The sequence below is a fragment of the Euzebyales bacterium genome, assembly GCA_036374135.1.
Classification (GTDB): domain Bacteria; phylum Actinomycetota; class Nitriliruptoria; order Euzebyales; family JAHELV01; genus JAHELV01.
In genome coordinates, this window is record DASUUK010000033.1 from 1 (window position 1) to 54,697 (window position 54,697).

The following is a 54,697-nucleotide window of genomic DNA, read 5'->3' on the forward strand; positions in this document are numbered from 1 at the left end:
GTCCGCAAGGCGCGGGAACTGCGACCCGACCTCGCCATCCTCGACGTCAAGATGCCAGTGATGGACGGCATCGACGCCGCGCAGCAGATCACAGCCGAGCGGCTGTCGGCCGTGCTCATGCTCACGGCGTTCAGTCAGCGCGAGCTCGTCGAGCGGGCACGTGAGGCGGGGGCGCTCGCCTACCTGGTCAAGCCGTTCCAGAAGCAGGATCTGCTGCCGGCGATCGAGATCGCCAGCGGCCGCTTCAGGGATCTGCAGGGCCTCACCGAGGAGGTCGGCACGCTCGCGGACCGGCTCGAGTCGCGCAAGGCGGTCGACCGCGCCAAGGGACTGCTCCAGGAGCACGAGGCCATGACCGAGGCCGCCGCGTTCCGCTGGATCCAGAAGACGGCGATGCAACGTCGGGTCACGATGCGCGTGGTCGCGGGTCAGGTGATCGAGCGGTACTCGAAGGCGTGAGACCGATCCCGGTGCGAGGTCCGTCATGACACTGATCCCAATGACCGCGATGTCCGCTACGATGCGCGTCGCACCCCCGGTCCTGACCGGCTGCGACCGCCTCCTGGCGACGCCGACAGCCACCGGGCCGGTTGGTGCCCGGCTCCGCCGGCAAGAACATGTACAGGCCCCCGGGGTCATGCGGGGGTTGTGATGAGAGGAGCGCCCATGCGGGCCCGCTGGATCCGGCCCTGCCGTGTGGCGCTTGCGGCGCTGCTGTTCGTGCAGCTCCTCGCCGTACCTGCCCTCGCGGAGACCGCCCAGGAGTCAGAGCAGCCATCCGAGGCGGCCAGCGACGCCGAGGAGCCGGCGGAATCGGTGCGGGGGACCCTGCTCCAGCGCCCCGAGGACGGTGATCCCGTGCCGGTCGACGGAGCCGAGATCATCATCCGCTCCAACGGCGAAGAGGTCGGCACGATCGTCACGGACGCCGACGGCGCGTTCGAGTCCGGAGTCCCGGGTCCCGGCGACTACGAGGCGGAGCTCGTCGTCGAGTCACTTCCGGAGGGTGTGGCGCTCACGAGTGACGCGGAGGACGCGAACGTGTTGGAGTTCGACATCGCGCCCGGGCAGTCGCGCACGTTGCTGTTCCGGCTGGGCGAGCCCAGCGGTGGTGGGTCGGGTGTCAACCTCCCGCTCCAGTTGACGGTCGAGGGCTTGAAGCTCGGTCTGATCATCGGGATCACATCGATCGGCCTGTCGCTGATCTTCGGCACGACCGGCCTCGTCAACTTCGCGCACGGTGAAATGGTCAGCTTCGGCGCGATCATCGCCTATTTGTTCAATGTCACACTCGGCCTCCACCTGGTGCCGGCGGCGATCATCGCGATCTTCTTCGGCTTTCTCACCGGCGCAGCGCTCGACCGCGGCCTGTGGCGGCCGTTGCGCGAGCGTGGCACGTCGCTCATCGCGATGCTCGTGGTTTCGATCGGCCTGTCGCTGCTGTGGCGCTACGGCATGCTGTTCCAGTTCGGTGGCGGTACACGGCCCTATGCGCAGTACTCCGTACAGCGCGCGGTCTCGATCGGCCCGGTCCAGATCGCGCCGAAGGACCTGTGGTCGATGGCGATCTCGATCATCGTGCTGATCGGGGTCGGGCTCCTGCTGTTGCGGACCCGGATCGGCAAGGCCATGCGGGCGGTCTCCGACAACCGCGACCTCGCGGCGTCGTCGGGCATCAACGTCGAAATGGTCGTCCTCGTCGTGTGGGCGCTGGGCGGCGGTCTCGCGACGCTCGGCGGCGTGTTGTTCGGGCTCGCCGAGCAGGTCAGCTGGCAGATGGGCTTCCAACTGCTGCTGCTGATGTTCGCCGGCGTCATCCTCGGCGGGCTGGGCACGGCGTTCGGTGCGCTGGTGGGCAGCCTGATCGTCGGGCTGTTCGTGCAGCTGTCGACGTTGGTCGTCCCGCCGGAGCTCAAGAACGTCGGGGCGTTCCTTACGCTGATCCTGGTCCTGCTGGTGCGCCCGCAGGGTATCCTCGGTCGCGCTGAACGGATCGGGTAGTCGCTGTGCAGGTGCGGACGCGATCGGAAAGGTCGGCATGGACTTCGCTGTGATCTTTCGGGACTTCGTGCGGGCGGCGATCGGCGACTCCGCCGTGTACTTCGCCGTCGCGGCGGTCGGCCTGAACCTGCACTTCGGGTACACGGGACTACTGAACTTCGGCCACATCGGCTTCCTGATGGTCGGCGCATACGGCCTGGCCATCGCCGTGACGTTCTTCTCGTTGTCGATGTGGGCGGGCATCATCGTCGGCATGATCTGGGCGGTCCTGCTGGCACTGCTGCTCGGTGCGCCCACGCTGCGCCTGCGCGCTGACTACCTGGCGATCGTGACGATCGTGGCGGCCGAGATCCTGCGGTTCGTCTTCCGCTCGGTGTGGGCGCGCGAGGTCACCGGCGGGTCCTTCGGTCTCACGCAGTTCGCCCGTGACTTCTATGCGATCAACCCGTTCCCGGAAGGACGCTACGGCATCTGGGTCGTCAACTTCAGCGAGCGGGCCACGTGGGTGCTGGTCGCGGGCTGGGCGCTGGCCGGCCTGTGCACGTTGCTGGTCTGGGCGTTGGCGCGCAGCCCATGGGGCCGGGTCCTGCGTGCGATCCGCGAGGACGAGGACGCGGCGCGCAGCCTTGGCAAGAACGTCTTCGCCTACAAGATGCAGAGCCTGGTCCTCGGCGGCGTGCTGGGCGCGTTCGGCGGGATCGTGCTCGCCATCAACACCCAGTCGGTGCAGCCCGACACCTACTCACCACCGGTCACGTTCTTCATCTTCACCGCATTGATCCTGGGTGGTGCCGCCACGGTCGTCGGACCGATCATCGGCTCGATGATGTTCTGGGCGTTGCTGGCGGCGACCAACACGGCGCTGCGCCAGGCGGTCGCGGCGGGGTACATCCCCGACGAGCTGATGTCGGGCACGCAGATCGGTCAGGTGCGCTTCATGCTGGTGGGCCTGGGGCTCATGCTGTTGATGATCTACAGACCCCAGGGCATCTTCGGCGACCGAAGGGAGTTGGCGCTTGAACGGTGATGCCGTCACCGCGACCCCCATGGCGGGCGTCGCGCCGGAGCCGGGGTCGGCCAAGCCGGATCCCATCCTGTCCGCCTCCAACGTGTCACGAACGTTCGGCGGGCTCAAGGCCGTCGACGTCGAGCACCTCGAGGTCCAGCGCGGGGTGATCACCGCCCTGATCGGTCCGAACGGCGCCGGCAAGACCACGTTCTTCAACCTGGTCAGCGGGTTCGACACGCCCGACACCGGTCACTGGAGCTTCAACGGCAGGTCGCTGTCAGGCATGCCGGCGTACGCGATCGCCCGTACCGGCATGGTCCGGACGTTCCAGCTGACCAAGGCGCTGGCGCGCCTGACCGTGATGGAGAACATGAAGCTCGGTGCCACCGGGCAGCGGGGCGAGAGCATCTGGCGTGCGCTGCTGCCGCCGGTGTGGCGCGAACAGGACCGCCAGATCGAGGAGCGCGCTGACGTGCTGCTGGAGCGCTTCAGCATGGCGCACATGCGCAACGACTTCGCCGGCGAGCTGTCCGGCGGGCAGCGCAAGCTGCTCGAGATGGCACGCGCGCTGATGAGCAACCCCGAGATGGTGCTGCTGGACGAGCCCACGGCCGGCGTCAACCCTGCGCTCAAGCAGTCGCTGCTGGGCCACGTCCGAGAGGTGCTCGATGACGGCACGACGGTGATGTTCGTCGAGCACGACATGGACATGGTCCGCGACATCAGTGACTGGGTCGTCGTGATGGGCGAGGGCACGATCATCGCCGAGGGGCCGCACCAGAGCATCGGCAGGAACCAGACCGTCATCGACGCGTACCTCGGCAGTCACCACGAGCAGCCGTTGTCCCTCGAGGAGGAGGAGGCGCAGTTGGCCGAGGCCGACCAAGCGCTCGACGCGGAGGCGACCACGAAGCGACAGGAACCGGCATGAGCGACGCCACGGACGGCCGGTCCGCACCGCGATCCGAGGACGATCCCGGACAGCTCGATGCCGCACCCGTCGGCGAGGAGGTGGACGCGATCCCGGTGGGGGAGCGGCCGTCGGAGCCGTCGGAGGGTGTGCTGGTTGCCGAAAACGTCGTCGCCGGCTACATCCCCGGTGTGCCGATCCTGCGTGGTTGCACGCTCGTGCTCGGCGAAGGCGAACTGGTGGGGATCGTCGGGCCCAACGGGGCCGGCAAGTCGACGTTGATCAAGGCGATCTTCGGCCTGGTCACCGTGGCCGACGGCACCGTCGAGTTCCGGGGCGACGACATCACGTCGCTGCAGGCCCACGAGCTCGTGTCTCGCGGCATCGGTTACGTGCCGCAAACCGAGAACGTGTTCCCGAGCCTCACGGTCGAGGAGAACATGGAGATGGGGCTGTTCCGCGCCCCCAAGAAGTTCAAAGAGCGCTTCGACGCCGTGCTCGACCTCTTCCCGAAGCTCGGGGAGCGGCGCGGCCAGCGTGCCGGTTCGCTGTCTGGTGGCGAGCGGCAGATGGTCGCGATGGGACGCGCGCTGATGATGGACCCGCAGGTGCTGCTGCTCGACGAGCCGTCGGCCGGCCTCTCCCCGGTGCTCCAGGACCAGGTGTTCATCCGGACGAAGCGGATCAACCAGACCGGCGTGTCCATCATCATGGTCGAACAGAACGCCCGGCGGTGCCTGCAGATCTGTGACCGCGGCTACGTGCTCGACCAGGGCCGCAACGCGTACACCAACACCGGCGAGGAGCTGCTCCACGACCCGAAGGTCATCGAGCTCTACCTCGGCACGCTGGGCGCAGCCTGATACAAGCTCCCGTCTGCCGTCGCCTGCCCGCGCCCGGCCTGACGACGGCGACCGACCGGGGGACGCCACGGGCGATCGTCGGAGGGTGCGATGGTCCGCCGGCATGGTGCAGACTTGGTCCATGAGCCGCCGATCCCGCGCCTTTTTCCTCGTGGCCCTGCTGCTCGCGGCGTGCTCTCCGGCCGCCGATTCGACCGCAGGTTCCTTGGAGCGCCGCTCCGACGGGCAGCCGGCGAGCTCCGTCGAGGGCCTGTCCGCGACCGTCGTGCAATACACGCGCGACCGTCCCCAACGTCGCGTGCAGGTGAAGGTCACCAACGGGTCCGACCAGCCGATCGACCTGGAGATCTTAGATCCGGGGCTCGCCGGGTACGACGACGCGGTGCCGCCCGACCAGCGGTCACACCTGGAACCTGGGCGGCGCGTCGACTTCCCCGTCAATCTCGAGGAACCGTCGTGTGACGCGACGCCGGCCCCGACGTCACAGCTGACGCTCCGTGTGTCGACGACTGCCGGTACGATCCGGCAGCACGTGCCGATCGACGACGCATCGCTGCTTTCCGACCTGCACACGCTCGACTGCGCGATCCGGCGGGTCGAGGCGAACGTCGACATCGCACTCGGCGACGACTGGCGCCAGGTCCGTAGCGGTGCCCACGCGGCCGTCATCGGCGAGGTCAGCTTGAGGCTGCGTCCTGGTGGATCCTCGGCGACCGTCTCGGCACTTGACGCGGGGCTGCTGCTCAGCGTCCGGTCGGGAGACCCGAGTGATGGCGACGGCGCGGCGGACGTCACCGTCGACGAGGAGTACCCGCAACAGACGTGGCAGGTCGAGCTGATCGGTACGCGGTGCGACGGGCACGCCATCGCCGAGAGCCGCCGCCTGATCGCGCTGACCTTCCTGACGTCGGTGCCGGGTGCCGACGACGTGCCCATCCGACGGTCACCTGACGTCGACGCGTACGAGACGATGGTCGCGGCACTGCTGGAACGGTGCGCTGCCCGCGAAGGTGGCACCGACATCTGAGTGCCGTCCCCGGCGGCGGTGACCCCGTTCCGGCTGTGACCAGGTCTTGGCGCGAGGGTGGAGGCCGCGTAAGTCGTCCCGACGCATTCGAGAGGAGCGATCGCGACCGCTGCCACGGACGAACGTGGGCCCGGCCGTACGGCCGGGCCCACGCGGCAGGTGGTGCGGTGCGGACCACGACGGATCCGCACCGATGGATCAGCTAGCCGCCGACAGACGCTTCCTTGGTCTCGGCGAGCTCGGTGAACTCGTCACCGGTGTACTCGCGGATCTGGAAGGTCGCCGTCTGCGGGTCGCCCGCTTCGTCCATCTCGATCGGACCGGACGCACCGTCGTAGTCGATGTCCTCGCCGTCGTCGATCAGCTGCCTGCACTCCTCGAACGACGTGCAGGCGGTGCCCTCGGTGGTGACACCCGGCAGCTCCGTCGCGATGTCCTCGCCGACGTCCGATCCGGCCGCCTCCGCGGCGAGCGCGGACGTGATCACGGCGTCATAGGTCTCGCCGGCGTAGCTGAACGACTCCAGGTCCGGGTCGACCTCGAGCAGCCGATCGCGGAACTCACCCTCGGCGGGCGAGCCCGGCAGGGTGCAGCGGGTGCCCTCGATCTCCGCGGAGACCTCCGCCAGCTCGGCCGAGTCGACATTGCCGTCGACGCAGTACAGGCCCTTGCTGTCCGGACCCAGGCCCTGCTCGACGAGGGTCGAGAAGATGCGGCCCGACTCGGCGAACCCGATGACGACGATGCAGTCGGGGTCGCTCTGGACCAGTTCCTGCACCTCGGCGTCGAAGTTCTGCGCGTTCGGGTCGTACACGATCTCGTTGGTGACCTCGCCCCCGGACTCGCTGATGGAGGTCGCGGCGTTGTTGAGCAGGCCCTCTCCGTAGGGGTCCTGCAGCGCCATGAGACCCACGGTCGCGCAGCCGTCGTCGATGGTCAGCTCACCGAGCACGCGACCCTGCAGCACGTCGCTGGGCGCCGTGCGGAAGTACAGGCCACGGTCCTCGTAGTCCGTGAAGTCCGGTGACGTGTTCGCCGGCGAGAAGTGGACGACCCCGGCACCGGTGACCTTGTCGATGAACGTGAACGACACGGCGCTCGAGGCCGCACCGACGATCACGTCAGCACCGTTGGCGAGGTGCTGGTCGACCGTCTGGTTGGCGATGTCGGTCGTGGTGTCACCCGAGTCACCCGGCAGCACCTCGATGTCACCGTCGAGCACACCGCCCGCCTCGTTGATCTCCTGCGCGGCCAGCTCGGCGCCCGCGAACTCGGGCGGCCCGAGCGACGCGAGGCTGCCGGTCTCGGGCAGCACCAGCCCGATGGTCAGGATGCCGTCACCCTGGCCCGTCGCCGCTGCCTCGGTGCCCGCTTCGCTCGACTCGGTCTCGTCGGCAGCCGGTTCGCTGGTCTCGGCTGGTTCGGACTCCTCGGCGGCGCCTTCTTCCTCCGCCGCGCCGCCACACGCTGCGAGCAGCAGGGCGAGCGTCGTCAGCAGGGCGAGGAGCCGTGCTGTCTTCTTGCTCATGCGTTCTCCTCAGTGGGATTGAACCGTCGACGTCCACGTTGCGGTGCACGCCTTGTGTGCGCGGGGGACCGGAGGGACCCGCATCGATCACGCACTCTACTACCTTCACCGTAGAGGAATGTAGCGCTCGTGTCATGCCCGCTACCGCGGATGTTGTGTCTGGCTACGACAATGGTCGGACCGCAGGCCCTGGTGCTGGTGCGCGGCGCCGCGGACCACGCCGCCGGACGTCCCGACGCCCGGACGTCGATCACGGGCCGCGCCGGCGTCCTAGCATGCGGTGCCTGCGGATCGATCCGTCCCCGAGGATGACCACGATGACCACGTCCCGCCCGACGCTGGCGCTGCTCGACGGCCACAGCCTCGCCTACCGCGCCTTCTACGCGCTGCCGGAGGACCTGCGTACGACCACCGGGCAGGTGACCAACGCGGTCTACGGGTTCACCAGCATGCTCATCAAGCTGCTCGCCGACCACGCGCCGGACCGCATCGGCGTGACGTTCGATCGCGGCCGACCCGCGCAGCGCCTGGAGCTGCTGCCCACCTACAAGGCCAACCGGTCGGAGAGCCCCGACGCCTTCCGGTCACAGATCCCGCTCATCTTCGAGGTGCTCGACGCGCTGACGATCCCGCGCGTCATGGTCGAAGGGATCGAGGCCGACGACCTGATCGCCACGTACGCCACCGCCGCGGTGGCCGAGGGCATGGACGTGCTGATCGTCAGCGGCGACCGCGACGTGTTCCAACTGATCGACGAGCACGTCGCGGTCATCTACACCCGACGCGGCATCAGCGACACCGTGCTGATGGATGTGGATGCCGTCAAGGAGAAGTATGGCGTCGATCCGGCGCACTACCCGCAGCTCGCCGCCCTGCGCGGCGACCCGAGCGACAACATCCCCGGTGTGCCAGGGGTGGGTGACAAGACGGCGGCCAAGCTGCTGAACGACTTCGGCGACCTCGACGGCGTCTTCGCCAACCTCGACCGCGTGCGCGGCAAGAAGCTGCCGGCGACGCTCGCCGAGCACGAGCAGTCGGTGCGCAACGGGCACCTCGTCGCGCTGCTGGACCGTGCCGTCGACGTGCCGGAGCCGCTCGACGCACTGCGCATGGGCACCGTCGACCTCGAGACGGTGCGCAAGCTGTTCGCCACGTTGGAGTTCCGCAGCCTGTGGGAGCGCCTCTACCCGGTGCTCGACACGGAGGCAGAGGCGGAGGCCACGGCGTTCGCGCTCGAGCCCGAGCAGGGCGCGGCCGGCGCGCTGGCCACGTGGCTGGGAACGGTCGACGACGACGCACTCGTCGCGGTGCTGCCACGTGTCAGCGGCCGCCTGCCGGACGTCGTGCTCGACGCCGTCGCGCTGGCCGCCGAGGGCCACAACCCGATCCACCTCGCCGTCAGCGACGCCGACGAACGGGATCTCGAGGCGCTGCGGGGGTTGCTGGCCGCCCCGGACCGGCCACTGTGCTGCCACGACGCCAAGCAACTGCTGCATGCGGCGGGCGGTCGCGGGTGGGCGGTCGACGGGGTCCGTCTGGACACCGCGCTCGCGGCCTATCTGATCCGGCCGGCGCAGCGCACCTACGACCTCGAGCGGCTCGCGCTCGACCACCTGCGCAAGCAGATCGACGCACCCGACGAGGACCCCGGCGACGGCCAGCTCGCGATGGCGGTCGACGACGAGTGGCGGACGCACGCCGTGCGCGCGCAGGCGCTGCTCGAGCTGGTCGAGCCGCTGGAGGCCGAGCTCGCGGAGCGCGACCAGCGACGGCTCCTCGAAGAGATCGAGCTGCCGTTGGTGCCGGTGCTGGCCGGTCTGGAGCACACCGGCATCGCGGTCGACCTCGATGTCCTGACCGAGATCGGTGACACCCTCGCCGACCGCGTCGCGACCCTGCGCGACGAGATCTACCGCTGCGCGGGCGACGAGTTCAACCTCGACTCGCCCAAGCAGTTGCAGCACGTGCTCTTCGAACAGCTCGGTCTACCCAGGACCAAGCGCATCAAGAGCGGGTGGTCGACCGATGCCAACGCGTTGACGTCGCTGATCGACGCGCACCCGATCATCGGGCCGCTGCTGCGATACCGCGAGGTGTCCAAGCTCAAGGGCACCTACGTCGATGCGCTGCCTCCGCTGGTGCACCCCCGTACCGGACGCATCCACGCCGAGTTCAACCAGACGGTCGCGGTCACGGGGCGCCTGTCGTCGCAGAACCCGAACCTGCAGAACATCCCGATCCGCTCGGCCACGGGCCGCGAGATCCGGCGCGCCTTCGTCCCCGGGGCCGGCTACAGCAAGCTCGTCGTCGCCGACTACTCACAGATCGAGCTGCGCGTGATGGCGCACCTGTCCGGCGACGAACGTCTCATCGCCGCGTTCGAATCCGGCGAGGACATCCACGCGACGACGGCCGCGATGGTGTGGGACATGCCGATCGATGCCGTCGACAACACACTGCGCAGCCGCATCAAGGGCATGACCTACGGACTGGCGTACGGGCTGAGCGCGTTCGGTCTGGGCCAGCAGTTGGGCATCCCGCCCGACGAGGCGCGCGAGCTGATGGATGCGTACTTCGAGCGGTTCCCGAAGGTGCGCAGCTACCTGCACGGCGTCGTCGACCAGGCCCGTCTCGACGGCTTCACCGCGACGCTGTTCGACCGGCGCCGCTACCTGCCCGATCTGATGAGCGACCAGCGGCAGCGGCGTCAGATGGCCGAGCGCATGGCGCTGAATGCGCCCATCCAGGGGACCGCGGCCGACATCATCAAGCTGGCGATGATCGCTGTCGCCGACGAGCTCGCACGCAGCGATCTGCAGGCGCAACTGCTGCTGCAGGTGCACGACGAGCTGGTCTGCGAGGCGGTCGACGACGACGTCGACGCGCTGGCGGACCTGCTGCGCGACCGGATGAGCACGGTGGCTCATCTGGCGGTGTCGTTGGACGTCGACACCGCGACCGGGGTGTCGTGGTACGACGCCGAGAAGCACTGACGAACCCGGTGGCGCCTGCCACCGGTCGTCCTCGCATGCTGGACGGCATGCGGCGCGCGGCCGCGTCGGTGCCGGCCACGGCGAAACAGTCGCGTTGACAGTACCGTAGGACTGCGTGAGACTGGGGCGACCGGTGTCTGCCGGGCGCCCCATGCTGCTATCCGTGCACCGAATTCCCTCGTCATCTGTGCCCCCTGATGGAGACCGACGACCAGCTATGACCGACCGTCCCGACGACACCACTGCGACCGCAGCCGCGCCGCAGACCACCCTGACCGCCGCGCCGGCGACCGAGCGCGAGCGAGGCGAGGAGATCGTACTCGCCGAATTCGGCTCACAGGAGGAGTTCGAGCGGGCGCTCGAAGCGACCATCAAGGAGTTCGACGACGGCGACATCGTCGAGGGCGTGGTCGTCAAGGTGGACCCCGAGGAGGTCCTCCTCGACATCGGGTACAAGTCCGAGGGCGTCATCCCGTCGCGGGAGCTGTCGATCAAGCACGACGTCGATCCGTTCGAGGTCGTCCAGGTCGGGGATGTGATCGAGGCGCTCGTCCTCCAGAAGGAGGACAAGGAGGGGCGCCTGGTCCTGTCCAAGAAGCGCGCCCAGTACGAGCGCGCGTGGGGCAAGATCGAGGAGATCCACGAGGCCGATTCGACCGTCACCGGCACGGTGATCGAGGTCGTCAAGGGTGGGCTGATCGTCGACATCGGGCTACGCGGCTTCCTGCCGGCGTCGCTCGTCGAGATGCGGCGCGTACGTGATCTGCACCCGTTCGTCGGCCGCGAGCTCGAAGCCAAGGTGATCGAACTCGACAAGAACCGCAACAACGTCGTGCTGTCGCGCCGCAAGTTCCTCGAGGAGACACAGAGCGAGTTCCGCCGCGAGTTCCTCGAGACCCTGCAGAAGGGCGAGGTGCGCAAGGGCACCGTCAGCTCGATCGTGCAGTTCGGTGCGTTCGTCGACCTCGGCGGCGTCGACGGTCTGGTCCACGTCTCGGAGCTGTCGTGGAAGCACATCGACCATCCCAGCGAAGTCGTCGACGTCGGCGATGAGGTGGAGGTCGAGGTGCTCGACGTCGACCTCGAGCGCGAGCGGGTCAGCCTGTCGCTCAAGGCGACGCAGGAGGACCCGTGGCGGCAGTTCGCCCGCCAGCACTACGTGGGCGAGTTCATCGAGGGCAAGGTCACGAAGCTCGTGCCGTTCGGGTCGTTCGTCAAGGTCGCCGACGGCATCGAGGGCCTCGTGCACATCTCGGAGCTGGCGGAGGCCCACGTCGAGCTGCCCGAGCAGGTCGTCAAGGTCAACGACACGATCACGGTCCGCATCATCGACATCGACGACATCCGTCGGCGCATCTCGCTGTCGCTCAAGCAGGCCGTCAAGGCCGGCTACGGCGAAGAGCCGGAGCTCAGCGCACCGGCCCCGTCGGCACCGAGCGCTCCGTCGTCGTCGGCGCCTTCCGCGCCCGCGCCCTCCTCCACGATGGGTGCGGCGCTCGAGGACGCGCTGCGCCAGCGCGGTGGCGGCGGTGAGGACTCGGACAGCGGCGGGCTGTCGCTGACCGACGTGATCGCCGACCTGCAGTCGCAGACGGGCGGATCGGACGAGAACGAGGACGAGAACGAGAACGAGGACGAGAACGAGGACACAGGCTGAGCCCGGAGAGCGTTCGGTCATGTTCCTCATCGGTCTGACGGGCGGCATCGCGTCGGGCAAGAGCGCGGTCGCGGAGCGGTTCTCGAAGTTCGGCGCCGAGATCATCGACGCCGACGAGATCGCACGCGATGTCACCAAGCCCGGCACGCAGGCGCACCACGAGATCGTCGAGCACTTCGGGTACGAGATCCTGGACGATGACGGGTTCATCGATCGGGCCCGCCTCGGCGCCATCGTGTTCGCCGACGAGCGCCAGCGGTCGGTCCTCAACGAGATCACGCACCCGCCGATCCTGGCGGAGATCGCCGACCGCCTCGAACTGCTCGTCGCCTTCGACGGGTGCGTCGTGCTCGACGTGCCGCTGCTGGTCGAGACCGATGCGGAGCGCAGGTACGACGCGATCGTCGTCGTGGCGACGCGCGAGGAGACGCAGGTCAGCCGACTGGTTCGCGATCGGGGCATGTCGGAGCACGAGGCGCGCCAGCGCGTCCGGGCACAGGCGCCGCTGGACGCGAAGCTGGCCCGTGCGACACACGTGCTGTGGAACGAGGGCTCGCTCGACGAGCTCGCGGCCCGGGCCGACGAGGTGGCCGAGGCGCTGTGCGCGGCGGCGGCCGACGCCGTCGAGGGGACGTCGTCCGGCTAGCGGCGCGTCCCGCGCCGTGGCGCGCAACGCGACCTCGGGCGCGCGATCACAGGTCACCGCGCGGGCCGTTGGACGCCTAGGATTGGCTCGTGCCGAAGAACACGAGTGCCGCTCCGCGTGACCGGCTGCGCCGGCCATTGCGCGACCTGCGGGTGTCGATCACGGACCGCTGCAACTTCCGCTGCACGTACTGCATGCCGCGTGAGCTGTTCGGGCCAGATCATCAGTTCCTGCCCCGCGCCGAGCTGTTGAGCTTCGAGGAGATCGCCCGTGTGGTGCGGGTGCTCGCCGATCTCGGCGTCCGCAAGGTCCGCCTGACCGGGGGCGAGCCGCTCGTCCGGCGGGACGTGACCGAGCTGATCGCGATGCTCGACGGCATCGACGGGATCGACGACCTCGCCATGACGACGAACGGGTCGCTGCTCGCGCCGCTGGCGGACGACCTGCGGGCCGCCGGCCTGCGACGCCTGACCATCAGCCTGGACGCGCTCGACGACGAGGTGTTCCGCGCGATGAGCGACACCAGGACCAGGGTCGACGTGGTGCTTGACGGCATCGCGGCCGCGGAGGCCGCAGGCTTCGCGCCCATCAAGGTCAACGCCGTGGTCAGGGGTGGCGTCAACACCGACCAGATCGTTCCACTGGCACGCTACGGGCGCGAGCACGGGCTGATCGTGCGGTTCATCGAGTTCATGGACGTCGGAACGACGAACGGCTGGCAGCTCGGTGAGGTCGTGCCCAGCCGCGACGTCATCCGCACGATCGACGCGGTGTTCCCCGTCGAACCGCTCGACCCGAACTACGCGGGGGAGGTCGCGCAGCGGTGGCGCTACCGCGACGGCGCCGGTGAGGTCGGAGTCATCTCGTCGGTGTCGCAGCCGTTCTGCTCGACGTGCACCCGGGCGCGCCTGTCGGCGATCGGTGAGCTGTACACGTGCCTGTTCGCCTCCGGCGGTACCGATGTCCGCGCATGGCTGCGCTCGGGGCTCGACGACGATGAGCTGCGTGAACGCCTGGCCGAGGTGTGGCGTGGTCGCTCCGACCGCTACTCCGAGCTCCGCACGCGCGCGACGGCCGACCTCGACAAGGTCGAGATGTCCTACATCGGCGGCTGACCCGTATCTGAGGAACGGGTCAGCGGGGGGCAGTTGACGATCGTCCCGGACCGGGGGGATCAGGATGCCGTGGCCAGTTCGCGGAGCACGGCGTCAACGGCGTCGTCCGTGTTCTCGTAGTCGTGGGCGAACAAGGCCCGGCCGTCCACCACGATCGCGCCGTTGCGCACGCCGCCGGTCAGCTGGCGCCACAGCTCGCCCGGGCCCATGCCACGCCGGCGGCCGTCGCGGAGGATGCTGGGCACGAGCCACACCATGTTGCGGGGGTCGACGACGGTGATGTCGACCGTCCTGCGGGGCAGCTCCGCGCGCAACGCGCGGTAGACCGCGCCCATGGCCTCCATGAGCGAGCGGCTGTGGGCGAACGTGTCGGGATGGCCGACGTCGCAGTCCTCACCGCCGAGCCGACCGCAGCACCCCGATCCGCTGGTCTGGCTGTCCCACTCGCGGACCAGCAGGATGCGGTGCTGCGGGCCGTCGGCTGTCATCGCTACTTCTCCGCCGGCGATTCGACCGGCGCCGTCCTGTCGGCGCGTGCGCCCCGGATCGCCAGCACCGCCTCGACGATCAGCCATCCGGCGAGCACGAAGATGGCCAGATCCAAGGGTGCCAGCAGCCAGTCACGGTTGGCGACGAACTCGCGCAGGTTGATGAACAGCGCCCAGCACGTCATGAACAGCAGGAACGTCAGCGGCACGATCTGCGCCATGGCGTTGCGACCGTTGCGCGTGACCCAGACGGCGATGACCGCGAGTGCCAGGCCTGCCGTCAGCTGGTTGGTCGTCCCGAACAGGGTCCACAGCCGCCCGAACGCGAGCGTGTCGCCGTCGCCGCCGGCCGGCGCGAGCGCCAGTCCCAGCGGGAACACGACAGCCAACGTGGTCGCCAGGTTGAGGTTCTGCGACAGTGTCCGGCTGTCGACGATCTCGCCGATCTCCTGGATGATGTAGCGCTGGAGCCTGATCCCGGTGTCGAGCGTGGTGGCCGCGAACGAGATCACGACCACCGCGGCGAAGACCGTGCCATAGCTAATCGGGATGCCGATGTTGCTCGCGAAGCCGGCCACGCCCTGCACGAAGTTGCCGAGCGCGGTCTCCGATGCCGTCCCGAAGTCTGCGTACTGCTCGCCCCAGTTGAGGCCAACGATGCCGATGCCCGCGGTGGTGGCCAGCACCGCTCCGAGGGCCAGTGACCCCTCGCCCAGCGACCCCATGTACCCGATGTAACGCGCATCCGTGTCCTTGTCGAGCTGCTTGGATGTCGTGCCGCTCGATACCAGGCTGTGGAACCCGCTCACCGCACCGCAGGCGATGGTCACGAACAGGAAGGGGAACCAGTTGCGGGCGCCGCCCACCGAGTTGAACGCCGGCGCGGCGATCGTGTCCATGCCGATCAGCACTCCGAGGAAGATGACTCCGAGCGCGATGAACAGCTGGTGGGAGTTGATGTAGTCGCGTGGCTGCAGCAGCACCCAGACCGGGATGCGCGAGGCGATCCACCCGTAGATGAACAGCAGCAGGATCCACAGGGTGCGCGCGCTCATCCCGAGGCCCTCAGCGATGCCCGTGATGTCGATGGGGTACGCCATCCCGACCAGGATCATGGCGTACAGCACGATGACACCGGCGATCGACGGCACCAGTGCGCTGCTGTTCGTGCGGCGGATGTACTGGCCGATGAAGATCGCCAGCGGGATCTCCAACGTGATCGGGATGACGGCCTCGGGATTGCCGACGAACAGCGTCCCGATGACGATCGCGAACACGGCGTTGACCAGCGTCAGCAGGAAGAAGATGATCGCCAGGAACAGCGTCCGCGAGCGTGGGTTGATCACGTCCTGGGCGAGGGTGCCGATGTTCGTGGCCTTGTTGCGCACGGAGACGACGAGGCTGCCCGTGTCGTGCACCCCGGCCGCGAACACGGTCCCGGCAACGATCCACAACAGCGCCGGCAGCCATCCCCAGACCACGGCGATCGCGGGACCGACGATGGGCGCGGCGCCGGCGATCGAGGTGAAGTGGTGGCCGAACAGGACGTGCCTGTTGGTCGGCACGTAGTCGACGCCATCCTCGAACTCGTGTGCTGGCGTCACGAAGTCAGGATCCAGCGCGTACACCTTCTCCGCCAGGTAGGTGGAGTAGAACCGGTAGGCCAGCGCGAAGATCGCAATGACAGCGACGAATACGACGACAGCAGGCAACGGACTGCCTTTCACCCGAACGGACCCTCGGGACCCGTTTACGCTGTTGAACGACAGTTGTCAACACCTGCCACCCACAGCTGGATCATCATGACATCGGTTGTCATCACGAACGCAGAGCGGGCCGCCCGCGCCGAGCTCGCGTGGCGTGACGCCGAGGGGCGCCTGCGGGCGGCCGCGTTCGTACCGCTGGTGATCGACGGCGCGGTCGCTGCGGCGCTGCCCTTCTCGGAGTCCGCCGTCGTGGCGAGCCTGGCGGACGTGGGTACGGCCACGCTGGCCTTCACCGATTCGCGCATGGCGTGGAAGGGGTGGTCGCCGCTCGTGGTGGAGGTGGCTGTCGAGGTCACAGCGGACCGCACGGGGGAGTGGACCTGGACGGGCGCGTTGGATCAGGAGGTGCGCAAGCACCCGCCGGCGCGGCTGCTGGTCGACACCGCGATCCAGCGTCGAGAGCACTGGTGGTACGTCCCGAGGTGGGTGGTGTTGCTGCGTCCGCGCGGCGCTGCGGCCGCGGTCGCACGCCGCCAGGGTCCACATGACGGGCTGCTCGTGACCGCCGCGGGCGACGCGCCGTCTGTCCGCCCCGTCGCGGTCGACAGATGGGACGCGACCGAGGTGGAGATCACGCCGCTGGCCGAAGCGACGGCGTGGCCACCGGCTGGAACGACGGCGGCGCTGCTGTTCGGCCACGACTTCGCGATCCCCGACCAGGAGCGGTCCAGTGCCGTCCGGTTGCGCGGCGTCCTCGACGGGCGCGTCCTCTCCGTCGAGGAGCGCGAGGGTTCGCTCGACCTGCCGTTACCGGGTCTGCTGCGGAGCCTGCGGCGCCACCGCGACCTGGAACGCGCGTGCCGCCGCGCGCTCGCGGCCTACGACGCGTCGCCCTCAGCCGCGGCGACGTAGCTGCGGTACACAGAGATCAGCGCTTCCTTCTGCGACTCGGTGAGACGGGGGTCGATGCGTATGGCCCGCTCGGTCGGCGGGGTGGCGGACGTCGCGGTCGGGGCGCCGTTGGCGTGCTCGAGCAGTCCCGCCTGCTCGAGGAGGGTCTCGGCGGACAGGTCGAGTGCCTCCGCGATCGAGCGCAGCACGCGCACCGACGGGGCGTGCAGCCCCCGTTCGATCTGGCTCAGGTAGGGATTCGACACCTTCGCGATGTCGGCGAGCTGCCGCAGCGACAGGTTCGCGAGCTTGCGTTGACTGCGGATGTAGGAGCCGAGGGCCGCCCGCTGCCGTTCCCAGGGATCGTCGATCATGGCGTCTTCCAGCCTACGACAGGTGTGGACATGCGACGACGCACCGCGGAATCCGCGGTGCGTCGTCGTGGATGGTGCGTCAGGTCGCCGAAGACTACTTGCTGGTCTTCTTGGCGGTGCTGGCGGCCTTCTGCGACTCCTGCGCGGTGATCTGCTCGCCCTGCGCCCACGCGGTGGAGGCGGTGCGCATCACGTTGTGTGCGAACTCGCGCTGTGCGGCGAGCAGCGACTCGGCGAAGTCGAAGACCTGGTCGAGGACCTCGTCGGGCTTCGGCAGGTCGTTGACGCTGGCCGTGCGCTCCTGGGTGGTGCCCATCAGGCGGTTGACGCTGTCGGTCCAGACCTGCATGGCCTCGACGAAGGCGTCCTGGCTCTGACGGACGAAGTCGAGCGTCTGGTTCTGGGCGGTCTGGGTCATCTCACGGGTGTCGGTCATTGCGTATCACTCCATCGTTGGAGATTGCGGACAGGAGGTTGATTTATCGTGCACCGCTAACTATACCAAGCACACGCCACGTGTCAACCCCCTACCGCCTCACAACCTTCCCATCGGCGGTGGGCGTGATGCCCATCCGCCGGCGGGTGCGCATGCCCTGGTGTCGGCGGCGTGGACGCCCACGACGCCGGGCCTCTTCAGTCGGCGGTCGCTCGGACGTACTGACCGGGGGCATCGTCGATCGGCGGATGCGCCTCCGACCCGACGGGACGGGCGTCGACCATCCCGCCCGCGCGCTTGCCGATCCACTCGGCCCAGTCCTCCCACCATGACCGGCCCGACTCGGCCGCGTGGTCCCACCAGGCATCCGGGTCCGGTGGCGTCTCCGACGACAGCCAGATCTTCGCCTTGGGACTGGGCGGGTTCACAACGCCGGCGATGTGGCCGCGCGAGCTCAGGCAGAACCGGACGTCACCGCCGAGCAGCTGGGTGGACTTGTACGAGGAGCGCCACGGCGCGATGTGGTCGTTCTGTGCCGCCACGATGTAGGCGTCGCAGTCGACCGCCTTGAGCGACAGGGGCTGGCCGGCGAGCTCCATCTCGTCCTCCGCGAGTTCGTTGCCGACGTAGCACGACCGCAGGTACCACGAGTGCATCTCGGCGGGCATGTTGGTCGAGTCCGAGTTCCACGTGAGGATGTCGAACGGCGGCGGGGCCTCGCCCTTGAGCCAGTTGTTCACCAGGTAGTTGAAGATCAGGTCGTTGGCCCGCAGGGCGTCGAACGTACCGCGCATCTCGCTGGCCGGCAGGTAGCCCTTCTTGTCCATCTTCGCCTCGAGACGCTCGATGGTCCCGATGTCGGTGAACACGCCCAGCTCGCCGGGCTCGCGGTAGTCCAGCAGGGTGTTGAGCAGGGTGATCGAGTTGACCCGGTCCTCGCCGGACGCCTTGAGCCAGGCGACCAACATGGCCGTCAACGCGCCTCCCAGGCACAGCCCGATCATGTTCACCGTCTCCTGGCCGGTGATCTCGGCCACGACGTCCATCGCCGTGTGCGGGCCGTGGATCAGGTAGTCCTCCATCGACGTGTCGCGCATCTCCGCGTCCGGGTTGCGGTAGCTGATCATGAAGACCGTGTGACCGTGCTGCACCGCCCACTCGATCAGGCTCTTCCCGGGGGCGAGATCCATGATGTAGTACTTGTTGATCCAGGGCGGGCTGCACAGGATGGGGATCTCGTGGACCTGTTCGGTCTGCGGCTCGTACTGGATGAGTTCCATCAGCTCGTTGCGGAACACGACCTTGCCCGGCGTCGCGGCGAGGTTCTCGCCGAGCTCGAACGGCGACGTGTCGACCTGGCGCGGACGGCCGTTGTTGTTGACCACGTCGTCGAGCATGTTCCGCATGCCCTTCAGCACGCTGATCCCGCCGGTCTCGAACGCGCGCTTGAGCGCACCCGGATTGGTCAGCAGACCATTCGTGGGCGCGACGGCGTCCAGCAGGTAGCGCAGCGCGAACTCGGCCTTGCCGCGGCTGTGGTCGTCGAGGCGCGCGCTGTCGAGCAGGTCGTGCAGGTACCGGGCGCCCGCCGCATAGGTCTGGTGCAGCGCGAAGTACGCTGGGTTCGCGCTCCAGGTCGCGTCCGCGAACCGTAGGTCACCGTCGATCGGCAACGGGGCCTCGACATCGCGGCCGACGGCCAGCTCGGCAGTCGCCCGGCCGGCGGCGGCCATGTTCGCCATCAGCGACAGCGTCGCCCGTGACGCGGCGATCGGGTTGGCCAGGGCGCTGACGCCGGCGCGCGCGAGCGCGCGACCGAACAGCACCGCGTCGGCGTCGGCGATCAGTCCCGCCTCGGGGGACAGGACGTCGGCGAGCTGCTCGATGCGGTCGTTGACGCTGTTGCTCATTGGCTCGGCCTTTGCTCACGCGGGCATCCTCGGGTGCTCAGAATACCTAGCAGACGCTTTCGGTACACAGCGGCCCGCGGACGACAGTGTCCGCGGGCCGTGGGTCCTGTGCCTACGTCAGCCGCTCGAAGACGGCGGCGATGCCCTGCCCGCCACCGATGCACATCGTGACCAGGCCGTAGCGCCCGTCGATGCGCTCGAGCTCGTGGAGTGCCTTGACCGTCAGGATCGCGCCCGTCGCGCCGATCGGGTGGCCCAGCGAGATGCCACTGCCGTTCGGGTTGGTGCGGTCCTCCGGCAGGCTCAGATCGCGCATCACCGCGATGGCCTGTGCGGCGAAGGCCTCGTTGAGCTCGATCGTGTCCATGTCATCGACCTTGAGGTCTGCGCGATCGAGCGCCTGGCGGATCGCCCCGATCGGGCCGACACCCATGATGCTCGGCTCCACGCCGGCGAACCCGTAGGACACGAGACGCGCCATCGGGCTGTGCCCGTTCGCTTCAGCGAACTCGCGCTCCATCAGGATGACCGCCGCGGCGCCGTCGTTGATGCCCGCAGCGTTTCCGGCGGTGACGTTGCCATCGCCCTTGAACACCGGCTTGAGCTTGCTCATGCCCTCGATGCTCGCGTCGGCGCGGACGTGCTCGTCGGTGGTGAACGTCACCGTCTCCTTGCGGGTGCGGACCTCGATCGGCAGGATCTGGTCGTCGAAGTACCCCTCCTGGTGGGCCTTCGCCGCGCGCTGGTGGCTCTGGACGGCGAACGCGTCCTGGTCCTCGCGGGTCACACCCCACTGCTCGGACACGTTCTCGGCGGTGACACCCATGTGGCAGTCCTGGAACGGGTCCGTCAGGGCGCCCACGGTGGCGTCGATCAGCTTGCCGTCGCCCAGGCGCTCGCCCCAGCGCGCCCCGGGCACCCAGTAGGCGCCGCGGCTCATCGACTCGGCCCCGCCGGCCAGTGCCGCGTCGCAGTCACCCAGGGCGACCATCTGCGCCGCCGACACGATCGCCTGCAGGCCGCTGCCGCACAGCCGGTTGACGGTGAGCGCGGGCGTCTCCACGGGCAGTCCCGCATTGACGGACACGACGCGCGACAGGTACATGTCGTGGACGTCGGTGTGGATGACGTTGGCGAAGACCGTCTGACCGACCTTTTCGGGATCGACGCCACTGCGGCTGATGGCCTCTGCCGCGACCTTCGCTCCGAGGTCGGTCGGCGGGATGTCCTTCAGTGCGCCGCCGAACCGCCCGACGGCTGTCCTGACTCCACTGGCGACGACGACTTCGCGTGCGGTCTGCATTGTTGTCCTCCTCGGGGGACGCGCAGCCCCGGTGGCGATGGAGCTGAGCGACCGATCGGCTCCTGCGGACGTCCGACCGCCCTGTCGGGTGTCCACGTGCGGCAAAGTTCCTCCCAGAATGCGTACCGCCACAGGCCTTCGGGGAAACGTCGGGACACGGGTGGAAGATTTCCTGTCGAGACATGGCGACGGCGACCGAAGGGATGCGCTCATGGCAGACATGAAAGGACAGGTGGCGTTGGTCACCGGCGGGTCACGTGGGATCGGACGGGCGATCTGCGAACGCCTCGTCGGGCGGGGTCTCAAGATCGCTGCGGGTTATTCCCGCAACTCGTCGGCAGCCGAGGAACTGCAGCAGAAGTTCCCCGACGCCGGGATCACGATCCACCAGGGCAACATCGGTGATGCCGAGGACTGCGCGCGGGTGGTCCGGGAGGTCATCGACCAGCACGGTCAGCTCGACATCCTGGTCAACAACGCCGGCATCACTGTGGACAAGACGGTCCGCAAGATGACTGCCGACGACTGGGACCGCGTCATACAGGTCAACCTCAACGGCGCCTTCTACATGTCGAGCGCCGCGCTGCACCAGATGCTCGACCAGGGTGGTGGGCGCATCATCAACATCAGCTCGGTGATCGGTGAGAAGGGCAACGTCGGCCAGGCCAACTACTCGTCGGCCAAGGCCGGTCTGCTCGGCCTAACGATGAGCATGGCGCTCGAGACCGCCAAGAAGGGCATCACGGTCAACGCGGTGGCGCCGGGCTACATCGAGACCGACATGTTCAGCGACGTGCCCGACAAGATCCAGGAGCAGATCGTCGAGACGATCCCGACCGGCCGGCTCGGCAAGCCGGACGAGGTCGCGCGCGTGGTCGAGTTCCTGGCCGACCCCGAGTCGAGCTACATCACGGGCTCGGTCTTCGATGTCAACGGCGGCCTGTTCATGTCATCCTGAGGCCCACGGCGTGTCTCGCCGCGCGCGGCGCGCCACCGTCGGGTGGCGCACGTCCCAAGCCTCACGACCGGTACCCCTCGCGCAACGCGGGCGCACCATCGTATGGTGTGTCTGCGGGCGTGAGGAACGGAGAGTCGATGTTTGTGACCTGCACGGCTCCCACGTGCCGCGCGCCCCGTGAACTGAGACCTGCTGCCCCGTGGCCCCTGCGGCCCGGGGCAGTTTCGCGTCTGGACGCGCCGACGCACTCGGTGTGTCGGCAACGCCACCACGAGTAGCGGTCGACCATGTGCCCGCGCGAGGCGGGCGAGGAGGAGTCATGCCACGAATCAGCGTCACCGTCGACGGGGTGACCTACGAGGACGATGTCGAACCCAGGCTCCTGCTCGTGTACTACCTGCGCGAGCGCCTCGGACTGACCGGAACGAACGTCGGCTGCGACACGAGCAACTGTGGTGCCTGCACCGTGCTGTTCAACGGGCGCAGCGCCAAGAGCTGCACGATCCTGGCCGCGCAGGCCGACGGCGCCGAGATCACGACGATCCAGGGGCTGGCGCGCAACGGCGAGTGGCATCCGCTGCAGAAGGCGTTCAACACCGAGCACGGTCTGCAGTGTGGGTACTGCACACCCGGCATGATCATGTCGTCGGTCGACCTGCTCGAGCAGAACCCCGACCCGTCGGAGGAGGAGATCCGCCACGGCCTCGAGGGCAACCTCTGCCGGTGCACCGGCTACCAGAACATCGTCAAGGCGGTCCAGACCGCCGCGGCCGAGGCCCGCCAGGAGGTGACGTCGTGACCGACACCGCCACACCGAAGAGCGGCAACATCGGCGACGCGGTGGTCCGCAAGGAGGACGCCAAGCTCGTCACCGGGCAGACGACGTGGACCGACAACATCGCGTTCCCCGGCATGCTCTACATGTCGGTGCTGCGCAGCCCGATGGCCCACGCGCGTATCAACAGCGTCGACGTCAGTAGCGCACTCGAGCAGCCGGGCGTCCTGGGAGCCTTCTCGGGCGCCGACCTCGCCGACGAGTGGGCGGGGCCGATGCCGTGCGCCTGGCCAATCACGGACGAGATGGTTCACCCTGACCATTGGCCCATCGCCGTTGATGAGGTCCGCTACGTCGGCGACGCCGTCGCGGTGGTCGTCGCGCGGGACCGCTTCGCGGCGGCCGACGCGCTCGAGCACATCATGGTCGACTACGAGCCCCTTGACGCCGTCGTCGACATGGAAGCCGCGTTGGAGGACGGTGCGGCACTCGTGCACGCCGACAAGGGCACGAATACCACGTACGTATTCAACTTGAGCAACGGCGACGTGGACGGCGCCTTCGATGGTGCACACACCGTTGTGAAGCGTCGCTTCATCAACCAGCGGCTGATCCCGACGGCCATCGAACCTCGCGCGGTCGTCGTTGCGCCGATCGCTGCGGCCGGCGAGTTCACGATGTACACGGCGACACAGATACCGCACATCCTCCGACTGATGCTGGCGTTGACCACCGGCGTGTCCGAGTCGAAGCTGCGCGTCGTCGCCCCCGATGTCGGTGGCGCCTTCGGGTCGAAGCTGAACGTGTACGCCGAGGAGCTCATGGCGCTGGTGCTCGCCAAGAGGCTTGGGCGGCCGATCAAGTGGACCGAGACGCGCAGCGAGGGGTACCAGACGACGATCCACGGCCGCGATCAGATCCAGGAGGTAGAGGCCGCGGTCGACGAGGACGGTCGACTGCGCGGCTTGCGGGTGAAGCTGCTGGCCGACATGGGTGCGTACCTGCAGCTGCTGACACCCAGCATCCCGATCCTTGGCGCGTTGATGTATCCCGCGATCTATAAGATGGATGCCTACTCATTCGAGTGCACCGGGGTGTTCACGAACAAGACGCCCACCGACGCCTACCGCGGTGCGGGCCGGCCTGAGGCCACCTATGCCACGGAGCGGATCATGGACGAGGTCGCGGTCGAGCTCGGGATGGACCCCATGGAGTTCCGGCGGCGCAACTGGATCACGCACGAGGAGTTCCCGTTCGAGACGATCGCGGGACTGACGTACGACTCGGGCCATTACGAAGCCGCCACCGACAAGGCCATGCAGCTGTTCGACTACGAGGGACTCCGCGCCGAACAGCAGCGCAGGCGGGAGTCGGGTGACCGCCACCAGCTCGGCATCGGCATCTCGACCTACACCGAGGCGTGTGGCGTAGGACCATCCCGCGTGCTCGGTAGCCTCGGAAATGCGGCGGGCGGTTGGGAGAGCGCCACGATACGGATGCTGCCGTCGGGCAAGGTCGAAGTCGTCACTGGCGTCTCGCCGCACGGGCAGGGGCATGAGACGACATTCAGTCAGATCGTGGCCGACACGCTCGGGGTGCCGTTCGAGGATGTAGAGATCCTCCACGGTGACACCAAGGTCGCGCCACAGGGCCTGGACACCTACGGGTCGCGGTCACTGGCGGTTGGAGGCGTCGCCGTCTACAAGGCCGCTCATCGCATGCTCGACAAGCTCAAGACGGCTGCCGCGCACATGCTGGAGGTGTCCGTCGATGACGTCGAGTTCGCCGACGGGAAGTTCCGGGTGCGGGGCTCACCGGACACCGCCAAGGGCATCGGCGACGTCGTGCTGGGCGTGTTCGCCGCGCACGATCTGCCTGATGGCTATGAGCCGTCACTGTCGGCGGAGTTCACATTCGATCCGGAGAACCTGTCGTTCCCACACGGCACGCACCTGTGCGCGGTCGAGGTCGACACCGAGACCGGGATGCCGAGGATCCGCGAGTACGTGGCGGTCGACGACGTCGGCAACGTCGTCAACCCACAGATCGTCGACGGCCAGGTCCATGGAGGCCTGGCGCAGGGCATCGCCCAGGCGCTGTACGAAGAGGCGGTGTACGACGACGCCGGCAACCTGACGACCGGCTCGCTGGTCGACTACTACGTGCCGGGTGCCCCGGATCTGCCCCACTACGTCACCGACCGGACGGTGACGCCGGCGACCAGCAACCCGTTGGGCGTCAAGGGCGTCGGGGAGGCCGGCACCATCGGGTCGACGCCCGCGGTCGTCAACGCCGTGCTCGACGCCGTGCGCCACCTCGGGGTCACCCACATCGAGATGCCGTGCAGTCCGGAGCGCGTGTGGCGCGCCCTGCAGCAGGGCGCGGCCACCAGAGACGAGATCGCGCCGGAGGGCGCGGAGGGAGGACAGCACCCGTGATTCCCGCGAGCTTCGACTACACGAGGGTCGACACGGTCGACGAGGCGGTCGCCGCGCTCGCCGAGCACGGTGAGGACGCGAAGGTCCTGGCGGGTGGGCACAGCCTGATCCCGCTGCTGCGCCTGCGCATGGCGTTCCCGAGCGTGCTGGTGGATATCGGGCGCGTCGACGAGATGCGGGGTGTGCGCGACGACGGTGACCACCTGGTCATCGGGGCCGCCACCACGCACGACGAGGTGATGCACGACGACCTGGTGCACCAGCACTGTCCGGTGATCGCAGATGTGGTCGGCGAGGTCGGCGACCCGCAGGTGCGCCACCGGGGCACCTTCGGTGGCGGACTGGCGCACGGCGACAGCGCCGGCGACCTGCCGGCGCTCGCCCTGGCCCTCGATGCCACGTTCGTGGTGGCGGGTCCGGGCGGTCGACGGGACGTCGCCGCGTCAGACTTCTTCGTCGACTACCTGCAGACCGCGTGTGGCCCCGACGACGTGCTCGTCGAGGTCCGCGTGCCCAAGCTCGGCGACGGCTGGGGCCACGACTACCAGAAGTTCAACCGGGTCGCGCAGGCCTGGGCGATCGTCGGCAGCCTCGCGCTCGTCCGCCGCGACAACGGCAGCGTCGGTGAGGCGCGCGTCGGTCTGACCCACATGGGCACCGTGCCGCTGCGCGCCACGCAGACGGAGCAGGCGCTGATCGGCGCGTCGACGGATGCGATCGCCGACGCGTGCGACCTGGCCGCCGAGGGCACGTCGCCCCCGGAGGACCTCAATGCCAGAGCCGACTACCGTCAGCACCTTGCGCGCGTTCTGACCCGCCGCGCGGTGGAGAACGCGCTGGGTGGCTGACGCCCCGGGCGACGTCGGAGGGGACCAGGCGGGGGCTGCTGACCTCAGCAGCCCCGGCGCGGTGCGCGATCGCCTCGCCGAGCACGACTACCTGGCCGATGCGGGCCTGTCGACGGTCATCTTCCTCGCGCTCAGGACCCAGCGCCCGCTGTTCCTGGAGGGTGAGGCCGGAGTCGGCAAGACCGCGGTCGCGCACGCGCTGTCCGGCGTGCTCGACGCGCCACTCGTGCGCCTCCAGTGCTACGAGGGCATCGACGCGAGCCAGGCGCTGTACGACTGGGACTTCCCGCGGCAATTGCTGCACCTGCGCGCGGCAGAGGCGGGCGGCGTCGATGACGTCGCGGCCGTCGAGGCCGAGCTCTACACGCGCCGGTTCCTGATCGCCAGGCCGTTGCTGCAGGCGCTCGAACAGTCGCCGTGCGTGCTGCTGATCGACGAGATCGACCGCGCTGACGACGAGTTCGAGGCGTTCCTGCTCGAGATCCTGTCGGAGTTCACGGTGACCGTGCCGGAGATCGGCACGTTGCGCGCGACCGAGCCGCCGATCGTCGTCATCACGTCGAACCGCACACGCGAGGTCCACGACGCGCTGAAGCGACGCTGCTACTACCACTGGCTCGAGCATCCGGACTTCGATCGCGAGATCGCGATCGTGCGAACGCGGTTGCCGCGCGTGTCCGAACGCCTCGCACGTGAGGTGACGGCCGTCACGCAGGCGCTGCGGGGTGCCGATCTGCTCAAGCCGCCCGGGGTCGCAGAGACCATCGACTGGGCCGGCGCCCTGGCGGCGCTTGATGTGCACAGCCTGGAACCCGATGTCGTCATGGCCACGATGGGCGCGGCGTTGAAGTACCGTGAGGATCAGGAGCGCGCCCGCCGACTCGACATCGGACAGCTCGTGCGGCAGGCGCTGGCCGAGGTCTGAGGACCACACGCGCATGGACGCGACGAGCAACGGAGGTCTCCCGCGGCACGAGCCCGCGTCGCCGAACGGGGCGGACGCCCCGGCGCCGGTGGTCGGCGCCGTGGCGCTCGCCGCTGCGCTGCGCGGTGCGGGGCTGCCGGTCGGTCCCGACCGGGTGCAGCGCTTCATCGCGGCCCTGGACCACCTCGACGCGAGGGACCGCACAGAGGTGTACTGGGCGGGCCGCGCGACGCTGTGCAGCCATTCCGAGCACATCGGCCGCTACGACACCGTCTTCGCGGCGTTCTTCGACGGTCGTGTGGCCGACATGCGACAGGCGCAGCAGGTGCCGGCGCGTCCGGTCGCGGGGTACGCGTTGCCGTCGATCACAGAGGACCGGTCAGAACCAGAGGACGACGAGGACCAGACCGCGCTGGTCGCCAACGCCAGCTCCGTCGAGGTACTGCGCCGCCGTGACGTCGCGTCGCTCGACGATGACGAACGGCGGCAGCTGCAGCGCCTGCTCGCCCGGTTCGCACTTCCGGGCGCCCAACGGCGGACGCGGCGGTGGCAGCCGGACCGCGTCGGTGCCATCGACCGCTCGCGCACTGTGCGGGCGCTGCTGCGCAGCGGCGGCGAGGTCGCGCAGCTGCGCCACCGGTCGGCGCGGCACCGGCCGCGCCGGGTCGTGCTGCTGGTCGACGTCAGTGGATCGATGACGCCCTACGCCGACGCCCTCCTGCGGTTCGCGCACGCGGCGGCACGCGCACGTCACCGCACCGAGGTGTTCTCGGTCGGCACGCGGCTCACCCGGCTGACTCGTGAGCTCAGCCATCGCGACGCCGACACGGCAATGGCCGCGGTCGCGGCGGCCATCCCGGACTGGAGCGGTGGCACGCGGCTCGGTGCGCAGCTGAAGGCGTTCCTCGACCGCTGGGGGCAGCGGGGCATGGCCCGCGGTGCGGTCGTGGTGGTGATGTCCGACGGATGGGAGCGCGACGACCCCGCTCTGCTCGGCGAGCAGATGGCGCGGCTGCACCGGCTCGCGCACCGCGTCGTGTGGGCCAACCCGCGGCGTGCGCGTCCGGGCTTCGAGCCTCTCGTGGGTGGCCTGGTCGCCGCGTTGCCGTATGTCGACGACTTCGTCGACGGGCATAGTCTCGAGTCCTACGAGCACCTGGCCGACGTCGTCGCCGGCCGGGAGGTGACGATCCGTGCGTGACATCCTGACGTCTCTGCAGGCATGGTGGAAGTCCGAGGAGCCGCTCGCGCTCGCCACCGTCGTCGACGTGCGCAAGAGTGCGCCCCGGCAACCGGGCGCGGCCATGGCCGTCGGCTCGGACGGCGAGGTCGCGGGCAGCGTCTCGGGCGGCTGCGTCGAGGGGGCGGTCTACCAGCTCGGCCAGCAGGTGCTGGCGAGCGGCATGCCCGAACTCGCCCACTACGGCTACAGCGACGACGAGGCGTTTGCGGTCGGCCTGACGTGCGGTGGCGAACTGGACGTCTTCGTGGAACGCGTCGATCCTTTGGCGCGCCCGTGGTTCGGACGCCTGCTCGACGCGATCGCCGCCGAGGACCCCGTCGTGGTGGCGACCGTCATCGACGCCCCGTCGACGGAGGAGGCGCCGCCGCAGCGGGGCGAGGCCATGCTGATCGGACCCGACTGGACCGAGGGCGGGTTGGGCTCGGAGGGCCTGCAGGTCGCGGTGGTCGACGACGCGCGCGGCATGCTGCAGCAGGGCGCGACGGGGGAGCGGCGCTACGGACGGCACGGCGAACGTCGCCTCGACGACGTCCGGGTCTTCATCTCGTCGTTCGCCCCGCGCCCCCGCATGTTCGTGTTCGGCGCGATCGACTACGCCGCGGCCGTCGCGCGCATCGGCCACTTCCTCGGCTACCACGTCACGGTCTGCGACGCCCGGGCGACGTTCGCGACGTCCAAGCGCTTCCCTCACGCCGACGAGGTCATCGTCGAGTGGCCGCACCGCTACCTGGACCGCGTCGCCCTCGACGGGCGGACCGCGATCTGCGTGCTGACCCACGACCCGAAGTTCGACGTGCCGCTGCTCGAGGTGGCGCTGCGCAGCCCCGCCAGCTACATCGGCGCGATGGGCAGTCGGCGCACCCACGACGAGCGGCTCGAGCGGCTGCGCGAGCGGGGCCTGACCGAGGAGGAGCTGGCGCGGTTGCGTTCGCCCATCGGGCTCGACCTGGGAGCGCGCACGCCGGAGGAGACGGCGGTGTCAGTCGCGGCCGAGCTGATCCAGTGCCGCTGGGGTGGCTCGGGGCTGCCGCTGAGCGACACGTCCGGGCGCATCCACGAGGTACGGGGCGACGGATCGATGTCGACCGCCCCGATCGCCCGCGCCGGCAGCGGGTGAGGCCCGCCCCGCCCGCCGGGGTGCTGCTCGCCGCGGGGTCAGGCAGTCGGTTCGGCCGACCGAAGGCGCTCGTCGCGTTCCACGGAGAGCCCCTCGTGCGGCGCGGCGTCCGGTTGCTGACGCTGGCGGGCTGCGCCCCGGTCGTGGTCGTGGTCGGTGCGTCCGCGGACGCGGTGACCGCCGTGCTCGCTGACACCGACGTCACGGTTGTCCACAACCCGGACTGGGCGTCCGGCATGGGTGGATCGTTCCGCGAGGGGCTCGCGGCCGCCCGCCGCAGCGGGGCGCCTGCCGCTGTCGTGGCGCTCGTCGACCAGCCCCTGGTCGCGCCCGATGTCGTGCGGGATCTCATCCGGGCGTGGCGCGGTGGTGCGGTCGTCGCGGTCGCCACCTACGGCGGGGCGCAGCGCACGCCCGTGGTGCTCGACGCGGCGAGCTGGGACGCCGCGGCGGCGTCGGCCGTCGGCGACCGCGGGGCGCGTGCCCTGTTGCGCGAGCGCCCCGAGTGGGTACAGCCGGTACCGTGCGACACGCGCGCGTCGCCGCGCGACATCGACACCGAGGCCGACCTGCACGCCCTGTCGAAAGAGCCCGATCCCAACCAACCCACCCAGTGTCGACGGTCGTCCGGCAGCAAAGGAGCAGCAATGGAACTGAAGCACACATTCACGGTGCCCGTCAGCGCGGACGCGGCGTTCGAGGTGCTCACCGACATCGAGCGGATCGCCCCGTGCATGCCCGGCGCGTCGGTCGACTCCGTCGACGGGGACGAGTTCACCGGTACCGTGAAGGTCAAGGTGGGGCCGATGCAGGTGACCTACCGGGGCAAGGCGTCGTACACCGAACTGGACCGGGACAACTACAGCGCCGTCATCGAGGCACGCGCCCAGGAGACGCGCGGCAGCGGGACCGCCAACGCGACGATCTCGGCGTCTCTGGAGGAGCAGGGCGACGAAGAGACCGAGGTCAACGTCGTCAGCAACCTCGCGATCACCGGCCGGCCGGCGCAGTTCGGCCGGGGCGTGATGAACGAGGTCGGCAGCAAGCTCATCGGCCGCTTCGCGGAGTGCCTGTCGACGAAGCTGTCCGGAGACGACGAGGCGGCCGAGGAGGCCGTCGATCAGCCGGCCGGCACGCCCGCTGTCGGCAGCAACGGCAGCAGCGCCGCCGCGTCGGATCAGGCCATCACCCAGCAGGTCGGTGCAGCGCCGCCGCAGCCCGCGTCTGGGGCGGCGCCCGCCGCGGCAGCCGCCGCGCCGTCGGCCGCCGCCGCGACCTCCGGTGCGACCCCTGCCGGATCGACGGCTGAGTCCGGCGCCACCGACACGCATGCCGGCAACCAGGCCACCACGCCGAAGCAGACGTCCGGCCCCGACGTCGAGGCCATCGATCTGTTCGAGGTCGCCGGGCCGTCGATCATCAAGCGCGCCGCGCCCGTCGCCGCCGTCCTCCTGCTGCTGTTCATCATCGTCTGGCGCCGCCGCTCCTGACCGCCCCGCCACGACCTCGCCGACGCCACCGGCCCGCCCGAACCGACACCCGAATCGACACCCACCTCGTGATTTGACAACCACCTTCAGGCACAGATCACGAGGTGGTTGTCAAATGACGGCACAACGCGGTGAAATGACAACCACCACGTGATCGGTGCACGTGAGGGTGTCAGGCTGCGTGCGCTCGCGCGACCTCGGTGGCCATTCCCGAAGGGTCGTGCACGACGTCCTGCCAGACGAACCGCAACACCCGTATGCCGAGCAGCTGAAGGCGCCGGTCCGTTGAGCGATCCAGCCGTGCGCGGTCATGTCGGGTGTGGAATCGGAGGCCGTCGAACTCGACGACCAGCCCGACGTCGCGATAGAGAAGGTCGACCTCGCGGATGAGTCCCTGCGCGTCGTGCAACGCGACATTCCATTCACCGGGCGGCAGTCCGTGCGCTCGGAGCGCCGCAGCAGCGCGTCGCTCGAGCACGCTCCGTAACCGCTGCGCCCCGTCGGGATGGGTGGCCGTGGCGATGGCTCGCACACCGGCCCGGCCGTTCGACATCGCGTCCGCGGTGAGGTGGATGGACCGCCACAGCGACGGCGAGGCGCTACAGCTGTCCAACATCGCGAGCGACGACCACGCATCCAGCTCGGTGGAACAGTCGGCGATGGTCCGTGGGACGGACGTGGTTGGAACCGACCCGACCCGGACGATGTGCCGGGGAGGCAGGTACCTGGTCCGATGGATCACGACGTCGTCGATCGGTCGTCGCCTCCGAGCGGTCTCGACGAGCACATGCGCCTGCCGGTGCCGCGGGGCCTCGAGGCCGTGGAGCTCGGCCGCCGTCCAGCGGCACGCAACAGAACCGTCGCCGGCGATCAGCACCGCGCGCATCGCTCTCGCTTGGATGTCGCCACGCCTTCCGGGAAGAGCGACCACGCCGCGCGCGACACGGTCGAACACGCCACGTTCCACGCGTCGTGCGATCTGGTCGCGCGACAGTCCCAGGTTCAGGAGCTGGCCGACGCGCGCATGACCATGCTGGCGATTCATCAGCTCGATCGCGGCGGCATCGGCGGAGTGTCTGCTCACGTCCTCAGGGTGGTCGAAACCGCGCCACGCGTGTGTTGCGTCGCCGATCTGCCTGTGGATGTCCGACGCGCGAATCACGAGGTGGATGACATTTCACGTGGATACGCCGGCATCGGGCAACCACCCACGCTGGTGCTCGACCATCCTGCCAAACGACGACCACCATCGGAGCGCGAAGGTGGTCGTCGTTTCACGAGGTGGGGGCGTGTTGTCGAGGTGGGGTCTGTTGTCGGGGTGGTGGCAGGAGGGTGGGGCTGGGCGGGAGCCGGGGGGTCGGGGCGCACCTAGGATTGGGCCGATGAGCATGACGAAGGCGCGGACCGAGGGGCGGTTCGAGGTCGTCAGCGAGTTCGAGCCCGCCGGCGACCAGCCGCGGGCGGTCGAAGGCGTCGCGCGGGCGATCGAGGCGGGCGAGACCGACACGGTGCTGCTCGGGGTGACGGGCTCGGGCAAGACGTACACGGCCAGCAAGATCGTCGAGGCGGTCCAGAAGCCGACGCTGGTCATGGCGCCCAACAAGACCCTGGCCGCCCAGCTCGCCAACGAGTTCAAGGAGTTCTTCCCGCACAACGCGGTCGAGTACTTCGTCAGCTACTACGACTACTACCAGCCCGAGGCGTACATCCCGTCGTCGGACACCTACATCGAGAAGGACTCGTCGATCAACGACGAGATCGAGCGGTTGCGCCACCGCGCGACGATGGCGTTGCTGACCCGCCGGGACGTCCTGATCGTCGCCAGCGTGTCGTGCATCTTCGGTCTGGGATCACCCGACGAGTACGAGAAGCACGTGCTGGCGCTGCGGCGCGACGAGGACGTCGACATGGACGGCGTGTTGCGCAAGCTGGTCGACCTGCAGTACGAGCGCAACGACCTGAACTTCGTCCGCGGCAAGTTCCGCCGGCGGGGCGACACGCTCGAGGTCTTCCCGGCCGACTCCGAGCTGGCGTTCCGCATCGAGTTCTTCGGCGACACCGTGGACCGCATCACGCGCCTGAACCCCGTGACCGGCGAACTCGTCAGCGAGGTCGACGAGGCGTGGATCTTCCCGAACAGCCACTACGTCGCCGGCGCCGAGCGCATGAAGCGCGCCATCTCGACGATCGAGGCCGAGCTGGCGGAGCGCCTCGCCGAGCTCGAGGCCGAGCAGAAGCTGCTCGAGGCGCAGCGGTTGCGCATGCGCACCAGCTACGACCTCGAGATGATGCGCGAGATCGGCTTCTGCTCCGGCATCGAGAACTACTCGCGCCACATCGACGGGCGCAGCCCGGGTGAGGCGCCGCACACGCTGCTCGATTACTTCCCCGACGACTTCCTGTGCGTCATCGACGAGTCACACGTCACCAACCCGCAGATCGGTGGCATGTACGAGGGCGACATGTCGCGCAAGCGGGTGCTGGTCGAGCACGGCTTCCGTCTCCCGAGCGCCTGCGACAACCGCCCGCTGACGTTCGAGGAGTTCCGCGAGCGCGTCCCGCAGACCCTGCATGTCTCGGCGACGCCGGGGTCGTTCGAGCGTCGCGTCTCGACGACCGTCGTCGAGCAGGTCATCCGCCCGACCGGCCTGGTCGACCCCGAGGTCGTCATCCGGCCGACCAGGGGCCAGATCGACGATCTGATCGGTGAGATCCGCCGGCGCGCCGACGACGACGAGCGCGTCCTGATCACCACGCTCACCAAGAAGATGGCCGAGGACCTGACCGACTACCTCCTCGAATCGGGTCTGCGGGTCCGCTACCTGCACTCCAACATCGACACGGTGCAGCGCATCGAGATCCTCCGCGAGCTGCGGCTGGGCGAGTTCGACGCGCTGGTCGGCATCAACCTGCTGCGCGAGGGCCTGGATCTGCCGGAGGTCTCGCTCGTCGCGATCCTCGACGCCGACAAGGAGGGGTTCCTGCGGTCGGAGACGTCGCTGATCCAGACGATCGGGCGTGCGGCGCGCAACGTGAAGGGTCAGGTCGTCATGTACGCCGACGAGCTGACCGACTCGATGCGCCGGGCGTTGCACGAGACCAACCGGCGCCGTGAGCTGCAGCTGGACTACAACGCAGAGCACGACATCGACCCGCAGACGATCCGCAAGAAGGTCGGCGACATCATCCAGATCGCCCGCGCGGCGGAGGCGGGTCAGCCCTACGCGGCGGCGACGGCGCCGAACCGGCGCACCCGACGGGGTGACGGCGACGGGGTCGACGTGTCCGACCTGCCCAAGGCCGATCTCGCGAAGCTCATCCAGTCACTGACCGATGAGATGCACGATGCCGCATCGGATCTGAAGTTCGAGTACGCGGCGCGGCTCCGCGACGAGATCACCGAGCTGCGCCGCGAGCTGCGGGCGATGGAGGACGCGCTGCGCTGACAGCCGGTGCCGGCCGGACGCCCCGGGGCGCCCCGCCGTCGGCGTGACGCTTGATCAGTGTGCCGCCCACGTCCACCGGGTGCTGGCGCTGAAGATCTCGTGCGACCCGAGCTGGCGGACCCCCGATCGCTCGGGGTGGGCGAAGGGGTCCGGCCACGCCGTCTGCGGCTCGACACAGACCGCGTGCTCCGGCGTGTAGACGACGACGGTCGAGGGCGTCACCGGCAGCTCCATCGTCAGCGACAGGTCGGGCCACTGCACGGCGACCGGTTGCTTGACGTCGACGTACGCATGATCGAGGCGGCGGCGCCCCAACCTGGCGCCCCGCTGCAGATCGAGCTTCCGCCCGGCCTTGACGACCTCGCCGGTGGGGATGCGGTCCTTGGACGTCTGGAGCACCGAGACGCTGTCGACGACGACCGTCATGTCGCCCTTGTCAGGTCTGCGGAACCAGGGGTGCCAGCCGAGTGCGACCGGCATCGGTGTCTGGCCGGCCTGCACCTGGATCTCCAGGTCGAGGCAGCCCCGGGTCAGTGTGATCCGCTGGGCGGCCATGCCGCCGAGCGGCCAGCGTGACGTCGGCAGCGGGCAGAGCAGTTCGACGGCGTTGTTGGCGGAGCGGTCGACGGACCATGCCTGGTCGTAGGTGACGCCGTGGATGGCGTGCTCGCCGTGGTTGGCCTCGAGCGTCACGTCGAGATCGTCGATCCGTGCGCCGGCGACGCGCCCGGCCCAGGGGATCATGGCGAACGCGCCCCATCCGAAGGGGTCGTCGGCGGCGTCGATCAGCCGCTCGGTTCCGCCGATGCGCAACGACGACAGGCGGCCGCCGTTGGCCTCGTCGACGACCACACGGTCGTCACCGGACGCGAGCTCGATCACCATGTCGGTTCCTTCCCGCACCGCGGTGCCATGCCCGGCGCCACCGGATCGCCGGCGCGTCGGGTCACCATCCGCGGGCCTCCCACGCGTCGAGGTGGGGTCGTTCGGTGCCCAGCGTCGTGTCGTCGCCGTGCCCCGGGTGAACCCACGTGTCGTCGTCGAGCGTGAACAGCTGCCGGCGCAGCGACGCCATGATCTGCTCGAAGGCGGTCGCGTTGGTCGTCTTGCCCGGTCCGCCGGGGAACAACGTGTCGCCGGTGAACAGGTGCGTGGTGTGGTCGGGTCGGTCATCGGCTGCACCCGAGAGCAGGACGCAGACGCTTCCGTCGGTGTGCCCCGGTGTGTGACGAACCTCGACCGACGCGGCTCCCACCGAGATGATGTCGCGGTCGGTGACGGTCCCGTCGGCCGGCACAGGGATCATCTGGGCGTCGGCGGCGTGGTGCAGCACCCGCGCCCCTGTCGCGCGCGCGACCGCCGCCAGTGCCTGCCAGTGGTCCGGATGGCCGTGCGTCGTCAGGACGGCGGTGATGTCGACGTCCCCGATCGCCGCGAGGATGCGGTCGGGCTCGTCCGCTGCGTCGATGACGATGCCGGTGCCGGCGGACGCGTCGCTCAACACGTAGCAGTTGTTGTCCATCGGGCCGACCGACAGCTTGGTCACCGTCAGGGTCGCCGCGGGATGGCGGATGTGCCGCAGCGCCGCTGGACCTGCGGGCTCGACGTGACCGCGGTCGTCGAAGGGCCGGGCCGTCAGCGTCGGGGAGCCTGGCGTCGTGGCGGGGTCGCCTGCTGGGGATCTGCGCATGTCGCTACGACGTTACCTGGTGGCGTGGTCGCCCAGCACATCGAGCAGGTCGGCCGCCGGCATGGGGTTGGCCACATGGTGCCCCTGGACCGCGTCGCACCCCAGCAGTCCCAGCCGCTGCTGCTGCAACGCCTGCTCGACACCCTCACCGATGACGAGCAGACCCAGGCCGTGGGCCAGGTTAATGGTCGCGTCGAGCACGGCGGTCGCGCGATGGTCACCGTCGCGCACGAGCCCGGAGACCAGCGAGCGGTCGATCTTGACGACGTCCAGGGGCAGGCTGGCGAGCCGCATCGCAGACGTTGCGCCGGTGCCATGGTCGTCGAGGGCGACGCGCACTCCGCGCGCCCGGACGGCGCCCAGCAGCGCGGTGACATGGTCGCCGTGGCTGCTCACGGTGCGCTCCGACAGCTCGATGACCAGCTGGGGCGGTTCGAGGCCCGCGTCGAGCAGTGCATCGTCGATCTGCGCGAGCAGGGCGGGGTTGAGCTGCCGGCCCGACACGTTCACGGCGACCGGCACGGCTGTGTGCAGCTCCTCCCGCCACGCTCTGGCGTCCCGGCACGCCGTCCGCAGCACCCAGCAGCCGAGCTCGCCCATGAGACCGAGCTCCTCGGCGAGTGGGATGAAGGTGCCGGGCGGAATGGTGCCCAGCTCCGGGTGGCGCCAACGAGCCAGAGCCTCCACGCCGACCACCTGGCCCGGTGTGCCGGTGTCGTCGATGGACAGCTGTGGCTGGTACGCCAGCTCGAACTCGTCCGCGGTCAGTGCGCGCCGCAGGTCGTCCTCCAGGCGGTGCCTCGTGGCGGCCCGCCTGCCGATGACCGATGTGAAGAAGGCCACCTGGTTCGTGCCGAGTGCCTTGGCCCGGTACATGGCCATGTCGGCGCAGCGCACGAGCGTCTCCTGGTCGTCGCCGTCGCGGGGCCAGACGGCGATCCCGATGCTCGCGGTCACCTGCACGCCCATGCCGCCCAGATCGATCGGCGCGTCGAGCTCGGCGAGCAGCTTGCGCGCCACCAGTGCGGCGTCGCCGGCGCGGCTGAGCTGGGCCAGCACCACCGTGAACTCGTCGCCGCCGAAGCGTGCGACGGTGTCACCCTGACGGACGCGGTGCTGCAGCCGCGACCCGACCTCGCGCAGCAGCGCGTCACCGTGCGCGTGGCCCAGGGTGTCGTTGACGCGCTTGAACCTGTCGATGTCGCAGAACAGCACCGCCAGCGGCGTCCCGTCACGGCGGGCCCGGGCGAGGCCCTGCGAGAGCCGGTCCATGAACAACTTGCGGTTGGGGAGCCCGGTCAGCGTGTCGAAGTGGGCCAGCCGTTGCAGTTCGGCGTCGAGGCGCTTGCGCTCGGTGACATCGCGCAGCACCAGCAGATGGCCCGCCGCCAGTGACGCCGGCGATGGCAGGCGGGTGGCGACGGCGTCCAGGTGGACCACGCCCCGGTCGGGGTTGGCCAGCTCGAGCTCCGTTCGTGCGGCCAGGTTGGACACGTTGTCGAGCAACGCGCGGACCTCCGGCACGGCCCGCAGCAGCTCACCCGCCGCCGTGCCGAGTGCCTGGACCTTCTCGCGTCCCACCAGATCGACCGCGGCCGGGTTGAGGTCGATGACGGCTCGCTCGTCGTCGAGCACGAGGATCGCGTCGCTCATCCGCTCGATCACGAGGTCACGCGCGACCGGCACCATGTCGAACAGGGCGTACCGCTCCGACGTCCACAGCAGCACGGTCGCGAACACCGCGAAGGCGGCGGGCGTGGCGTCGAAGCGGCCGAAGCCACCGATCCTGAAGATGATGACGAGGTTGACCAGCCAGGGCAACGCGAGCGCGAGCAGCATGCGCCGGACCTGTGGCCCGGCGGTGCGTGGCAGGCGCGCCAGCGACGTGAGCAGCAGGGTGCAGCCGGCGATCAGCAGGATCTGCACGTACCAGTAGTGGATCCAGAACAGCGGACCCGACGCCACCAGCGGCACGACGTCCGCGGCCAGGGGTTCCTCATAGCTGCGGATCAGCTCACGCGTCGAGGGGAGGGCGAGCATCGTGACGACCCAGATGGGCTCGATCGCCAGCGCGACGGCGGCGGATCGGGTCATCAGATCGGTCCGGCGCGTGAACTGGCAGACGAAGACGAGCAGTGTCGGCGGCACCAGGCTGATCGCGGCGTATTTCACCACGCCGCCCACGAGTTCCGCCACGGTCAGGCTCGTGGTCGCGAGCTCGACGGCGTAGGCGAGGTTCCACGCACCGATGACGAACAGCAGTGCCGCGACCGTGCGCCGCGTCCGTCGCCGGCCGATGCGCAGGGCGGTCACCCCGACAGCGAGCGTGGCGGTGCCGACCGCCAGCGTTGCGGTGCTCGCTACCGACCAGGCCACAGCCGCATCCGCCCGTCACGATACATGGTGTAGTGCAAATCATACCGTCGGTTGTCTGCGAAATGGTGGCCGTCGAAGCTCCGACCCGGCGCGGGCTAGACTCTCTCCGGCGGCGGGCACCGTCCCGGGCCCGTTGTCCCAATGACATGAGCGGTCCATCCCCGGCGCGTCCCGCTCACTTCAGACGATACCCTGGAGCTTGCGCATGGCATCGACGTCGACCGGACGCGGGCGTGGCACGCGGGCGGGGGCGAGCGCCAGCGAGCCGGTGGGCGGGGAGCGCAGGGTGAGGGCGAGCGCCAGCGAGCCGGTGGGCGGGGAGCGTCACGATGGTGCGCTGGTCGTTCGCGGTGCCCGGGAGCACAACCTGGCCGACGTGGATCTCGAGCTGCCGCGCGGTGCCCTGATCGTGTTCACCGGGCTGTCCGGCTCGGGCAAGTCGAGCCTGGCGTTCGACACCATCTATTCGGAGGGCCAGCGGCGGTACGTCGAGTCGCTGTCGGCGTACGCGCGCCAGTTCCTCGGTCAGATGGACAAGCCGGACGTCGACTTCATCGAAGGGCTGTCGCCGGCGATCTCGATCGACCAGAAGTCGACGAGCCGCAACCCGCGGTCGACGGTCGGGACCATCACCGAGGTCTACGACTACCTGCGTCTGCTGTACGCGCGCATCGGTCGACCGCACTGCCCGAACTGTGGAAAGCCGATCGAACCGCAGTCGGCGGAGCAGATCATCGATCAGATCGAGCAGCTCGCCGAGGGCACCCGGTTCCAGGTGCTCGCACCCGTCGTCCGGGGGCGCAAGGGTGAGTACGAGAAGCTGCTGGCCGATCTGTCGGCGCAGGGCTTCGCCCGGGCGCGCGTGGACGACGAGGTGGTGGACCTCGCCGACCCGCCGCAGCTCGCCCGGTACGAGCAGCACACCATCGAGGTGATCGTCGACCGCCTGGTCGCCAAGGAGGGGATCCGACGGCGCCTGGCGGACTCGGTCGAGACGGCACTCCGGCTGTCCGACGGCATCGCGGCGATCGAGACCGTGCCGCGTGCCGGCGAGGAGGCCGAACCCGAGACGACGGTGTTCTCCGAGCACCTGGCCTGTCTGTCCTGCGGGTTGAGCTTCGATCGGCTGGCACCCCGCGACTTCTCGTTCAACACGCCGTACGGCGCGTGCGAGACCTGCCACGGACTCGGCACCCGGCTGGAGGTCGACCCGGAGCTCGTCGTCGACCCGCAGCGGCCGTTGATCAACGGTGCGATCCGGCCGTGGACGACCGGCAGCCAGTCCACCTACTACGAGCAGTTGCTCCGGGCGGTGGCCGACCACCTGGGCGCTGATCCCACGACTCCGTGGGCCGACCTCGACGCACGGCAGCGCCGCGTGCTGCTGTACGGGCGCTCCGGGGGTCTGTCGGTCACGGTCTCGTACACCAACCGCTTCGGTCGCAAGCGTCGGTACCGCGCCTCCTACGAAGGCGTCGTCCCGCAACTGCTCAGACGACACGGCGAGAGTGACTCGGACACAGTGCGCCAGCGCATCGAGGAGTACATGCGCGAGGTGCCGTGCAGCGCGTGCGACGGCGCGCGCCTGCGCCCGCTGGTGCTGGCGGTGACGGTCGGTGGCCGCAACATCGCCGAGGCGTGCGCGCTGTCCGTCGAGGATGCGGAGCGCTTCTTCGCCGGCCTCGAGCTCACGGAACGCGAGCGGATCATCGCCGAACGGGTGCTCAAGGAGGTGCGGGTGCGGTTGCGGTTCCTGCTCGACGTCGGGTTGGACTACCTGACGCTCGACCGGGCCGCCGCCACGCTGGCCGGCGGTGAGGCGCAGCGGATCCGGCTGGCGACGCAGATCGGATCCGGCCTCGTCGGCTGCCTGTACGTGCTGGACGAGCCCTCGATCGGACTGCACCATCGCGACAACGAACGGCTGATCGAGACGCTGCTGCGCCTCCGCGACCTGGGCAACACGGTCATCGTGGTCGAGCACGACCGTGCGACGATCGAGGCTGCCGACCACCTGGTCGACATCGGACCGGGCGCCGGGGAGCACGGCGGGCACATCGTGCACTCCGGGTCACTGGAGGGCCTGACGGCCGCGGACGGATCGATCACCGGCGACTACCTCGCCGGCCGCCGCGAGATCGCCGTGCCCCCGCAGCGCAGGACGCGGCAGCGCGGCCGGGAAATGGTCGTCCGTGGCGCGCGGGAGCACAACCTCGACGCGATCGACGCGACGTTCCCCCTCGGGCTGTTCGTCGCGGTCACCGGTGTGTCGGGCTCGGGCAAGTCGACCCTGGTCAACGACATCCTCAAGACCGCCCTGATGCGGCACGTCTACGACGCGCGCGCCGTCCCGGGCCGGCACCGCCGGATCGACGGGCTCGACAGGATCGACAAGGTCGTCGGCATCGATCAGACGCCGATCGGCCGCACACCCAGGTCGAACCCCGCGACCTACACGAAGATGTTCGATCACATCCGCAAGCTGTTCGCTGCGACGACCGAGGCGAAGGTGCGCGGGTACCAGCCGGGCCGGTTCAGCTTCAACGTCAAGGGCGGGCGCTGCGAGACCTGCAAGGGCGACGGCACGATCAAGATCGACATGCAGTTCCTGCCGGACGTGTACGTGCCCTGCGAGGTGTGCGGCGGCCGACGCTACAACCGTGAGACGCTCGAGGTGCGCTACCGCGGCCGGAACATCGGCGAGGTGCTCGACATGTCGGCCGAGGAGGCGCTGGCGTTCTTCGGCTCGATCCCGACCATCGCCCACCATCTGCAGACGCTGGTCGACGTCGGCCTCGGCTACGTGCGCCTCGGCCAGCCCGCGACGACGCTGAGCGGGGGAGAGGCCCAGCGGGTGAAGCTGGCGTCGGAGCTGCGCAAGCGCGCGACCGGTCAGACGGTCTACATCCTCGACGAGCCCACCACGGGACTGCACTTCGAGGACGTCCGCCGCCTGCTGTCGGTGCTGCACCGCCTGGTGGACAAGGGCAACACGGTCATCGTCATCGAGCACGACCTCGACGTCGTCAAGACCTCGGACTGGATCATCGATCTGGGACCCGAGGGCGGCAGCGGCGGCGGCCGCATCGTGGCCGAGGGGCCGCCCGAGGACGTGGCGGACGTCGGGGCGAGCTACACCGGGAAGTTCCTGCGCCCGTTGCTCGCCCGCGCGTGACGTTCGCCGGCGCCGTGGACGGCGCCGGCGTGGGTGTGCCGCTCGGGCGAGGTGGGGGCGGCAGACGATGCTCGAACGACGCGGCTACAAGGCGACCCGCAACGCGCTCGCCGACGCGCGAGCGTCGTTGCCGCGTCAGCGCCGGACCACGACCGCGGGCGGCGACCGGCCATGGTGGAAGGGTCGGCGGTGCTGACCGCGCCGCGCGACCGCGCCGCGCGCACCAGGTCCTTGGTCCTACTCGTACCAGGGTCGTTCTGCGCCGACGCCCGTCCGTCGACGTGCACCCGGGGCAGGTTGCCCACCCGACGCCGGCCCCGCCTGGGCGCCACCGCCAGTGGACCCGGCCGCGCGCGTGCCATGTGGGTGTGCGTGGGCCGCAGAACGGCCGGCACCACGTGGCGCCGGCCGTCCCCTGGAGCGGATGGGTTACGGCTGGAGGACCGTGTCGATCACGTGGATGACGCCGTTCCCGGCCTGGATGTCGGCCTGGACGACCTCGGCGTCGTCGACCATGACGGTGTCACCGTCGATGCTGATCGTCAGGTCGTCACCCTGGAGGGTGGTGACCGTCTGGCCGTCCTCGAGGTCGGTGGACATGACCGCACCCTCGACCACGTGGAACTGGAGGATGTCACCGAGGCTGCTCGGATCCGCCAGCAGCGCCGCCAGATCATCCTGATTGAGCTGCGCGAACGCGTCGTTGTTCGGTGCGAACACCGTCAACGGACCCGCTTCCTCGAGCGCGCTGGTCAGCCCGGCGGTCTCGAGTGCGGCCGTGAGCTGCGACAGCTGCGGGTTGTCGGCGGCGATGTCGGCGATGCTCTGGTCCGTGCTCGACGTGTCGTCGCCGGTGTCGGTCGTCGTCTCCTCGGTCTCCTCCTCGAGCGCGGGCTCCGAGGTGAGTGAGTCGTCGGCGGGCTCGCTGGTCTCCTCGACCACGGGCTCGCTGGCCGTGTCACCTCCGTCCTCGGTCTGCCCGGCCTCCTCGGCGGTCGAGCAGGCTGCGAGCAGCATGAACAGGGCTGCGAGAAGGCTCAGCAGCCGGACAGATGGCTTCATGGGATCTGACTCCTTCGAGAGACGCTTGTCCGGCGCAGCCGGTCCAATCCGTTGGGAACACCCGACTCGCCGTGGCTTCTGACAGACCAACTACCCACATCGCAGGTTGACACACGTCGTCGTCCGGCAATCGCCCGGACAGCTCCTGCCACTACGATTGGGCGCGTGCAGAACCCCGCCCGCGCGTTCCGACCCGACCCGGCGACCATCCCGACCGATCCGGGCTGCTACCTGTGGCGCGACCGCCACGGGCGTGTGATCTACGTCGGCAAGGCGAAGCAGCTGCGCGCCCGGCTGGCCAGCTACTTCGGGGCCTGGTCGACCATCCACCAGCGCACCCGCGGCATGCTCGAGACGGCACGCAGCGTCGAGTGGATCGTCACCGACAACGAGGTGGAGGCGCTGCACCTCGAGTACAACCTGATCAAGCGTCACCGCCCCCGCTACAACGTCCGCTACACCGACGACAAGAGCTATCCCTACCTGGCCATCACCGTCCAGGAGGACGTGCCGCGGGCGATGGTCCGGCGCAACCCGCGCCGTGACGGCACCCGCTACTTCGGCCCGTACGCCCACGCGTACGCGATCCGCGAGACGCTGGACCTGCTGCTGCGGGTGTTCCCGGTGCGCACGTGCTCGCAGGGCGTCTTCGACCGGTGCGAGCGCACCGGCCGACCGTGCCTGCTGTACCACATCGGCCGGTGCGCGGGCCCGTGTGTCGGCAAGATCGACCACGAGGGTCACCGCGACCTCGTCGACGAGATGATCAACTTCCTCGAGGGCAACACCGACGACGTCCTCGGCGAGCTCACCGAGCAGATGCGCGACGAGGCCGACCGGCTGAACTACGAGGCGGCCGCGCGGCTGCGTGACCAGATCGACGCCGCCCAGCGCGCGCTCGCCAAGCAGACCATGGTGACCAGCGCCCGCGACAGCTTCGACGCGATCAATCTGTTCGAGGACGAGTACGAGGCGGCGTTCCAGGTCTTCTCGGTGCGCCGCGGGCGCGTGGTCGGTCGCAAGGGCTGGACGGTCGACAAGGTCGAGGACCTGTCGTCGGGCGAGCTGCTCGGGCGCTTCGTGCTGGAGCTCGCGATGGAGCGGGCGGAGGAGCTGCCCAGGCAGATCCTCGTGCCGTTCGAGCCGGCGGACGGCGACACGCTGGAGGAGCTGTGCACCGAGCTGCGCCGGGACGCGCAGGACGCGACCGGCCGGGTGCGGCTGACGGTTCCGGTGCGGGGCGCCAAGCGCGACTTCCTGGCCACCGTCGCCGACAACGCCAAGGAGGCGTTCCACCAGCACCGGCTCAAGCGTGCCAAGGACTTCAACGCCCGCAGCCAGGCCCTCAACGAGCTGCAGCAGGCGCTGGGACTGGACGAAGCGCCCCTGCGGATGGAGTGCTACGACATCTCGACGCTGCAGGGCACCAACTCGGTGGCCTCGATGGTCGTGATGGAGGACGGGTTGCCGCGCAAGTCCGAGTACCGGCGCTTCCAGATCCGCGGCGTCGTCGGTCAGGACGACTTCGCGATGATGCACGAGGTCATCACGCGGCGGTTCCGGCGATTCCTCGACGAACAGGCCGGGCCCGCCAGCGAGCGCAAGTTCTCGTACCCGTCGAACCTCGTGATCATCGACGGCGGCAAGGGCCAGTTGAACGCCGCACGTCGCGCGCTGGAGGAGCTCGGGATCGACGGCGTGGAGATCTGCGGCCTCGCGAAGCGGCTGGAGGAGGTGTTCCTGCCCGATCGGTCCGAGCCGGTGCTGCTACCGCGCGCCAGCGAGGCGCTGTACCTGCTGCAGCGTGTGCGCGACGAGGCGCACCGCTTCGCCGTCACCTACCATCGGACGCTGCGCGGCAGGCGTATGACCGAGTCGGCGTTCGACGAGATCGACGGCATCGGGCCGGCGCGGCGTCGCAACCTGCTGGACGTGTTCGGGTCGCTGCAGGGCGTCCGGGACGCCACGATCGACGAGCTCGAGCAGGTCCCCGGCATCTCGAGCATGCTTGCACGGACCATCCACGCACACTTCCAGCCAGGCACAGCCGCACGCGAGGACGAGCGATGACCACAGCCAGGCCCGCCGTTGTCGACGACGAGGTGCCGCAGCCCGAGGTCGTGGTGATCACCGGCATGTCGGGCGCGGGGCGGTCCACGGCGTCCAACGTGCTTGAGGACCTCGGCTACTTCGTCATCGACAACATGCCGCCCGAGCTGCTCGCCCGTGTGATGGAGCTCGTGACCGCTGCGGGCTCGACGATCGCACGGGTCGCGCTGGTCGTGGACGTACGTGGTCGCCCGCTGTGGGGCGACGTGCAGCCCTACATCCGTTCGATGCGGGAACAGGGCATGCCGCTGCGGCTGCTCTTCCTCGAGGCGGATGACGAGACGCTGGTAAAGCGGTACGAGGCGGCGCGCCGACGCCATCCGCTCGCGCCGAGCGGGCGGATCATCGATGGCATCAGCAACGAGCGCGCGCTGCTGACGGATCTGCGGGCCGATGCCGACCTCATCGTCGACACGAGTGCAACCAACGTCCACGAGCTGCGGAACCGGGTGACCGACGCGTTCGGCGACGACGGCCGCGCCATGATCGTCAACGTCCTGAGCTTCGGCTTCAAGCACGGCACGCCGCGCGACGCGGATCTGGTGCTCGACGTACGGTTCCTGCCGAACCCGCACTGGGTCGACGAGTTGCGTCCGCTGACCGGCCGCGACGCCCCAGTCGCCGACTACGTCTTCGGCCAGCCGCTGACCAAGGACTTCCTGGCGCGGCTGCTCGATCTGCTCGACGTCATGATCCCCGCGTTCATCGACGACGGCAAGCGGTACCTCACGATCGCGATCGGGTGCACCGGGGGCCGCCACAGGTCGGTCGCGCTGGCCGAACGCATCGGTGAGTTCGTGCGTCGGTTCGACGTCGCGGTCCAGGTCGACCACCGCGACTGCAGCCTGTGAACCCCACCGATCCGGGCACACGCCCACGCCGGGTCGTCGCGATCGGCGGCGGCCACGGGCTGTCACGGGTGCTCGCGGCGTGCCGGCACATGGAGGTTGCGCCCACGGCCGTTGTGACGGTGGCCGACGACGGTGGGTCGAGCGGACGCCTCCGGCGCGACCTCGGGATCATCGCGCTCGGCGATCTGCGGATGGCGCTGCTCGCGCTGGCAGGTGACACGGACCTCGCCGACGTCCTGGCGCACCGCTTCGAGCGTGGCCACCTGGAGGGCCACGCGCTGGGCAACCTGTTGCTCGTGGCGCTCGCCGAGCGGGCGGACGGCGACGTCGTCGGCGCGCTGCGTGCCGCCGAGGAACTGCTGGCGTGCGAGGGTGCCGTGCTGCCCGCGACGCTGGAGCCGGTGCAGATCGCCGCTCGTGTCGCCGGCAGGCGGGTCAGCGGCCAGGCGGCGATCACCAACAGCCACGGTCCCCTCGAGTCGATCTGGCTGGAGCCGCACGGCCCGGCCGCCTGTGACGACGCGATCGCCGCCGTGCAGGGTGCGGACGCGGTCGTCCTCGGTCCGGGCAGCCTGTTCACGAGCGTCATCGTCAACCTGCTGGTGCCGGATCTGCGAGGCGCGGTGCGGGACGCGGACTGTCCGGTGGTGCACGTGGCGAACGTCAAGGCGCCCCCGGGCGAGACCGCCCAGCTATCCCTGCGCGACCACGTCGACCAGCTGCGCGCGGCGCTGCAGGGCAGGAGCATCGACGTGGTGGTCATGCACGACGGCCCGCATCCCGCTGGTCCGGGCGCGGCGTTGCGTCCGGTCGCCGATCTGCCGGGCGTCCGCCACGTGGTCGCGGCGGATCTGCTGTGCCGTGACGCGCACGGTGCCATCGGCGCCGCCCACGACCCCGCCAGGCTCGCCGCCGCCCTCCAGCGTGCGCTCGTGGTCGAGGCGGGACCGGTCGCCGCCACGCCGTGAGTCTGACCGCCGGCGTGCGCGCCGAGCTCGCGGCCCTGCCGCTGCCGCGCGGCGTCGTTGGCCGGTCCGAGCTGTCGGGGCTACTGCGCTTCAGCGGCGTGATGCGACGCCACGGCGGCGCCGACGAGGGGTGGACGTGGGCGTCGACCCTGTCGCCGACACCGGCCCGCCGCGCCGACCGCCTCGCCTCGCACCTGTTCGATCAGCGCCTGCGGTTGCGGGCGCGACGGGTCCGGGCCCCCCGTCCCGGGCTGCTCGTCGAGCTCGAGGTACCGCCTCCACTGCTGCCGGCGCTCGCATTGGACGTCGTCGCCGGACGTAGGCGGACGGCGCTGCCGCCGTGGCTGGACGACGACGCGGCCCGGTGGGCCTATGTGCGCGGCGTCGCCCTGGCCAGGCTGCGGCTCGCGCAGCCCCATCGCGCGCACTGTGAGGTCGAGGCGCCCACCGAGCTGCTGGCCCGGGAGCTGATGGAGCTGTTGGAGCAGCTCGGTGTCAGGGCCGCCGCGTCGCCCCACGTGCGCGACCGCTGGCGGGTCGTGTGCAAGTCGCGGGGGGCGATCGGCACGCTGCTGGCAGGGACGGGTGCCACGACCGCCTACCTGCGGTGGGAGGAGGAGCGCACCCGCCGTGCCGTCCGCAGTGCCGCCGTCCGCGGCGTCAACGCGGACCGGGCCAACGCGGGACGCAGCGTGCAGGCCGCGACGGGCCAGGTCGCGGTGGTGCTCGAGGTGCTGGCGCAGGTCGGCCTCGACGAGCTCGACGACGACCTGCGTACCGCCGCGCTCGCGCGGCTCGCCAACCCCACGGCGAGCCTCGGGCAGCTGGCGGAGCTGCTCGACGTGAGCCGGGCCACGGTGTCCCGGCGCTTCCGGCGGTTGGCGGAGCTGGTAAGCGGCGAAGATGACGCCGCACGGGGTTTCGGCTGACGCCATGGCGGCTACCACGGTTGCTGGAGCGGCATCTTCGTGCACCTGCGACGTGAGAGGTACACCATGACGGTACGGGTAGGCATCAATGGTTTCGGTCGCATCGGCCGCAACTTCCTGCGATCGGCGAAGGCGCAGGGCGCTGACGTCGACATCGTCGGTGTCAACGACATCACCGACAACGAGACGCTCGCGCACCTGCTCAAGTATGACTCGGTGCACCGGCGCTTCCCCGGCACCGTCGAGCTCGGCGACAACGGGTTGATCGTCGACGGCGACGAGATCCGCATCAGCAGCGAGCGCGATCCGGCAAACCTTCCGTGGAAGGAACTGGGTGCCGACATCGTCATCGAGTCCACGGGTCTGTTCACCGACAAGGACAGCACGTCGAAGCACCTGACCGCGGGCGCCCGCAAGGTCATCATCTCGGCGCCGGCCAAGAACGAGGACATCACCATCGTCCTCGGCGCCAACGAGGGCGAGTACGACCCGGCAACGCACGACATCATCTCGAACGCGAGCTGCACGACGAACAGCGTCGTGCCGATGGCCAAGGTCCTCGACGACAGCTTCGGCATCGTCAACGGCCTGATGACGACAGTGCACGCGTACACCAACGACCAGGGCACGCACGACGCGCCCCACAAGGACCTGCGACGCGCTCGCGCGGCCGCGATGTCAATCGTGCCCACGACGACCGGTGCGGCAAAAGCCGCGTCACTCGCCCTGCCACAGCTCGAGGGCAAGCTGGACGGCATGGCGTTGCGCGTGCCTGTCGTCGACGGGTCCGTCACCGACCTGGTGGTCAACCTCGAGCAGGACGTCACGGCCGAGCAGGTCAACGACGCGTTCCACGAGGCGGCAGCCGGACCGCTGAAGGGCTACCTGGAGGTGTCGACCGACCCGATCGTGTCGGTTGACATCATCGGCAACCCGCACAGCTGCATCCTGGACGGGCTGGCCACGATGGCCTCCGGCTCCACGGTCAAGACGCTGGGTTGGTACGACAACGAGTGGGGCTACTCGTGCCGTCTGGTCGATCTCGTCGCGTACGTCGGCGAGCGGCTGTAGCACCGTGGTCGACGACGCCTCCGCGGCCGGTGGGCCGCTGCCGACGCTCGACGACCTCGCACCGCGGGGCCGCCGCGTGCTGGTGCGTGCCGACCTGAACGTTCCGCTCGATGACGGCCGGGTCACCGACGACCTGCGGCTCGAGGCCTCACTGCCGACCATCCGCGCCCTGCGGGACGCGGGCGCCCGCGTCATCCTGATGAGTCACCTGGGGCGACCCAAGGGCGAGGTGCGCGAGGACCTGCGCCTGGCGCCGGTCGCCGCGCGGCTCGGCGAGCTGCTCGGCGCCACCGTCGCCGCGGCGTCGGACACGGTGGGCGACAACGCCCACGCGGTCATCGACGGTCTGCGCGACGGCGACGTCGCCGTGCTTGAGAACCTGCGCTTCGATCCGCGCGAGAAGGCCAACGACGAGACGTTCGCGCGCGAGCTCGCGTCGCTGGGTGATGCGTACGTCAACGACGCGTTCGGCGCGGCGCACCGTGCGCACGCCAGCGTCGTCGGCGTGCCCGCTGTGCTGCGGCCGGCCGTCGCCGGCCAGCTGCTGCGCCGCGAGGTCGAGACGCTGTCGCGGCTGCTGGGTCAGCCCGACAAGCCGTTCGTCGCCATCCTCGGCGGGGCGAAGGTATCCGACAAGCTCGGGGTCATCGACAACCTCCTGCGACGCGTCGATCACCTGTTGATCGGCGGCGCGATGTGCTTCACCTTCCTGCGCGCGGCGGGCACCGCCGTCGGAGCGAGCCGGGTGGAGGAGGATCAGCTCGACACGGTCGCCAACCTGATCTCCGAGGCCGGCGACCGTCTGCACCTGCCGACCGACATCGTCGCTGCCTCCGAGTTCTCGGCCGACGCCGAGCACGAGCGGGTGGCGGCCGACGCCATCCCCGACGGGTGGATGGGCCTCGACATCGGACCCGACACGGTGGCGGCGTTCCGCGACGTCATCGCCGACGCCCGGACGCTCGTGTGGAACGGGCCTATGGGCGTCTTCGAGTGGGAGGCGTTCGCGGAGGGCACCAACGGCGTCGCCCGTGCTGTCGCCGACTGCGACGGGTTCACCGTCATCGGCGGGGGCGACAGTGCGGCCGCTGTGCGCTCGATGGGCTTCGCCGACCGCGTGGGTCACATCTCCACCGGCGGTGGCGCCTCGCTCGAGTTCCTCGAGGGCGTCGAGCTTCCAGGCGTCGCGGCCCTGCGCCAGTCGTAGACCACAATCGAACGAGGAGACGCCGATGGCGCGCACGCCGCTGCTCGCGGGCAACTGGAAGATGCACAAGGACCACCTCGAGGCGATCCAGCTCGTGCAGCAGCTCGTCTACCACCTGGACGAGCAGGACTACGACCGCTCTGAGATCGTCGTCATCCCGCCGTTCACCGCGTTGCGCAGCATCCAGACGCTGATCGAGGGCGACCGCCTCGCGATCGGCCTCGGTGCACAGAACTGCCACTACGAGGACGCGGGCGCGTTCACGGGCGAGGTCAGCCCACCGATGCTCGCCAAGCTCACCGTCCGCTACGTCGTGTGCGGCCACTCGGAACGGCGCCACGTGTTCGGTGAGGACGACGAGACGGTGAACCGCAAGGTGCGCGCCGTCCTCGCCCACGGCATGCGGCCGATCCTGTGCGTGGGCGAGACCGACGACGAGCGTGAAGCGGGGCAGGCCAAGGACGTCGTCGCGCGACACGTCCAGCGCGGTCTCGAGGGTGTGACCGGCGCGCAGGCCGACGACGTCGTGATCGCCTACGAGCCGGTGTGGGCCATCGGTACCGGCAAGACGGCGACCCCATCGGACGCCAACGAGATGTGTGGCTTCGCGCGGTCACAGGTGGCGGACGTGCTCGGCACCGATGCCGGTGCGACTGTGCGGGTGCAGTACGGGGGCAGCGTGAAGCCGGGCAACGTGGCCGAGCTGATGAGCCGGGACGAGATCGACGGTGCGCTGGTCGGGGGAGCGAGTCTCACCGCGGACGATTTCGCCGCCATCTGCCGCTTCCACCGGCTGTAGGCACGCCGCGACCTGAAGTCGTGTGCGGCTCCGCAGAACATACGGGTCGACAGCGGTCGTAGGATGCCCGACACTGGACGCCGGCCCGGGGTCGGGCGACGGTGCGCGCCTCGGGTGTACGATGCGAACGCTCACGATCTCTGTGGGTCCGACCGAGGGCCTCGCGGCCGACCGGACCCGCGGACACGAGACAACGGGGTAGACGATGGCCAAGCGCCGATCCCAACTGCAGGGGTTGCTCGGACCGCTCGAGACAGATGTCATGGAGACCGTGTGGAGTCTCGGCGACACGACGGTCCGCGATGTGCACGAGGCGCTGGCGCAACGCCGTGACCTGGCCTACACGACCGTCATGACGACGATGGCGCGGCTGGCCTCGAAGGGCCTGCTGGCCCGTGACACGTCCGGTCTGGCCCACCGCTACCACGCGACGATCTCGCGCGACGAGTACGCGAGGTCGACGGTGACGTCGGTTGTCGACTGGCTCGTCGACCGCTTCCCCGAGCCCGCCATGAGCTACTTCATGCAGGTGGTGGAGGACGAGGGTGCCGCGGGATCGACCGATGACCTGCGTCGGCGGATCGAGCAGTTGCGCAGCCAGGAGGAGTAGTGCCGGACGGGGCGGGAGGGTTCTTCCTCTTCCTCTTCGAGTCATTCGCGGCGCGGGCGCTGCTCGGGTCGCTGGTGGCCGTGCTGCTGGTCGAGGTCCTCCTGCGCCGCGACGTCGTGCGCAGCGTGATCGGTCGGCGACTCCTGCTGGTCATGCCGTTCGTCGCGGCCGCGGTGCTCGCGGTCGTCTCGGCCGACAACGGGTTCCTCCCCAACGTCTGGATCGACACGGACCGACTGGTCGGTGCGGGCGCGCTGATGGACGTCCTGGGCGACGTGCAACGCATCGGTGGCAGCGTCGACCTGCTCGTCGCCGGCTATCTGCTGGTCGTCGGTCTGATGATCACACGGCGGCTTGCCGGGGTCGTGCGCGTGCACGCGCTGCGACGCCGCAGCCCGTTGGCGCCCCCGCGGATCCGCCGCCGTGCGCTGACGCTCGCCGTGCAGGCCGGCATCACACCCCCGCAGATCCGGCTGCGTGCCCGGTGCCCGGGCGGTGCGTTCACGGCGGGCATCCGGCGCCCGTGGATCGCGGTCGACCCCGACCTGCTGGCCACGCTCGACGAGGCCGAGCTCGACGCGCTGCTGGCACACGAGATGGCCCACATCCGGCGGCGCGACCCGTTGCTGACGCTGCTGACGGGGCTCAGCCGGGACGTGACGTTCTTCCTGCCGGGACTGCACCTGGCGACGTGCTGGCTGCGGCGGGAGCAGGAGGAGGCCGCTGACGATCTTGCGGCGCGGTGCACCCGGCGTCCCGGCGCACTGGCATCGACCATCCTCAAGGTGTGGGAGTCGCAGACCGCGGGCAGGCGCGTGGTCGGCGCGTGCGCTGCAGTGTCGTCGACGGTGCAGTGGCCGGGCCTGGGGCTCGGCCGGACCACGCAGCCGCACGTCGTCGTGCGGGTCCAGCGCCTCATCTCGCCACCGCACGGCCTGAGCCACCGCCCGCGGCGCCGCGACGTGGGCCTGTCGGTCACGGTGCTCACGGTCGCGGTGATGATCGGACTGCTCCTTCCGGCGTGGACGGCCAGGCTCCTGCACAACGACGGCGTCCTGCTGCAGGTGCTGCCGTCGCCCTCGTCGGCGACGACCGAGTCGCCCGCGTTCGCCACCTTCCGTGCGACCGCGCCCGTCGCCGGGGTCACGCAGCGGTCGCGGTCCGCGGCCTCCGCCGTCGCCGACGTCACCGACGACGGCCTGCTGTGCCCGTGCATCGAGTCGACCGCTCAACTGCGTGCCGGCACGCACGCGACTGCGGGCGCCGCCCCGTCGCACCTGGTGTGGGCCGGCGATGGACAGCGGGCGTGGGAGCTGCAGAAGCTCCACGACCGCGCCAGGCTGCGTGTGGACGACGAGCTGATCACCTTCCGCGGCGGCATGCGTGAGGTCGGGTTCTTCACGGTCAGCCGCAACGCGACCGAACGCTAGGACCGCTGACGCGGCCACGCGCGTCGGCGTGCCTGGCTACACTGACACCGATCACATGTCCCCGGGAGGTCTGAGCGGATGCTGACCGGCATCATCATCGGAGTCCACATCCTGGTCTCCCTGCTCCTCGTGTTGTTCATCCTGCTGAAGTCCGGGCGGGGTGGCGGCCTGTCCGACATGTTCGGCGGGGGGGCCATGAACACGATGAGCGGGTCGACCGTCGTGGAACGCAACCTGGACCGGCTCACGGTGATCACCGCCGTGGTCTTCATGATGACCACCATCCTGCTGAGCCTTCGCCTGACCTGACGCGCGGGAGGCCCACGGCGTCGAACGGCGTCGTTCGGCGTGTCCTGGTGTGCTGCGTCGCGCTGGTCATCCTGCTGACCGGCTGCGACACCACGGGGGAGACGGACGCCGTCACCCCGTCCGCGTCGCCGTCCGCCAGTCCTCCACCTGTCGCGGGCGCTCCCGTCGGCGGGACACTGCGCTGGGCCATCGCACGGCCGTCGGCGATCGGGCCGACGGACGCCGCAGACGACGCCGCCATCCTCATCGTCGACATGCTCTTCGATTCGCTGACCGCCGTCGCCGTCGACGGCACCGTACGTCCGCGCGCGGCGGTGCGGTGGCGGTCCGCCGACGACGGCCGAACCTGGCGGTTCACGCTCCGCCGCGGCGCCCGCTATCACGACGGCACACCGGTGCGTCCCGAGGACTTCGCCGTGTCGTGGGGACGCACCGTGGCGCGCGGCGTGACCGGGTCCCACCTGCAGGACGTCGAGGGCTACCGCGCGGTGCGAGCGGGCCGCGCCACGCGGCTGGCCGGTGTCCGGGCGCTCGACGACGTCACGCTGGAGGTGCGGCTGAACCGGCCCGCGATGGACCTGCCGGCCCTCGTCGCCCATCCCACGCTCGCGCCGGTCCCACGGGGCCGAGGCGGCGCAGGTCGGTTCGCCCGCAACCCCGTCGGCAACGGCCCGTACCGCATGACCGAGCCGTGGCGAAGCGGCGCGTTCATCCGCGTGGAACGCGACCGGCGGTGGCGCAACGGACCACGGGACTCCTCGGCGGCACACGTCGGTGAGATCGTCTTCCGCATCATCGACGCCGACGGGGCCTATGTCGCGTTCCAGCAGGGGCGCATCGATGTCGCACCCGTGCCGGCCGGCGCCCTCCGGCAGGCGCAGCGGGCCTATGGTTCCGCCGAGCATGGGGAAGGTCCGGGTGTCGTCGACAATCCACTGCCGGCGCTGTACTTCCTGGCCTTTGCGGTCGACAGTCCGCCGTGGAACGATCCTGACGTACGCCGCGCGTTGAGCCGGGCCATCGACCGTCAGGCACTGGTCGACGACCAGCGCGACCTGGCCCTGGATCCGGCGTACTGGATCGTGCCTCCGGCGCTCGCCCGCATCGACAGGCCGGCGTGTGACTCGTGCATGCACCTGCCGTCGCTCGCGACGGCGGCGTTCCGGGACGCGGGCGTCGGCGAGATCACCCTGACGATCGACAGTGGCGCCGGGCACGAGCAGGTGGCGGAGCAGATCCGTCGGGATCTGGCCGACGCGGGTGTGACGCTGACCGTGCGCGCGCTGCCGTTCGAGGAGTACCTGAGCGCGATGGAGTCGGGCAGCCTCGGGCTGTACCGGTTCGGATGGCGAGCTCAGCATCCGACCGCCGGAAGCATGCTCGAGGCGATCGTGCGCTCCGGCGCGCCGTGGGAGCCAGGTGACGGCGCCAACTACGGGGGCTACGCCGATGCGCGCGTCGACGCCCTGCTCGACCGGGCACGCCGGGAGGACTCGGCACTCGAACGTGAGCGTCTCTGGGCGCGGGCCGAGGGCCGGGCGCTGCGGGACCAGGCCGTGGTGCCGCTGTTCAGCCTCCGCCAGCGGACCGTCGTCGGCGCGCGTGTGCGTGACCTGACGATCACACCGTGGGGGACCGCGACGCCCGAGCGTGTGCGGCTCGTCGCCGAACCCGACATCGAGTCCTGAGCGGTCGAGATCTCCGTCCTGGCACGGCGCCGCCCCGGTGCGGCGCGGTGCGGGGGAGCGGGCGTCACTCGTCGCGGATGCGTGGGTCCAGGACGCCGTCGAGCAGGTCGACCAGTTGCCGCCGCTAGAGCACCGCCGCCCGTCGCTCGGCGAAGAAGCAGGCGCTCGGGTGTCCGTGGTCGAACCGGTCGATGAGCTCCGGCTCCTCCTGTGCACAGCGGTCTTCGGCCTTCCAGCACCGGGTGCGGAAGTTGCATCCTGACGGAGGGTCGGACGGGCTCGGCAGGTCTCCCTCGAGCAGGATCCGGTCGCGCTTGTCGCGCTTG

General features: G+C 69.7%; 46 protein-coding genes. 33 read left to right on the forward strand and 13 right to left on the reverse strand.

Features of this window, described 5'->3' with window-relative positions; translation table 11 throughout:
- The 6 genes from VFZ70_04765 to VFZ70_04790 form a co-directional block, all read left to right on the forward strand.
- Positions 1-459, forward strand: a 459-nt coding sequence (locus tag VFZ70_04765) for an ANTAR domain-containing protein (protein HEX6255102.1), incomplete at its 5' end; no start/stop codon positions are given.
- Between the two features lie 207 nt (positions 460-666).
- Positions 667-2,001, forward strand: a complete 1,335-nt coding sequence (locus VFZ70_04770) for a branched-chain amino acid ABC transporter permease (protein ID HEX6255103.1) — start codon at positions 667-669, stop codon at positions 1,999-2,001.
- Positions 2,002-2,038: 37 nt separating this feature from the next.
- The gene (locus VFZ70_04775) at positions 2,039-3,028 is read left to right on the forward strand and encodes a branched-chain amino acid ABC transporter permease (protein ID HEX6255104.1); all 990 of its coding nucleotides are present in this window, start codon (positions 2,039-2,041) and stop codon (positions 3,026-3,028) included.
- On the forward strand, positions 3,018-3,941 hold the full coding sequence (locus VFZ70_04780) for an ABC transporter ATP-binding protein (protein HEX6255105.1): 924 nt from the start codon (positions 3,018-3,020) through the stop codon (positions 3,939-3,941). The genes VFZ70_04775 and VFZ70_04780 overlap by 11 nt, the downstream gene beginning before the upstream one ends.
- A complete protein-coding gene (locus VFZ70_04785; GenBank protein HEX6255106.1) occupies positions 3,938-4,783 on the forward strand; it encodes an ABC transporter ATP-binding protein in 846 nt (281 codons plus the stop codon). The genes VFZ70_04780 and VFZ70_04785 overlap by 4 nt, the downstream gene beginning before the upstream one ends.
- A 121-nt stretch (positions 4,784-4,904) precedes the next feature.
- On the forward strand, positions 4,905-5,810 hold the full coding sequence (locus tag VFZ70_04790; GenBank protein HEX6255107.1) for a hypothetical protein: 906 nt from the start codon (positions 4,905-4,907) through the stop codon (positions 5,808-5,810).
- A gap of 202 nt (positions 5,811-6,012) precedes the next feature.
- Here the strand turns inward: VFZ70_04790 and VFZ70_04795 are convergent, their stop codons facing one another.
- Entirely contained in the window at positions 6,013-7,338 is a 1,326-nt protein-coding gene (locus VFZ70_04795; protein ID HEX6255108.1) for an ABC transporter substrate-binding protein, read from the reverse strand.
- Positions 7,339-7,655: 317 nt separating this feature from the next.
- Between VFZ70_04795 and polA the strand changes: the two genes are divergently transcribed.
- The 4 genes from polA (at position 7,656) to moaA (ending at position 13,749) form a co-directional block, all read left to right on the forward strand.
- On the forward strand, positions 7,656-10,331 hold the full coding sequence (gene polA, locus VFZ70_04800; protein ID HEX6255109.1) for a DNA polymerase I: 2,676 nt from the start codon (positions 7,656-7,658) through the stop codon (positions 10,329-10,331).
- 217 nt (positions 10,332-10,548) lie between these two features.
- Positions 10,549-11,988, forward strand: a complete 1,440-nt coding sequence (rpsA, locus tag VFZ70_04805) for a 30S ribosomal protein S1 (GenBank protein ID HEX6255110.1) — start codon at positions 10,549-10,551, stop codon at positions 11,986-11,988.
- A gap of 19 nt (positions 11,989-12,007) precedes the next feature.
- The gene (gene coaE / locus VFZ70_04810) at positions 12,008-12,634 is read left to right on the forward strand and encodes a dephospho-CoA kinase (protein ID HEX6255111.1); all 627 of its coding nucleotides are present in this window, start codon (positions 12,008-12,010) and stop codon (positions 12,632-12,634) included.
- 89 nt (positions 12,635-12,723) lie between these two features.
- Positions 12,724-13,749, forward strand: coding sequence for a GTP 3',8-cyclase MoaA (moaA, locus tag VFZ70_04815; protein HEX6255112.1), 1,026 nt, complete (start codon positions 12,724-12,726; stop codon positions 13,747-13,749).
- Between the two features lie 59 nt (positions 13,750-13,808).
- Here the strand turns inward: moaA and VFZ70_04820 are convergent, their stop codons facing one another.
- Positions 13,809-14,237, reverse strand: coding sequence for a hypothetical protein (locus tag VFZ70_04820; GenBank protein HEX6255113.1), 429 nt, complete (start codon positions 14,235-14,237; stop codon positions 13,809-13,811).
- A gap of 2 nt (positions 14,238-14,239) precedes the next feature.
- The gene (locus VFZ70_04825) at positions 14,240-15,949 is read right to left on the reverse strand and encodes a carbon starvation protein A (GenBank protein ID HEX6255114.1); all 1,710 of its coding nucleotides are present in this window, start codon (positions 15,947-15,949) and stop codon (positions 14,240-14,242) included.
- 90 nt (positions 15,950-16,039) lie between these two features.
- Between VFZ70_04825 and VFZ70_04830 the strand changes: the two genes are divergently transcribed.
- Positions 16,040-16,855 (forward strand): hypothetical protein, encoded by an 816-nt coding sequence (locus tag VFZ70_04830; protein ID HEX6255115.1) that lies wholly within the window; start codon positions 16,040-16,042, stop codon positions 16,853-16,855.
- On the opposite strand, the gene VFZ70_04835 is transcribed toward VFZ70_04830, so the two are convergent.
- From VFZ70_04835 to VFZ70_04850, 4 genes are all read right to left on the reverse strand, one after another.
- The gene (locus VFZ70_04835) at positions 16,822-17,208 is read right to left on the reverse strand and encodes a helix-turn-helix transcriptional regulator (GenBank protein HEX6255116.1); all 387 of its coding nucleotides are present in this window, start codon (positions 17,206-17,208) and stop codon (positions 16,822-16,824) included. The genes VFZ70_04830 and VFZ70_04835 overlap by 34 nt on opposite strands.
- A gap of 94 nt (positions 17,209-17,302) precedes the next feature.
- Positions 17,303-17,644, reverse strand: a complete 342-nt coding sequence (locus tag VFZ70_04840; GenBank protein ID HEX6255117.1) for a hypothetical protein — start codon at positions 17,642-17,644, stop codon at positions 17,303-17,305.
- 197 nt (positions 17,645-17,841) lie between these two features.
- Complete coding sequence (locus VFZ70_04845; GenBank protein ID HEX6255118.1) at positions 17,842-19,554, reverse strand: alpha/beta fold hydrolase; 1,713 nt, start codon at positions 19,552-19,554, stop codon at positions 17,842-17,844.
- Between the two features lie 112 nt (positions 19,555-19,666).
- The gene (locus tag VFZ70_04850; GenBank protein ID HEX6255119.1) at positions 19,667-20,857 is read right to left on the reverse strand and encodes an acetyl-CoA C-acyltransferase family protein; all 1,191 of its coding nucleotides are present in this window, start codon (positions 20,855-20,857) and stop codon (positions 19,667-19,669) included.
- A 211-nt stretch (positions 20,858-21,068) separates the two neighbouring features.
- Here VFZ70_04850 and VFZ70_04855 point away from each other — a divergent pair, with 211 nt between their 5' ends.
- The 8 genes from VFZ70_04855 (at position 21,069) to VFZ70_04890 (ending at position 30,651) form a co-directional block, all read left to right on the forward strand.
- Entirely contained in the window at positions 21,069-21,815 is a 747-nt protein-coding gene (locus tag VFZ70_04855) for a 3-oxoacyl-ACP reductase family protein (protein ID HEX6255120.1), read from the forward strand.
- Positions 21,816-22,134: 319 nt separating this feature from the next.
- Positions 22,135-22,614 carry a (2Fe-2S)-binding protein gene (locus VFZ70_04860; protein ID HEX6255121.1) on the forward strand — a complete coding sequence of 160 codons (480 nt, stop codon included), beginning with the start codon at positions 22,135-22,137 and terminating at the stop codon, positions 22,612-22,614.
- Positions 22,611-25,028: a xanthine dehydrogenase family protein molybdopterin-binding subunit gene (locus VFZ70_04865; GenBank protein ID HEX6255122.1), complete on the forward strand. Its 2,418-nt coding sequence runs from the start codon at positions 22,611-22,613 to the stop codon at positions 25,026-25,028. Before VFZ70_04860 ends, VFZ70_04865 begins: the two co-directional genes overlap by 4 nt.
- A complete protein-coding gene (locus VFZ70_04870; protein ID HEX6255123.1) occupies positions 25,025-25,876 on the forward strand; it encodes a xanthine dehydrogenase family protein subunit M in 852 nt (283 codons plus the stop codon). Before VFZ70_04865 ends, VFZ70_04870 begins: the two co-directional genes overlap by 4 nt.
- Positions 25,869-26,801, forward strand: coding sequence for a MoxR family ATPase (locus VFZ70_04875; protein HEX6255124.1), 933 nt, complete (start codon positions 25,869-25,871; stop codon positions 26,799-26,801). The genes VFZ70_04870 and VFZ70_04875 overlap by 8 nt, the downstream gene beginning before the upstream one ends.
- Positions 26,802-26,814: 13 nt before the next feature.
- Positions 26,815-28,002 carry a VWA domain-containing protein gene (locus VFZ70_04880; GenBank protein HEX6255125.1) on the forward strand — a complete coding sequence of 396 codons (1,188 nt, stop codon included), beginning with the start codon at positions 26,815-26,817 and terminating at the stop codon, positions 28,000-28,002.
- Complete coding sequence (locus tag VFZ70_04885; protein ID HEX6255126.1) at positions 27,995-29,161, forward strand: XdhC family protein; 1,167 nt, start codon at positions 27,995-27,997, stop codon at positions 29,159-29,161. Before VFZ70_04880 ends, VFZ70_04885 begins: the two co-directional genes overlap by 8 nt.
- Positions 29,162-29,181: 20 nt before the next feature.
- Positions 29,182-30,651: an NTP transferase domain-containing protein gene (locus VFZ70_04890; protein HEX6255127.1), complete on the forward strand. Its 1,470-nt coding sequence runs from the start codon at positions 29,182-29,184 to the stop codon at positions 30,649-30,651.
- 172 nt (positions 30,652-30,823) lie between these two features.
- Here the strand turns inward: VFZ70_04890 and VFZ70_04895 are convergent, their stop codons facing one another.
- Complete coding sequence (locus VFZ70_04895) at positions 30,824-31,267, reverse strand: DUF559 domain-containing protein (protein ID HEX6255128.1); 444 nt, start codon at positions 31,265-31,267, stop codon at positions 30,824-30,826.
- 117 nt (positions 31,268-31,384) lie between these two features.
- Between VFZ70_04895 and VFZ70_04900 the strand changes: the two genes are divergently transcribed.
- Both VFZ70_04900 and uvrB read left to right on the forward strand, forming a co-directional pair.
- On the forward strand, positions 31,385-32,023 hold the full coding sequence (locus VFZ70_04900; GenBank protein HEX6255129.1) for a hypothetical protein: 639 nt from the start codon (positions 31,385-31,387) through the stop codon (positions 32,021-32,023).
- Positions 32,024-32,033: 10 nt separating this feature from the next.
- Positions 32,034-34,097, forward strand: a complete 2,064-nt coding sequence (gene uvrB / locus VFZ70_04905) for an excinuclease ABC subunit UvrB (GenBank protein ID HEX6255130.1) — start codon at positions 32,034-32,036, stop codon at positions 34,095-34,097.
- A 54-nt stretch (positions 34,098-34,151) separates the two neighbouring features.
- Here uvrB and VFZ70_04910 read toward each other — a convergent pair whose 3' ends face one another.
- The 3 genes from VFZ70_04910 to VFZ70_04920 form a co-directional block, all read right to left on the reverse strand.
- The gene (locus tag VFZ70_04910) at positions 34,152-34,982 is read right to left on the reverse strand and encodes a hypothetical protein (protein ID HEX6255131.1); all 831 of its coding nucleotides are present in this window, start codon (positions 34,980-34,982) and stop codon (positions 34,152-34,154) included.
- Positions 34,983-35,043: 61 nt separating this feature from the next.
- Complete coding sequence (locus VFZ70_04915) at positions 35,044-35,787, reverse strand: MBL fold metallo-hydrolase (protein ID HEX6255132.1); 744 nt, start codon at positions 35,785-35,787, stop codon at positions 35,044-35,046.
- A 12-nt stretch (positions 35,788-35,799) separates the two neighbouring features.
- Positions 35,800-38,163, reverse strand: a complete 2,364-nt coding sequence (locus VFZ70_04920; GenBank protein HEX6255133.1) for an EAL domain-containing protein — start codon at positions 38,161-38,163, stop codon at positions 35,800-35,802.
- Positions 38,164-38,368: 205 nt separating this feature from the next.
- Between VFZ70_04920 and uvrA the strand changes: the two genes are divergently transcribed.
- Entirely contained in the window at positions 38,369-41,338 is a 2,970-nt protein-coding gene (gene uvrA / locus VFZ70_04925) for an excinuclease ABC subunit UvrA (GenBank protein ID HEX6255134.1), read from the forward strand.
- A gap of 429 nt (positions 41,339-41,767) precedes the next feature.
- Here the strand turns inward: uvrA and VFZ70_04930 are convergent, their stop codons facing one another.
- On the reverse strand, positions 41,768-42,400 hold the full coding sequence (locus tag VFZ70_04930; protein HEX6255135.1) for a fasciclin domain-containing protein: 633 nt from the start codon (positions 42,398-42,400) through the stop codon (positions 41,768-41,770).
- 165 nt (positions 42,401-42,565) lie between these two features.
- On the opposite strand from VFZ70_04930, the gene uvrC reads away from it, so the two are divergent.
- From uvrC to VFZ70_04985, 11 genes are all read left to right on the forward strand, one after another.
- Entirely contained in the window at positions 42,566-44,470 is a 1,905-nt protein-coding gene (gene uvrC, locus VFZ70_04935; protein HEX6255136.1) for an excinuclease ABC subunit UvrC, read from the forward strand.
- The gene (gene rapZ / locus VFZ70_04940) at positions 44,467-45,360 is read left to right on the forward strand and encodes an RNase adapter RapZ (protein ID HEX6255137.1); all 894 of its coding nucleotides are present in this window, start codon (positions 44,467-44,469) and stop codon (positions 45,358-45,360) included. Before uvrC ends, rapZ begins: the two co-directional genes overlap by 4 nt.
- On the forward strand, positions 45,357-46,328 hold the full coding sequence (locus VFZ70_04945; GenBank protein HEX6255138.1) for a gluconeogenesis factor YvcK family protein: 972 nt from the start codon (positions 45,357-45,359) through the stop codon (positions 46,326-46,328). The genes rapZ and VFZ70_04945 overlap by 4 nt, the downstream gene beginning before the upstream one ends.
- Entirely contained in the window at positions 46,325-47,257 is a 933-nt protein-coding gene (whiA, locus tag VFZ70_04950) for a DNA-binding protein WhiA (protein ID HEX6255139.1), read from the forward strand. Before VFZ70_04945 ends, whiA begins: the two co-directional genes overlap by 4 nt.
- Before the next feature lie 66 nt (positions 47,258-47,323).
- On the forward strand, positions 47,324-48,328 hold the full coding sequence (gap, locus tag VFZ70_04955; GenBank protein HEX6255140.1) for a type I glyceraldehyde-3-phosphate dehydrogenase: 1,005 nt from the start codon (positions 47,324-47,326) through the stop codon (positions 48,326-48,328).
- A 37-nt stretch (positions 48,329-48,365) separates the two neighbouring features.
- On the forward strand, positions 48,366-49,535 hold the full coding sequence (locus tag VFZ70_04960; GenBank protein ID HEX6255141.1) for a phosphoglycerate kinase: 1,170 nt from the start codon (positions 48,366-48,368) through the stop codon (positions 49,533-49,535).
- A 25-nt stretch (positions 49,536-49,560) separates the two neighbouring features.
- Positions 49,561-50,334: a triose-phosphate isomerase gene (tpiA, locus tag VFZ70_04965; protein ID HEX6255142.1), complete on the forward strand. Its 774-nt coding sequence runs from the start codon at positions 49,561-49,563 to the stop codon at positions 50,332-50,334.
- 205 nt (positions 50,335-50,539) lie between these two features.
- A complete protein-coding gene (locus VFZ70_04970) occupies positions 50,540-50,944 on the forward strand; it encodes a BlaI/MecI/CopY family transcriptional regulator (GenBank protein ID HEX6255143.1) in 405 nt (134 codons plus the stop codon).
- Complete coding sequence (locus VFZ70_04975; protein HEX6255144.1) at positions 50,944-52,374, forward strand: M56 family metallopeptidase; 1,431 nt, start codon at positions 50,944-50,946, stop codon at positions 52,372-52,374. The genes VFZ70_04970 and VFZ70_04975 overlap by 1 nt, the downstream gene beginning before the upstream one ends.
- Positions 52,375-52,452: 78 nt before the next feature.
- Entirely contained in the window at positions 52,453-52,683 is a 231-nt protein-coding gene (gene secG, locus VFZ70_04980) for a preprotein translocase subunit SecG (GenBank protein HEX6255145.1), read from the forward strand.
- 47 nt (positions 52,684-52,730) lie between these two features.
- The gene (locus VFZ70_04985; GenBank protein HEX6255146.1) at positions 52,731-54,371 is read left to right on the forward strand and encodes an ABC transporter substrate-binding protein; all 1,641 of its coding nucleotides are present in this window, start codon (positions 52,731-52,733) and stop codon (positions 54,369-54,371) included.
- A gap of 124 nt (positions 54,372-54,495) precedes the next feature.
- Here VFZ70_04985 and VFZ70_04990 read toward each other — a convergent pair.
- Positions 54,496-54,697 (reverse strand): oligopeptide/dipeptide ABC transporter ATP-binding protein (locus VFZ70_04990; GenBank protein ID HEX6255147.1); only part of this gene is annotated, 202 nt, incomplete at its 5' end.

Coding starts and splice junctions, on each gene's coding strand:
- VFZ70_04770 (HEX6255103.1), top strand. CDS start 667: ATGCGGGCCCGCTGGATCCGGCCCTGCCGTGTGGCGCTTGCGGCGCTG.
- VFZ70_04775 (HEX6255104.1), top strand. CDS start 2,039: ATGGACTTCGCTGTGATCTTTCGGGACTTCGTGCGGGCGGCGATCGGC.
- VFZ70_04785 (HEX6255106.1), top strand. CDS start 3,938: ATGAGCGACGCCACGGACGGCCGGTCCGCACCGCGATCCGAGGACGAT.
- VFZ70_04790 (HEX6255107.1), top strand. CDS start 4,905: ATGAGCCGCCGATCCCGCGCCTTTTTCCTCGTGGCCCTGCTGCTCGCG.
- VFZ70_04795 (HEX6255108.1), bottom strand. CDS start 7,338: ATGAGCAAGAAGACAGCACGGCTCCTCGCCCTGCTGACGACGCTCGCC.
- polA (HEX6255109.1), top strand. CDS start 7,656: ATGACCACGTCCCGCCCGACGCTGGCGCTGCTCGACGGCCACAGCCTC.
- rpsA (HEX6255110.1), top strand. CDS start 10,549: ATGACCGACCGTCCCGACGACACCACTGCGACCGCAGCCGCGCCGCAG.
- coaE (HEX6255111.1), top strand. CDS start 12,008: ATGTTCCTCATCGGTCTGACGGGCGGCATCGCGTCGGGCAAGAGCGCG.
- VFZ70_04820 (HEX6255113.1), bottom strand. CDS start 14,237: ATGACAGCCGACGGCCCGCAGCACCGCATCCTGCTGGTCCGCGAGTGG.
- VFZ70_04830 (HEX6255115.1), top strand. CDS start 16,040: ATGACATCGGTTGTCATCACGAACGCAGAGCGGGCCGCCCGCGCCGAG.
- VFZ70_04835 (HEX6255116.1), bottom strand. CDS start 17,208: ATGATCGACGATCCCTGGGAACGGCAGCGGGCGGCCCTCGGCTCCTAC.
- VFZ70_04840 (HEX6255117.1), bottom strand. CDS start 17,644: ATGACCGACACCCGTGAGATGACCCAGACCGCCCAGAACCAGACGCTC.
- VFZ70_04845 (HEX6255118.1), bottom strand. CDS start 19,554: ATGAGCAACAGCGTCAACGACCGCATCGAGCAGCTCGCCGACGTCCTG.
- VFZ70_04850 (HEX6255119.1), bottom strand. CDS start 20,857: ATGCAGACCGCACGCGAAGTCGTCGTCGCCAGTGGAGTCAGGACAGCC.
- VFZ70_04855 (HEX6255120.1), top strand. CDS start 21,069: ATGGCAGACATGAAAGGACAGGTGGCGTTGGTCACCGGCGGGTCACGT.
- VFZ70_04860 (HEX6255121.1), top strand. CDS start 22,135: ATGCCACGAATCAGCGTCACCGTCGACGGGGTGACCTACGAGGACGAT.
- VFZ70_04880 (HEX6255125.1), top strand. CDS start 26,815: ATGGACGCGACGAGCAACGGAGGTCTCCCGCGGCACGAGCCCGCGTCG.
- VFZ70_04895 (HEX6255128.1), bottom strand. CDS start 31,267: ATGTTGGACAGCTGTAGCGCCTCGCCGTCGCTGTGGCGGTCCATCCAC.
- VFZ70_04900 (HEX6255129.1), top strand. CDS start 31,385: ATGGATCACGACGTCGTCGATCGGTCGTCGCCTCCGAGCGGTCTCGAC.
- uvrB (HEX6255130.1), top strand. CDS start 32,034: ATGAGCATGACGAAGGCGCGGACCGAGGGGCGGTTCGAGGTCGTCAGC.
- VFZ70_04910 (HEX6255131.1), bottom strand. CDS start 34,982: ATGGTGATCGAGCTCGCGTCCGGTGACGACCGTGTGGTCGTCGACGAG.
- VFZ70_04915 (HEX6255132.1), bottom strand. CDS start 35,787: ATGCGCAGATCCCCAGCAGGCGACCCCGCCACGACGCCAGGCTCCCCG.
- uvrA (HEX6255134.1), top strand. CDS start 38,369: ATGGCATCGACGTCGACCGGACGCGGGCGTGGCACGCGGGCGGGGGCG.
- VFZ70_04930 (HEX6255135.1), bottom strand. CDS start 42,400: ATGAAGCCATCTGTCCGGCTGCTGAGCCTTCTCGCAGCCCTGTTCATG.
- rapZ (HEX6255137.1), top strand. CDS start 44,467: ATGACCACAGCCAGGCCCGCCGTTGTCGACGACGAGGTGCCGCAGCCC.
- gap (HEX6255140.1), top strand. CDS start 47,324: ATGACGGTACGGGTAGGCATCAATGGTTTCGGTCGCATCGGCCGCAAC.
- tpiA (HEX6255142.1), top strand. CDS start 49,561: ATGGCGCGCACGCCGCTGCTCGCGGGCAACTGGAAGATGCACAAGGAC.
- VFZ70_04970 (HEX6255143.1), top strand. CDS start 50,540: ATGGCCAAGCGCCGATCCCAACTGCAGGGGTTGCTCGGACCGCTCGAG.
- secG (HEX6255145.1), top strand. CDS start 52,453: ATGCTGACCGGCATCATCATCGGAGTCCACATCCTGGTCTCCCTGCTC.